Source organism: Cytobacillus sp. Bac17 (assembly GCF_024519925.1).
Taxonomy (GTDB): domain Bacteria; phylum Bacillota; class Bacilli; order Bacillales; family Cytobacillaceae; genus Cytobacillus; species Cytobacillus pseudoceanisediminis.
Genome location: NZ_JALJRC010000033.1, coordinates 1 through 44,442, shown reverse-complemented (window position 1 = coordinate 44,442; position 44,442 = coordinate 1). Strand labels below are relative to the sequence as shown.

The window sequence follows — 44,442 nt, the reverse complement described above, 5'->3', positions numbered from 1 at the left end:
GACACGCGCTCACTGCTTAGCTTTTTATGTTGTCTACTTGACAGGGACAAGACCAGTTGAGGAGTTGATTATTTTAATGAGGACAGATATGCCCATTTACTTTCCCGCTCATCCTCCGACAGGCGATAGCGGTCATCCAGCAATTCGGCGAGAAGCTCATTTTTCTCAGCTGAATGAATAGAAAGTTTTTTAATATGTTCACGGCATTTTGCCAGAAATTCTGAATATCCCGTCCAGCTTTCATCAAATTGTTCATCCAGCTGTTTTTTTAGCATCCGGGTCAGCTTGGGGCTTGCGCCATTCGAGGTGACTGCGATTTGCAGCGGACCGCGTCTTACAGCTGCCGGAAAGATTGCATTTCCTTCTCCTGCATCATCGACAACACAGACAAGCTGATATAAATCAAGCGACCTCGCCAGCTGCTGGTTGGTTTCACGAATATTTGTGGCCAGAATCGATAAAAAAGCATCTTTAAAATCTTCAGGATGCGCCTCCCGCTGAATGAGCTCATACCCTCTTTGATGGGCAAGACAAATGATATCGTCGGTAAAATCAGGAGCAACAAAAGTGATATTGGCCCGTTCTCCATCAAGTGTTTTCGCTTTTCGAAAGGCAATTCTGCCGCCGCCTGCAATAACGATCTTCTTGTTGGTTAAATTAATGAATAACGGCTGCATTCACATTCACCTCTCCATTCGCTTTTTCAGCGACTAGATTCTGGATGGCCACATGTTTTCCTAAAGTATCAGTAAGGTTCACAGAGGATCCTGCTTTTATTTTCTTATTGACCTCTCTTACTACCTCACTTAATAAAAGCCCCGAGAATAATAGATAAGGAATGACGATAATCCTCCCTCTGGCCTCATTGCAAATGGAATCAAGTCCATCCTTGAAGGACGGCGCAGCAGCTGCCAAATAGCAGACTTGCACATTCCTTATACCAAGCCGCTGGCTGATTCCCCTTTTGATTGAGTTAAAGGATTGAAGAATTGAAGGGTCACTGCTTCCTCTCCCTACAATTAAAAGCGAATCATTAGAACGGATTGGCTGTGCTTCATCTGCCGCAAGTTCTGCAATTGCGTCAAGAATGCTGTCCTGGACTCCAAACGGATCCGCCATCCTTACAGTTATGGCCGGATGCTTTTTTATTAAAGGGGCAAGCGCTTCAGGGATATCCTGCTTAATATGACCCGCAGCCAGCAAAAATAGAGGCACAATCACAATTTCTTCCGCTCCCTCATGGACACAGTATTCAAATCCAGCCTCAATGTCTGGCTCTGTTAATTCAAGGAAACAAAGCTTTTGTATAGGAGCGTCTACCTTTTTCATGACACTCCTGATAAAAAAAGATGCTTCGGCAGCGCCTTTTTTAGAACGTGTGCCATGGCCGATGTATAGGACAGCTTTCATTTGGGGCCTCCTTTCCTTGATGGACTTTCTTCATACTGCTTAATCGTAACCTATCCATGCACCACAGGCAGATGAGGCGCAATTTCCTCTTCGAACCAATTAATTTTATGATGCATTTTTACAACTTCCCCAATGACAATCATGCTTGGATTCGAAATTTTTGCTTCTTTTACTTTGCTCTCGATATTGGCAAGCGTGCCCGTAACTGTCCGCTGATTTGAAAGAGTTCCCCAGTGTACGAGTGCAATTGGTGTTTGAGTGGATTTTCCGTTATGAATGAGATTTTTAACAATATTAGGCAAGTGGGAAAAACCCATATACACACAAATCGTGTCAACTGCATGTGCCAGGTGGGCCCACTGGTGTTCAGCTTCTTCGTTTCCGGCCTGATGTCCGGTGACAAAAGCGAAACTTTTGCTTAAGGTACGGTGTGTTACAGGAATTCCCGCATAAGCAGATGCCGCGATTCCTGCAGTCACTCCAGGTACAATTTCAAATGGCACATCATTATTGGCACACTCTTCTGCCTCTTCCCCGCCCCTGCCGAAAACAAATGGATCACCGCCTTTTAGCCGGCAAACCAGCAAACCTTTTTTTGCATATTTAACAAGCAGGTGATTGATGGTTTCCTGCTTCATGACGTGATGATTGGGAAGCTTGCCGCAATAGACGAGCTGCGCTTCTTTTTTTGCATGATTTAACAGCTCCCGGTTCACTAGACGATCATATAGAATGACATCTGCCTCCTGCAGGCAGCGCATTCCCTTAACAGTCATAAGTTCAGGATCTCCCGGGCCGGCACCTACTAAAAAAACTTTTCCCGTCATTCTCATGACCGCCCTTTCTGTAATATCTTATAATATATGCCTTTTAATGCTTTTCCTAAGCTAATAATCTAGTTGTTTTCTATAATACCATTTTTCGGGGTGAAATAGTAGGAATTATTTTTCAGAAAAGGAGTCTCCTATTAAAAAGAGACTCCCGGTTTTTATAGGATATTCTTCTCACGCAAATGTGTTAATATCTGCCCGACTGCTTCTTCTACTGTGTACTGGTCAGATCGGACCGTGATTTCAGGGTTTTCAGGTGCTTCATACGGGGAATCAATTCCTGTAAAATTCTTTATTTCCCCGCGCCGTGCTTTGGCATATAATTTCTTTGGGTCCCGCCGTTCACATTCTTCGAGCGGACAGTCGATGAAGACTTCAATAAATTCTCCTTCTTCAAACAGCGCCCTAACCGTTTCTCTGTCCGAACGGAATGGAGAGATAAAGGCAGTTGTGACGATCTTGCCGCTGTCCACAAACAGCTTCGCGACTTCCCCAATACGCCTGATATTTTCATTTCTGTCGGCTTCTGAAAAGCCAAGATCTTTATTTAAGCCGTGTCTGACATTGTCGCCATCCAGTACATATTCATTGATTCCCTGGCGAAACAGTTCGTGGGATACAGCATTTGCAATTGTTGATTTGCCTGAGCCTGATAGCCCGGTAAACCAAAGGACCACACTTCCATGGCCGTTCTGTGCCCGCCTGTCTTCCTTCGTAATCGCAGAGTCATGCCAGGTGATGTTTGTTGCCTTTGTCATTATATCCTCCCCTTATACCGTTTCTTTTTCTCTCATGCCTTCAATTAATACTTCGACTACCTCTTTGCGGCTGAAAGTGGAAGGCGGCAGCTCCCCGTTCCGGAGCATTTCCCTTACCTTTGTGCCGGATAGAATGACACGGTCTTCTTTGCTGTGAGGGCAGGTTTTATCAGATGCCATGCCTTCGCACTTATTGCAGTAAAAGCTGTGCTCAAAGAACAGCGGTTTGATGCCAAGCTCCTCTTCTGTAAAATGGCTGAAAATATGCTGCGCATCATATGTGCCATAATAATTGCCGACACCGGCATGGTCTCTGCCGACGATGAAGTGTGTGCAGCCGAAGTTTTTCCTTGCAATGGCATGGAAGATTGCTTCACGCGGCCCCGCATATCTCATTGCTGCGGGATAGACAGCCAGCTGGGTGCGCTCTTTTGGATAGTAATTTTCCAATAGGACCCGGTAGCTCTTAAGACGGACATCAGCAGGGATATCATCTGATTTTGTTTCCCCTACAAGCGGGTTCAAAAACAGTCCATCCACCGTTTCCAAAGCAGCTTTTTGGATGTATTCGTGTGCCCGGTGTACAGGGTTCCTTGTCTGGAAGCCAACCACTGTTTTCCAGCCTTTTTCTTCAAATAGTGCCCTTGTTTCTTTAGGCTCAAACCATACATCCTCCGCTACGCCTTTACCAGGTTTTTTAATCAGCGTTACCTCGCCTGCAGCATAAACCGGACCGCGTTCAAAAAGCCTTTTCACTCCTGGGTGTGCCAGCTCTTCCGTCTTGTAGACTTCGCTCGCTTCCTTGGTTAAGTCAGGCTCATACCATTCTGATACAGTGATGACTCCGTACACTTCACCTTCGTTTACCAGCTTAAACTTTTCACCGGCTGTGAGCTCTTTGGCTTTTTCCGCTGAAACCGGCAGTGTAACCGGAATGGACCAAATGGTTCCGTCTGCTAATCTCATTTTTTCAACAACAGATTCATAGTCTGCTTTTCCAAGGAAACCTGTCAGAGGACTGAATAAGCCAACACCTATAAGTTCCAGATCACTCAGTGCTATGGCATCTATTAAAATTTCTTTTTCAATTCCTGTCAGGTCATAATTTGGATTATAGTTTTGAATTAATTTTCCTCCATGAGGTTTCGGCAGAGCCATTCTTCATCAACCTTTCTTTTTCGGATTTACTTTTTTTCAGTAATCGGACTTGCAGCAGCTTGTGCCTGATTCATTAAGAATTTCACTCCGAATACGGAGATTAGAACACCGGCCATAGCAATCACCGGATATACATTTTGTTCAATGAGCAGCTGGATGAGCGTATAGGATAGGACCATCGATAATACCGGTGAAACAACCCATACAACTAATAGCTGAATGACGATGTCCTTCTTGAAGACTGATCGTCCCTGCTTTACAAATCCGATTCCGATGATGGAGGAAGTGGTGATTTGCGTTAAAGGGACAGGGATTCCAAAAACGGAAGCGATCGTAACAATTCCTGCTCCTGTTCCTGAAATGACACAGCCTTCTTCAAGACGGATTTTTGTAATTTTTTTGCCATTTGTTTCGAGGACATTTTTCCCCAGTAAAATGGCTCCTAAAGCAACAAACAGCCCTCCCCAGAAGATTCCGCTGCCAGTGCTCATAATGCCTGCACCAACAAGCGGGCCGACTGCATTGGCAACATTATTCATGCCTGCCGAGAATGCTTCAAACACGCCCATAAAAATGACGAGCATGGCTAAAATCGGAGCAGCCTTAGGCTTTTTAATCAGGTTCTGTACAAAGTTTCTCTTTAAAAATGCGGCTGCCGCTATGGCAATTAAAAAAGCAGCAAATGGAGTAATCAGCCAGAACATGACGATCCAGGCAAGCTTTCCGGCAAATACGGATTGGTAGACGATTCCAGCACCAACAACAGAACCGACTGTCACCTCACTGGTAGAGAGCGGGATGCCGAAAACATTTGCAAGAAACAGCGATAATGCGGCAGATGCAATCACAATCAGCGCGATGGCAACTGTGAAGGTCTCTTTAGGGACAATACCGCTTCCCATTGTTTTTACCACTTCTCCTCCGCCAAGCCATGCTCCGAAGAAAACGGCCAATCCGCAAAGAACAAGAGCTAAAATGCGGTTTTTTAGGACACCTGAACCATACGCGATCCCCATGGATGCTGCTGCTCCGCTTGCCCCGATATTCATGGCGAAAAATAAACCGACTGTGACCGCTATAATCGTAAGCATGGTATCATCCTCCCTCTAGCTCGTGTGAAGGCCACATTCCGTTTTGCCAGTCCCGGACCATCGTCCGGCACGGGAATCGCCATTTTCATCGACTGCCTGTGTACAGGGAAAACAACCGATGCTTGGATACCCATTGTCATGCAGGGTGTTGTATGGCAGGTTTTTTTCCCTGATATAGCCCCAAACTTCATCCCATGTCCAGTGAATCAGCGGGCAGATTTTGATATTCTTGAACTTTTCATCCCTGTTAAGGAATTGAGTATTCGCTCTTGTCGGCGACTGCTCCCTCCGAAGGCCAGAAATCCAGGCCTGCTTTGGTGTTAATGCTTCTCTTAATGGAATCACTTTGCGGATCTGGCAGCATGAATTGGGCTCCCTTTTCCAAAGAGCTGAACCATATTCTGCAGCCTGCTGGTCCAGTGTCAGCTTGGGCTCTTTCCGCTCAATCCGAAGCGTTGGGAAACGGGCCTCGATTTTATCAATGACTTCATAGGTTTCAAGGAAGTGGAGCCCTGTATCCAAAAAGACAATATGTGCATCAGGTTTGATTTCGTGTATTAAGTCAATCAGCACAATGGCTTCTGCCCCGAAACTCGATGCATAGACAATCTTGTCGTCAGGATAATTTTTATAGGCCCATTCCAATACATCGCGGGCGCCTTTTGATTTATCATCAATTCGGAATGCATCAGAGATCTGATTCCAATTTTCATATGTCACTGCAGTGCTCATCTTGCAGTACTCCTTTCACTTTCTTGAAAATTTTTTCTCAACCAAAAAAGGCAGTCTTCCCGCCTGAAAAAATCCTTCAGGAGGAAAAACAGCCTCTAGTTTGTCTAGTCAGCGCGCTTATTTGGTTGAAGACGAACCTTTTCGTTCTTCTCAAGTTGTATGACTTTGCCATCCTGGACGACCAATGTGATCGATCCGAATTTAATGCTCCCTAGCATCTGCTTCAAGTGAGCAGATAACTCTTCCCAGTCAGCCTGTTTCAGTGAGGCTCGCCTCCTTTATTTAGTCTAGGAAATTTTAAGTTTATTAGTTTATTTTTGGTGATGTTGAGATTAATCCTACCATACCCATAGGAATTGTCAACAACTTATTTAAATAAAATTATAAAAATCTGATAAATGGGCTTTTCTTCACTGAAAACTGTTAAACTTACTTGATTTTTTGGTAAAGTACCAGGTCTTTATGGAACTATCCACGCTGAATCACCCTTGGTTATTTGAGATATTCGTTTTGAAATGGCTATTATGCAGGATCTTTTGGTTCTTGTTTGAGATGTAGTATCTATTATGGGGATTGATGCAGTTTCTTTGAACTTTTGCTGGAGAAGCTGCATCGAACTTTGCGATTGACGCTAGTTATTTTGGTTCTTGTTTGAGATGTGATATCTATTATGGGGATTGGTGCATCATTTTATAACTTTTGCTGGAGAAGCGGCTATAACTTGAAGATTGACCCAAGTTTCTTTTGGACTTTGTCCAAAATGTTGTGTATATCCTGAGGATTAACGCATATTTTTTACTTTTGATAAAGATGCTTTAGGTTGACGCTGGTTGCTATTGCTTTAACCAGAGATACGCCATTCAGCTCATTAAGGCTTCCCTTAGGCTGGTTTTTGCATAAAAAACACCCCCGGCAATGGCCGGAGGTGAATCACTTTTACTCATCAGCTTCTTCACTTTGTCTTGTTGTCTGCTCAGGCAAAGTATCCCAGAAGCTTGTGTCAGCAGAATTGATTGAACCATCTGCTATGGCTTTTACTGCCGCATCGAGTGTCGTGATTGTTTGCTTGATGAGATAACCGTTGCTCTTTTGTCCAAGGGCATAAGGCTCATAGTTGTGGTCGGACATTCCGCGCATTTCAAAAAGCAGGGTAGAAATGTCGTAACGGACAGCAGCCCCGTTTCTGCCAATGTTTTCACCTGTTCCGCCGACATATTTTCCAATATGGCCCCAGCCTGTATGGTGAAGTGCATTAAACACTACTGAACCCAGCTTTTTGGATTTTTCAAGAACCTCAGGTTTTACGTTGCTGTTAGTTGGATAAAGAATGGATCCCGATACCAGCTTTCCTTCTGTTTCACTTAAGGTACCCTGATGATGAAGATCGATCATGTAATCAATTTTGTATTTTTGGAACACGTTTTCATGGAGTACACGTGCCTCAGGCTCCATTTCGCTTGTCTCTTTATCATGTTCCCGGTTCAAGTCCACACGATTTGCATTATAGCGGGTTAAATGGCGATCGCCATCGGCAAGATAATCGTCAAGTGAGAAGTTCACATCTCCCATTGCTCCATCCGCGTTCAGCATAGGTATCACAAGAATATTGACATCTTTAAGGACTCCGCCTGACTTGCCGGTGCCAAGGTGCTTAATAAACTCCAACGCTCCTTCAGTTGTCAGCTGCTCATTCCCGTGCTGCTGAGTCAGAAAAAGAATGGTCGGATTTTCAGGATTGGATATGTATTTTGCCATGTAAATATCACGGCCCTTTACTGTCTGGCCGATTACTTCAAGCTGCATGGCCTCCTGCTTGGCATCCTGCGTCTTCAAATATTCTGTTAAACTATCATATGTATGCAGAATGGAAGTCTGAATGGATCCATTGCCTGCGCCTGGACCATTTCCAACGGCACCTGCAGGCATCCCCACTGCTGTAACTGCACCTAAAGCCATTAAACCGGATAGTGATACAGAAAGAACTTTTTTCTTCAAAGTCATAAATACATACCCCCAAATTAATAGTTATCTTTCACTATTAATTCTAGTGAACTAATTTAAGAGTGATAATAGAGTATGATGCCTATTCTTTTGACAAATTTCGCATTCCGAAATAAGTATAAAATGAGGAGTTTACTAACAAATTATCGTGTAAAATTAATCCAAAATTACCATTTGAGAGACTAGATTACAAAAAATCCCTTTTTTTCAGGTGTAAAAAGAACTAAAAAGGACCGAACATAAAATGTCCGATCCTTCGTTCTAATTCAGGTCTGCCGGGTAGACTACACCAATTTGCCTCCGAGCTTCTTCAATAATCTCCATTGTTATCATCGAGTTAGCGTAGGAGTTGATATCAGATTCAGTCTTTCCAGCCTGAACCAAACGGATGAATTCCTTAGTTTCGTAATACATAGAATCACTTAATTGGTCCTGAGTGAGGTCCTCCCTCTCTCCATTCCGATAATGCAATTCAACCTTTTCAGGTGAACTTATTCTATCTATAACGATATTTCCCTCTTCCCCTTGAATTTCTGCAGGCAGACTGGAATCGGTTATTTTACTGTACATGATGACCGCATCCATGTCAGGGTATTTAAGGACCATGCTTCCTTCCCCGTCGACTCCAGATTCCAGCACATAGCCTGCTGCTTTAATCTCCACAGGTTTACCGAATAAAGCTACAAGCGGATACACACAGTAAATCCCGATGTCCATTAGTGAACCATTAGAAAAATCCGGATTGAATGCATTCAGCACAGTTCCCTGCCTGTATGCATCATAACGTGAAGAGTATTGGCAATAGCTTGCAAAATACCTGCGCACCTGTCCGATTTTATGAAGATTTTCTTTTACAGCCAAAAAATTAGGCATAAAGGCAGACTTTAGGGCTTCCATGAGAAGAACATTGTTTTCCCTGGCAGCAGCTATCATAGATTTAAGTTCCTTTGTATTTGAAGCAACCGGCTTTTCGCATAAGACATGAACATTATTTTTCATAAATAGGATGGACTGCTCAGCATGCAGGGAATTCGGGCTCGCAATATAGACCGCGTCGATTTCGCCGCTTGCGGCCATCGTCTTTAAATCAGTAAAAGTCCTCTCCACACCGTACTTGGCTGCAAATTCTTTTGCTTTCTCTTCTGTTCGTGAATAAACAGCTGTCAGCTGAAAATCTTCAACCTGCAGTGCCGCTTTTAAAAATCTTTCTGTAATCCAATTAGTGCCTACTATACCGAAACGAACCAATTCTATTCCTCCATTTTTTTGTATAAGATATCTTCATATAATGAAGGACAATTTGCTAAAAATCAACCGTTTGCCATTCTTCCAGGCAAATAGTTTTCATCGGTGTCCAGCCTCGGTAAACTGGGATGCGGCTTTTACCCGTACCCAAGGACGCCCATTTTCCCAATCTACTGTTATTGGTACACGGAATGTTTCTTCAAGGAGCGAATCTGTCAGCGTGTCTCTTTTTTTGCCTTGTGAAATGACGTTTCCTTTCTTCAGCAGCATGGCATGGGTTATCGAAGGAACAATTTCCTCGATATGATGGGTAACATAAATTATTGTGGGACCATCTTGATGAGCAGCCATTTTCTCAATCGAGCGAAGCAATTCTTCCTGCGAATAGATATCAAGCCCATTGCATGGTTCATCGAGAATAAGCAGCCTTGGTGAAGCCATTAAGGCTCTTGCAATCATGGCTTTTCGTTTTTCACCCTGTGAGAGGGATGTGAGGTTTTGATCCTGGACATGGCTAATATTGAACTGATGCATTAAGTCCTTTGCTTTTTCCAGGTCCTGCAGTGTTATTTCTTGATAAAGGCCTATAGAGGCAAATCTCCCGCTCAAGACAATTTCCAGGGCAGTTTCTGATGGACGGAATTGAAATTTATCGTCCAGGGATGTGCTAACCCAGCCGATGGATTTTCTAAGCTCCGGTATATTTGTCTTGCCATAAAGATTTCCTAATACTGAAACTTGCCCGCCATTTGGCCACAGATAGCCGGTAATCATCTTCAGAATCGTTGTTTTCCCTGATCCATTCAAGCCTAATAAGGCCCAATGTTCTCCTTTTCTGACATGCCATGAAACTTTGTTCAGTATCTGCTTTCCGTTTCTTTTCCAGCTTATCTCATCCAGTGAAATAATATTGCTGCTCTTCACATAACTCATTCATATCCTCCTTATCCTTTTATAACGGCCCAAAAACCTTAAAACTAAATAGAGCTGAAGACAGTAAAGACTTCCATAGCACCTGCTGGAAATCCTGTGTCTCAGCTCATCCTTTTAAAAATTACTTATTTTCTGCATCAATCATCCCGGAAGCAATACCAGCCCGGCGAAACTTTACAGCGTTTTTTTGATAAAATTCTGCCCCTGCTATGATACGCTCCTGCAGTTCCTCCTTCACCGGCTTTAAGGCTTTCGCAGGAACACCTGCTGCAAGGATGTTTTTCTCAATCACTTTATTTTCCCCTACTACTGCTCCTGCCGCAATGACTGCACCATTCTTAATGATGGCACCGTTAAGTATAATCGCTCCCATGCCGATCAGGGCACCATCTTCAATGGTACATCCATGAATCACACAATTATGGCCGATTGTGACATTCTGTCCAATGCTCACAGGGTAACCTTCATCGACATGAATCATCGTTCCCTCCTGAATATTGGTGCCCCTTCCGATTCTGATGGAATCATTGTCCCCGCGCAGGACAGAATTGAACCAAACGGACACATCAGCCTCCAGTTTTACATTGCCGATGATATAGGTGTTAGGTGCCAAATAGACGGTTTCATGAACGTCTGGCTTCAGTCCTTCAATATCTAAGATCAATTCCGGAACGCCTCCTTCTTATGAAGCTACAGTTTGATCTGAATCGCTCGCATTGTTTTTGCGCTTCTTAATCCACTTATTAATGAATGGATACAATATACTGATGATGGATAATACAATGAAGGTTAAGGCAATCGGCCTTGTGAAGAAGATGGAAATATCATTGTTCGACATCTGCATGGCCCTTCTGAACTGGTCTTCAGCAATGGGACCGAGCACAACGCCAAGCACGATAGGTGCCAGCGGAAATTTGGCATTTTCCAGATAGTAGCCGATAATTCCGAATACCAGCATCATAGCCACATCAAAAATCGAATTCCTGACTGCGAAAGTGCCAACAATACAAAAGAGAACGATAAGTGGTCCAATGATTGTGTAGGGCACTTGCAAAATTTTAGAGAATACCGAAATAAACGGCTTGGCAATGACTAAAATCAGCAAGTTGGCAACAAGAAGACCCATCAGGATGGTATAAATGAGCGAACCCTGTGTGGTAAACATCAAAGGCCCCGGCTGGATTCCATGCAGAATAAAGGCGCCAAGCAGTATGGCGGTTGTGGCGCTTCCCGGAATTCCCAGGGAAAGCAAAGGAACCATGGCACCCATTGCTGCTGCATTATTGGCAGACTCTGGTGCAGCTACCCCTTCTGGAATTCCAGTTCCAAATTCCTTTGATCTTTTTGACCACCTGGCAGCTTCACTGTAGCTGAGCATGGCTGCAGTAGTTGCACCTATTCCCGGAAGGATTCCAATAAATACACCTAATAAGGAGGAACGTCCAATGACGCCAGAAATTCGTTTCATGACATTCCAGTTTGGAAGTTCGGAACTCACTTTTTGCTTTGCATTCACCTTGTGGACCTGCTGAACTCTTCTCAGCACCTCTGATATAGCGAATAATCCAATCAGAACAGGAATGAAGTCAATACCCGACATTAACTGGCCTGAACCGAATGTAAATCTTGGCACACCAGTCATTGTATCGATGCCAATAGTGGCAATAAACAAACCGAAGGAAACACCAATGAATCCTTTAACCAGGTTGCCTGCACTCAAGGAAGCTACTACCGTCAGACCCATTAGAGCAAGCGCAAAATACTCCGGGGACGAAAATCTAAGCGCAAAAGAGGCGAGAAGCGGCGTCAAAAAGATTAATACCAGCGTTCCAAAAACACCCCCTGTGGCGGAACTGAAGATGGAAATGCCGAGGGCTTTCCCCCCTTCACCCTTCTTCGCCATGGGATACCCGTCGAAAACGGTTGCTACCGCTTCAGGTGTGCCTGGGGTTCTAAACAGAATAGCGCTTATAGACCCTGAAAAAACAGATGTGGCATAAATGGAGGTCAGCAGCAAAAATGCTGCAGCCGGATCCATTGCATAACTGACAGGAAGAAGAATAATGACCAGCATGGTTCCGCTTATACCCGGTATCCCTCCTCCAATGAAACCAAGCAGGACACCGACCATAAGAATGAAAAAATTAAAAGGCTGAAAAAGATTCCCAAAACCGCCTAAAAGTCCTTCTATCATTAAGTTCACCTCTTTTATTAAAGTTGGCTATTAATAAAACAGCAAGCTAAGTGAATAAAAAATCCCTGTTCCCCGCGGGAAAGGCAGATTCAATAAAATGGGAAACAGCACGATAGAACCGGCAGTTGCCAGAATACCTGTCAGCAGAGCCCGAATATAGCTTTTCATACCGAACAAAAGCGCCATCACAAAAATCCCCAGAATCGTTGCAGCAATAAAACCAACATAGCCAAGAATAAAAATATAGGTGGCAAGAACTGCAAACAAGAGGAAGAACTTTTTCGGATGAACGAGCTGCTCCTCATTATCTGCATCTGCTGAATCAATGTCATCTCCCTTTATATTCTCAACATTTTTCACCTTTAGAGCCCTCATCAGCAGGATAACTGATAGAATTAGCATCAGGATCATTAAAGCTGCCGGCCATGTTCCTGCAGAAATGATATTCCCTGTCCTATTTTCCACCTGGAGTGACATAACCAGAAAAAAAGACGAAAAGACTATCATGATAATCGAAAGATTTCGTTCCAGCTGCATCTCTTAGCCCCCCAAAATTCAGTAAGTTAATTGGAGGAGGCTGTGAGCCTCCCTGCCATTTTAATCACACTTTATTTCCTATCCACTTAAGAATATTTAAAGTCAGGCTTCCGTTTTTCCAAAAATGAACGCACGCCTTCCCGATAATCCTCTGAAAGAAACGATTCAATCACAAGCTCGGCTGTTTCAGGTGAATCTTCAATGGCCCCGGCAAGCACTTCATTAATGATTTTTTTTGAACCCCTGACTGACAGCTGAGCATTTCTGCAAATTAACTCTGCATATCTGACCGTTTCCTCTTTAATGGCTTCTGCAGGATATATCCGATCGATGAGACCAATCCGATACGCTTCCCCGGCATCCAGGAGCCTTCCTGTGTAAAGAATATCCTTGGCTTTCGCCGGGCCGACAAGATCTACAACATTTTTGGTTCCCGGTGTATTGTATACTAGGCCAAGCTTTGCTGGAGTAATGCCGAAATTGCCCTGTTCATCAGAGAATCTAAAATCACAGGCAACCGCAATTTCACATCCGCCGCCAACACAAAAGCCCTGTATCATGGCAATCGTTGGCTTAGATGCATTCATGATTGACTTTTCTGCTATCATCGTAGCCTTGTTATACTTTTCAGCGCCTTCTGCTGTATACCTTAATGTCTTAAATTCGCTGATATCTGCGCCTGCCGAAAAAGCAGCAGATCCAGTCCCTTTAAAAATGATTACTTTTACATTGGCATCATTTTCGCATTCCTCAATAAGCTGCGGAATCCTTAACCAGATTTCATAACTGAGGGCATTCCTTTTATCCGGCCGGTTGAAGCATATGAATGCAATTTCTCCTTCAACCTGAAGATAAACCGGTTCACTGTACGTCTTCTCCCTGCTGAATGCTTCCAGATTCTTAGACATATCACTAACGACCTTTCTGTTATTTTTTATTCAGGATGGGCTTTTCTTCCAAGGTCTTCACAGCTCCTGATTTTGTTAAATTTCTTATGGAATCTTCGTCATAGCCCAAACCATTCAACACTTCAATCGTGTCCTGTCCGAAGAGAGGAGAGGGGGTTTTCACCTCACCTGGAGTTTTTGAAAATTTTGCGGGAATGCCAATCATCTTCATTTTTCCGATTAATGGATGCTCCACTTCCTGAATCATGCCTCTTGCTTCATAATGCGGATCCTGAACCGCCTCTGCAAAGTTGTTGATTGGTCCCGCAGGCACCCCTGCTTTTTCACAGAGATCAATCCAATGTCTGGTATCTTGATGCATTAATACAGCCTCAATATCTTCTTCCAGTTCACTCACATGTTTGTTTCTCAATAAATTGGTTTTATAGCGCGGATCTGTCAGCCATTCAGGCTTTTCGGCAACATCTTCGCAAAATCTTTCCCATGTCCTTTGATTGGCACATCCAAGCATCATATAACCCGATTTTGTTTTAACCGCCTGGTATGGAGCAGACACACGGTGCCTCCAGCCGGTTGCTTCCGGTATCGTTCCTTCAGCAAAATAGGCCCCTGCCTCCCACGTAAACCATGGAAGCCCGATCTCAGCCAGGGCAATATCCACATGCTGTCCTTCCCCTGTCTTCATCTTATGGATAAAAGCTGCCAATATCGAATAGGCTGCAGTTATGCCTGCCCCGATATCATAAACGGCGATGCCTGATTTCATTGGCCGCATTCCTTTTTCTCCGGTCATGCTCATAAGCCCTGTCATCCCCTGGGCTACCAGATCGAACCCGCCCTTATGGGAATAAGGGCCAGTCTGGCCATAACCTGAAATAGAACAGTAGACTAGCCCAGGATTAATCTTCTTTAGGCTTTCAAAGTCAATGCCAAGTGATTTTGTTACTCCCGGGCGGTAATTTTCAACAACAACATCTGCTTCTTTAGCCAATTGATAGAAAATTTCTTTTCCTTCATTTGTTTTAAGGTTTAATGCTATGCTTTTTTTATTTCGGTTTATCTGAAAAAAGCAGGTAGATTCCCCGTTTACATAAGGGCCCATTTGGCGGGAATCGTCTCCGCCATTCACTTTCTCCACTTTCATGACTTCCGCACCGAGATCCGCAAGGACCATAGTGCAATACGGACCAGCCATGATTTGCGATGCATCAAGGACTTTCATTCCTTGTAATGGTCCCACTCAGAACACCCCATTTTGAAAATATTGTCTCAGAAGTGAGCCCGATGTGACCGGCAGCTGTTCATTTCTATACATTCATAATCTGTGCATGTTATAATAAAATCGATTTTCATGAGAATGGAGCATTTCTATTTTGGCGAGTGGAGATGCTCTTTTTTTATTCGCAGATCATATTCATTCCGCGTTCCAGATCGTTGCGCAGATGATTCTCTGCAGATTGGTAGACAGCTATCTCGTCCCGGGCTTTAAGAGCATGAAAGATTTGCCTATGTTCTTTAAGAATTTCTCTATTATGCTCGTTGTTTTTTAGGATATTGGCCCGGTATAGCAAAAGAAATGAACGTACTTGCTTAAGCAAGTGCACTGCCCGCCTGTTTGGGCTTGCATCCAAGAGCCGATCATGAAACTTAGCATTCCATTCAAGTAAAAGTAGATGGTTTCCTTCCAAAAAGGCATCTTCAGCTCTTTCAAGAATTTCTTCAATGCAATTCAGCCGCTCTTCTGTAATCGCTTTCAAAACAAGTCCCATTATTTGAGGTTCCAGCATAATGCGAGTTTCATATAAATCCTTAAAATCAGTTTCATCCAGTTTTACAATAGATAGCCCCAGCTGATCCTGAACCAGCAGTCCTTCTATTTGCAGCTGGCGCAGTGCTTCTCTTAACGGGGTCCGGCTTATATTATATTTTTCCGCCAGATGGGAAACATTGACCTTCTCACCAGGCTTTAATTGTCCTGACAAAATGGATTTTTTTATAATGTCATAGATTTGCTGATAAAGCGGCTGCGTAAATTTCAGGCCCTGCACCATCTTTGCCTATCCTCCTTTAAATGAATTATCTCTGCCTGTTGCTGTATACTGTGTGCTGTATCCTGGATACAGCTTCAAGGGCGATCATATCTGCCAGTCGGAATGGCAGTCAATAACCTGAACAAAATCTCTCAAGATTATATAAAACTAGTTTTACTTCGACAAAAATCTTCAGCAGCCTATCGAGCAAATCTATGAAAATCTATCATGAAGCTTGCAGGAGGCAAAAAGGCAGATATTCTGCCTTTCGGCAATTCTATTCAATCATTCTTTTAATAGAGAACCGTAAGTGTCGATTAGCTTTTTAAATTCGGCATTATACTCTTCTGAATTTAGCCAGCCATCCCGAAGGTGCAAGTAATTGGCTTTTTCATACTCTTTATAGTCCGGGCGATTTTTCGCTTCCTCAAGGGCTTTTTCAAGCACTGAAATGATTTCAGGCGGCGTATCCTTATGGACCATGAAGCCTCTGCCCTGGCCGTCTGTTACATCTATCCCCATTTCAGTTGATATCGGAACGTCCTCAAAACCTTCCATTTTCTCTTCAGTAAAGGCAATCATCATCTTAATATCTCCGCTTTCCAGCTGGGCAATCGATGGTCCAGGCTCCTCTGCAATGACATCGATATGTCCCCCGAGCAGTGCTGCTGTCATCTCTCCAGAACCTTCAAATGAGATATAATTAAACTTTGTTCCAGTGGCTTTTTCAAACTGTTTGACTACCAGTTCATCAAAGCCGGCTGAACCTGTACCGCCAATTGTGATCTCACCAGGTTTTTCCTTTGCCTTTGCGATAAGATCTTCAATATCCTTGAACTTGCCATCGCTTTTTACTTGGAGGGTCATGGTATCATTTTGGACCCTTCCGACAGAAGTTAATTTGCTCAAATCATTTTTTTCCACTCCTGCTGCAATATTTACGGGATGATTGGATGTTGCAGACCAGATGGTATAGCCATCAGCCGGCTGCCTTGCCACATGGTCAGCCGAATTAATCCCCGCCGCACCAGGCATATTCACAACATTTATGTTTACACCAAGAATATCTTTAAGTTCTTTTGCAATGGCCCTGGCAAAATTGTCACTCCCGCCGCCCGCGCCAAAGCCAACAATAATTTCAATCTGCCGCTCGGGAAAATTGCCGCTGCTTTTCTTTTCCTCCGAGCTTGCTCCCTGAGGTGAAGAATTACATGCCTGCAAAAAGAATACCAATGCAATTGCCAGAGACAAAAACGAAATCCTCTTTAATTTCATGTTAATTTTCCCCCATATTAAGAAAAGTTTTAAATTTCTGTAAATTAAAAGCGTATTATTCCCTATAAAACAACTTAGAATGAAGATTACTTAATCAGACATGGACCTATTCCTCGATCTGGATCGTCACCTCCCTGTTTCTGTCATGTTTCATTAAACTTCAATGCAATTTTTGTGCCGAAAAGCAAATAACTCGATTAACTTTTTTACCGGGAACCAAAATCGTAAGCGGTTTCAAATTAAATGGGACATTCACACTTTTAATGAATTTAAATTCTGAATTCCTTCCAATACACTTATCAATCATTTTTGTTCTCTTTTGAAACAAATTGTCCACTCTTCTGTTTCAATTTGAAACTTTTATTGTTTTCCTGGAGATTCTGCCCTTTCAATTGACTCCATCAGATAGTCGGCAACATGCTTTGTTTCAATCTGATCCTCCATTCCTTCACGATGAACCCCCAGTTTCATTTGGAGGAAACAGCCTGGATTGGCTGTTATTAGAACAGCTGATTCAGTTTCTTTGACTCTGGACATTTTCTTATCCAGTATTTCATTCGCAAGTTTTGGCTGCAATAAATTATAAATTCCGGCAGACCCGCAGCAATATTTCTTTTCAGGGAGATCCACATATTCCGAGTTTGGAATTTCCTTCACCAATTTAGCTGGAGCATCCTTCACCTTCATTACATATTGCAGATGGCAGGAAGGCTGATAGGTTACTCTTTCACCTCTGCCGGCAGTTTCAGGCATTTCTCCTTTTTCATATATGATCTCACTGATATCCCTTATTTTGGCAGAAAATACTTTAGCCCTCTCCAGCCAATGTTGATCCCCCCGGAATAAATCTGCATATTCCGCAAGTGCAGCACCGCATCCTCCGGCATTGGTAATAATATAATCCACATTTGCTTTTTCAAAAGCCTGAATATTCGCTTTGGCCATTTCAATGGCCCTGTCTTTTTTTCCGCTATGATGGTGGAGTGCTCCACAGCACATCTGCGCTTTAGGGGTTACCACATCAAATCCAGTCTTCGACAGCAGTTTAATGGAATTATCGTTTGTTTCTCTGAACATGACATCCATGATGCAGCCATGGAAAAAGGCTACCCGGCCCCTTGCTGCCTTTTCTTCATCAGCCCTCGGAGTAAACTCAGCATGATGTTTCCTCCCAGAAGGCGGTAAAATGGAAGGCGTGATTCTTTCCATTTGCCTCATCTGCTCTGGGAAGAATTTCAAAATGCCCAGTCCTCTACTTATATACTGAAGCCCGCTTTTTTGATAAAACCACAGAAGATTGCCAACAGTATTAAGCCTTTTTTGGTTGGCAAGAACATGGTCAAAGAAGTAATCTTTAAAAGTCCTTACCGGATATGCAGGTTTTTTAATATCTGTTTGTACAGGTGCTTCAGCCGCTGCTGCTATTCGCTCCTTGGCGAGCATGACGATATCAGGGACCTGAACATCAATAGGGCATGCATCCACACAGGCTGAGCAAAGCAGGCAGCGATCAAGCTGATCTTTGATTTCCTGATTTACGGGGATATTGCCCTCAATCAGACTTCTTGCCATCAATACTCTGCCCCTGGGACCATCAGCTTCCCTGCCTGTGATATCTAAGGTAGGACAAACATTGCGGCAGGCACCGCAGCGCACGCATGTTTGCATGGATTCCTTCGCCGTCAGCAATTTCATTACATTCACCTCCAACCTAGTTAGGCAATGCCATCTTGCCTGGATTTAAAATATTATTTGGATCAAGCGTCCTTTTAATGGCCCGCATCACTTCCATGGCAGGACCATGCTCTACATCCATATATTTGGCACGGACAATTCCAACTCCATGCTCGGCTGTCGTCGTTCCTTCCATTTTGATTGCCAGTTCATGAATATCGTCGATCATTTTCTGCACATTTTCCATTTCAATTTCATTATTCATGTTCACTACCGGTCCGGTATGCATATTTCCATCACCAACATGACCGTATATTCCGCAGATGATGCCATATCGTTCTGCGATATTATGAATCTCCCGGAGTGTTTCAGGGAGTCTCGAAATTGGCACACAGATGTCTTCGCCGCCATACACCCGGAAACCGCCCGGCTTTAAAAGTCCAACCGCAGCACCAACAAGCTTCCTTGCCTGCCAGAGCTTTTCACACTCATCCGGCTCATCGCTGAACTTTATATAATTCGTAAATTTTTCGACTACCTTCCTGAGCCGGTTCACCTGGGAGGTTACCTCCTCTTTGGCACCATCCACTTCAAAAACAAGAATAGCTTCATTATCCAGGGGAAGATTCAGCTCAGGCTTCATCATGTTGACAGCCTTCGTACAATTGAAGTCCATGATTTCGATGGCTGATGGCTGCAGGCCTGAAGAAAAAACAGCGTTAACCGCCTCTCCCGCATCTTCCAATCTTTCAAATGAGCATAAAACAATACCTCGTGTGACAGGGAGCGGCAATAATTTCAGACGAAGGCGCGTTACAATTCCAAGAGTGCCTTCTGAACCAATCATTAAATGGGCAAGGTCGTAGCCGGAGACCGATTTAAGCGCCTTCGATTTTGCTCCGCCAGTCACAATGATGTCACCGGTGGGCAGTACGACTTCCATTCCCAGGACATAATGGCGGGTAACACCGTATTTGACTGCCCTCAGCCCGCTTGAATTGTTGGAAACCATTCCTCCCACTGTGCACATATTTGCGCTTCCCGGGTCAGGAGGGAATCTTAGTCCATAAGACTTCAAAGCCTCATTTAAATCATTTTGGATGACTCCCGGCTCAATTACTGCCTGCATATTCCTGTGATCAATCTCCAGGATTCGGTTCATTTTCGATAAATCCAGCATAATGCCGCCTTTAACCGGGACGGCTCCGCCTGTTTGCCCGGTGGCTGCCCCTCTCGGGTATAAAGGTATTTTAAATTCGTTGGCCAGCCGGACACATTCACTGACCTCTTCAGTTGACAGAGCAATAACGGCCACTTGAGGCAGTTTCGGACGGAGCTGTGTTTCAAAGGATGCATCATAGGAGTAGGTCATCATATCAGTGCAATTGGTTAATAGCCGGTCGTCTCCGAAGATATTTCTTAATCGGGATATCACGTTTTCATCCAGCGGAGGCGGTGTCATTGTTTCATTCATTCTTTCTCCTCCTTACAAACTATTTATTTTTCGCCAGAGGGTCGTCCTGCCGATCCCCAGAATCTTTGCGGCTTCTGTTTTATTGCCGTTTACCTGCTTCAGCACGTTCAGTATATACTCTTTCTCATAGTTTTGAAGCTTCGTTTCTTCATCTACTTCATTAATGCTGTGTTGTTTCAGCACATGCAATTTGGAAAAGTCTTTCCCGCCTGCAGCTAAAACAGTTTCTGAATCAATCAATTTCTCAGGGGAAAGAATCATCGCTCTTTCAACAATGTTCCTGAGCTGGCGTATATTACCCGGCCAATGATAGCTTTGCATAATTTTCATAGCTTCAGCAGTGAAGCCCTTAATATTTCTCCGAATGCCCGGTTCCAATTCTTTTATGAAAAAATCGCATAACAATGGAATATCAAGGATCCTTTCACGCAAGGACGGAATTGGGATATCAAGAATATTGAGGCGATAATACAAATCAGCCCGGAAGCTCCCATCTTCGACCATCTTCTCAAAATCACGGTTCGAGGCAGCGATTACCCGAATATTAATGGGGATCACTCTTTCATCCCCTAGCCGCATCACTTCCCCTTCCTGCAAAACCCTGAGGAGCTGGGCCTGGAGGGATTCAGCGAGTTCGCCAATTTCATCAAGGAAGATGGTTCCCTGATGAGCCAATTCAAATAAGCCGGTTTTTCCTCCCTTTTTCGCTCCCGTAAAGGCTCCTTCGACGTAGCCGAATAATTCGCTTTCCAGCAGGTTTTCAGGGATAGCCGCACAATTCACTGCAACGAATGGCCCTTCCGTTCGCTTGCTGAAGCTATGGATTAAATGGGCGAATACCTCTTTTCCCACACCTGTTTCACCCGTCAGGAGAATAGTAGAATCCACCTGAGAATATTTCTTCACCTTTTCGATCGCTTTCTGATACACCTCACTTTCCCCGACAATATTATTTAAACTGTATTTTGTGACATGGCCGCGGTGAAGGAGCTTTTTACGGATTTCCTGCTCCTGCTGCTGAAGTCTATGAACCTCCTGAAACGTACAGACAGCTCCAAACACCTTTTGCTCGTGCCTGATGGGTATTCGATTTGCAACCACTTTTACACCATTGGCATCCTGAATGCGGTTCAGTTCTTCCTTACCAGTCGAAAGAACTTTTTTCATTTGTGAATTAACGAGGATATCATCAATCTGCTTACCGATTACAGAATCATAAGGCAGGTTCAAGATACTGTAAACGGAAGGATTGCATACTGTAATAACCCCTTTTTCATCCACAGCAATTACACCATCAGCAATAAAATCAAGAATTGCCTGGAGTTCCTTGGTTCGTTTCAATTCTGTGCGCCTTACTTCAATCAGGCTTCTTGCTTCATGAATGGCCTGGATGACCGATTCCACTCCAGACGTTAATATCACTGTTTTTATAGAATTATTTTTGACTTTGTTCGTAAAAATACTTTTCCCAATCAGGACATCTATCTCTTTTTTGCTGAGAGCCTCGACAGCTGCTTCAGCTTCCTCAGGTACAATTACGCAATGCTTTTCAATCGATAACCCCAGCACGGATTCAATTGTTTGGATCCCCTGCAAAACATCCCGGGTGTCGGCTATTCCAATCTTCTGTCCGAGCTTTTGCGCTTCTTTGATGGTTCGGAGCAGATCATATCCGGTTATGGGAATCTGCACGACGGGTATGCCAAGATCGGACTCAATGAGCTTTAATCCCAGGGTTCCTCTGCTAATGATTACTTCTGTGCCGGCTTTTTCAAATTCTTTAGCAGCTGCAATAGCATTCCGGAAGCTTACCTTTCTTATCGCGACATCTTCTCCTGTTTTTTTCGCTGCTTCCTTTGAAACCTGTATAAGCGCGTCAATTGGGGTTAAAATGGCAATTTCGGACATTGCTTCACCTCATTTTCCTTTTTCTCTTGGACAAGTTTTATAATTATATTAAGTTTATCTTATCAGATGCCAAGGAAAATTTCGGTAAGTTTTCATAATAATCAGTCTATTTGTTTGATAAATTAGATCAGAATAGTTTCTGATTTTATTTTAATCACGCCTTCAACCTGGCCAAACGGGCCATCTGGTGAACACATCCCCGCTGCTGTGCCGGAAAGCTGAAAAAAATAAGAGAGATCCTTAAGGTCCTTATCATTCAGCTGTTCAAAAACCGTACCTCCTATAATCACTGCATTTCCTATTAAACTGTCCTCAAAAATGTCCAGCAGATGGGTGCAGAGCATTTTTCCGTTTCCTTTTCCAGTTAAGGCTCCGTTGATTTCAATATAAGTCGTTTCAGGTATGAACATACTAAATGATCCGGATGCCAGGCAAGCCGCCATTGAATCCGGCGAGATAACAATGGGAATGGCCCCCCTTCCTCCAAGACACTTAATATCCTCATCTATTCCTGCAATAAGCATTCCATTCAGCGGAATATTTTCTGAACGGAAATATTGGGCCAAATCGCAATCTATTAGTCTTATTCCTTTTCCTAAACAGAACTTACGGATGGCTTCATCTTTCGCATCTCCATAAGAAAAAAGAATCTTGGCCGGATTTTTAACGGTTTTGTACCCTTGTCTGATAAATCCTTTGATAACATTAAGGGGATTTTGGCCGCTGACGAATAGGAAATCTGGGATCACATTGATCTGATCCCCTGGAGTAACTGATGGGAGATTTGCCAGTTCAGCGAGTCGTTTTTCAAATATATTCACCCGGCTCACGTCTCCTTAGGACCAGAAATTTAACAGTATGGATTTTCGAGCCAATGCCGCTGTGCGGCGGAAACTCCTGCACCTAACTCCACTTCGTATCCGCTCTTCAATAAAGCAAGCTCCATTGCAGCAAACATCTTCAGCATATCTGCCGCATCCGTATATCCCATATGGCCGAGACGCAAAATCTGATTCTTCACCTTTCCAAGACCGCCTCCCAATGCGATATGGAATTCTTCCCGCATCATCTTTCTGAATTCATCGGCATTATTTAATTTTACGGCTGTCAGGGTTGGACTGGCAGCCGAGTCATCCACCAGCAATTCAAGACCTAAAGCCCTTACCCCTGCCCTTGTCATATCCCGAAGTGCAGCATGCCTTTTATATTCAGCTTCTATTCCTCCGCTTCTTTCTATCATATTGCAGGCCTCAAGCAGCCCGCATACAAGTGATATATTTGGGGTATAAGGTGTTCCAGTTCCTGATTCCAGGCCTTTTTTATAAAGTTTAAGGTCAAAATAGAAGGATGGGCACTGATGATCATTTACCGTATTCCATGCTTTTTCACTCAAAGTAATCAATGCAAGTCCTGGAGGCAGCATTAAAGCTTTCTGTCCTCCAGTTGCCACTATATCAATGCCCCATTCGTCCATATATAGGGGTGTGCCGACTATCGAGCTGACCGCATCAACGAGGAATATGGCATCTGTTTCTTTTACAACTGCTGCAATCTCTTTTATGTTGTTGATTGCAGAGGTGGATGTTTCACAATGTGTCGCAAAAACAGCTCTTGCCTCAGGATTTTCCTTTAATGCTTTTCTCACATCCTGAGGATCGACAATATTTCCCCATTCCGCATCGACCCGGACGGTTTTGCAGCCAATGTGGTCTGTAATTCCCTGAAGGTACTCACCAAAATAGCCGACAACGCAAAGGATGATCGTATCATTGGGGCCAACCGTATTAATAATTGCTGTTTCAAGGGCGGAAGCTCCGCTTGAGGTAAGCGGAATCACCAGGTTTTCAGTCTGGAATATCGTTTTGGACTTTTCAGTCGTTTCCTGAAGTACATCCTGGAAGGCTGGATTCCGGTAATCCATCATGGGGTGATCGAAACTTCTTAGCATGGCACGCTGTATTTCTTTCGGAACCTGAACCGGCCCCGGCAATCTTAAATCCAATTTCTCTTCAAACATAGCTTCCTCCCCTTATCGTTTCTGATTCTGATTTATATCTTGCTAATGAGTATTGTTGCAATTTCCGTGCCAAGGTTGAATGTCTTTTTTACAAAGGTTTGTTTGTTAGAGGAGTGTTTCAGCGTTTCATTTTGGAACGATGTGGAACAGTTTGGTGAAACAGCTGGTGGTGTTAGAAATTTTCGAATTGGGTTCTTATTTTGGGATGGTGGTACCGTTATGACGATGATTTTTTGAGGATTCCTGATTTTCGGATTATTGACAGCGGTTATAACAACGGGATTTTTATCTATATTCTATTTAGGTGTTGAATTACCTATTAACTACCATTTTTGCTTTACTACTCTCTTTTTCGGCGTAAATCCATTGGATTAACTAGCATTTTGGCCTTACTCCACTCAATTTCGTCGTTAATCCATGTGATTAACTACCATTTCCGCCTTACTCCACTCAATTTCGTCGTAAATCCACGCGATTTACTACCATTTTCGCTTTACTGCACTCAATTTCGTCGTTATTCCATGTGATTAACTACCATTTTCGCCTTACTCCACTCAATTTCGTCGTAAATCCATGTGATTTACTACCATTTTCGCTTTACTGCTCTCAATTTCGTCTTTATTCCATCAGATTAACTACCATTTTCGCCTTACTCCACTCAATTTCGTCGTTAATCCAGCAGATTAAACACCATTTTTCTTTACTGCTCTTTTTTTCAGCATTAGTTTGTGTTTTGACTGCTATTGTTTCCTTCCTTTTTGGATTTTGCAAGCAATTATGCTGAAGCTTTTCATTGTTTAAAATTGGGCTTTCTCAATCATTCATTAAAATATATTAAAAAACAAAAGGCAGCCCCATTCTTTCGAACAGGCTGCCTTTTTAACATTATTAATTGTGGGCTTTCTAAGAAATCTTCTTTAATTCATCTGTTAAGCGGATGAATTCTTCCTTGTTTCGGCTAGTCAATGCTTCATCAATTTTTTCGCGAAGCTTTTCTTTTCGGTATTCCTTAAGAGCTTGATTTAGGACTTGTTCTGCTAACACTGACACGTTTTCCTCAGACTGTTGCGGCGAGTTAAGTAGACGTTTTTCCATTTAAAATCAACCCCTTGACCTTTTTTCTATTGTAACAGAAGTTTTCAGATTATTCAAATCATTATTTACTGGAAATTTTGTCAGCAGCTGCTAAGCTTGTTAAATACAATGTACCCGGTTAGTGAACAGTTTAAACAAAATAAAAAAAAGCTAACTCGTGAGAAAAAATAATTTCCTCACAAGTCAGCCCTCTTACGCTTTGGCTGTTTCAAGTATGCTCATTACATTTTGTACTGACTTAACAGATTGATCAAGAGCTTTTTTCTCATCGGCAGTCAATGGAATTTCAATGACACTTTCTATTCCATTTCCGCCCAGGATTGTAGGCACTCCCAGATAGATGTTACTGTATCCATACTCACCTTCCAAATAGGCAATTGAAGGAAGGATTCGTTTTTTATCTTTCAGAATCGATTCTGCCATTTCAACCATTGAAGCTGCAGGAGCATAATAGGCACTTCCCTGGCCAAGCAGATTTACAATTTCTCCTCCGCCTTTTCTGGTTCTTTCCACAATCGCTTTGATTCGGTCGGCAGGGAGTATTTTCTCCAGTGGAATGCCGCCAGCATACGAATATCTGACCAGCGGAACCATATCATCTCCATGACCGCCCAGGACAAAACCTGAAATATCTTCAATGGAAACTCCCAGCTCTTGAGCCACAAACGTATTAAATCGGGCTGTATCTAATACTCCCGATTGGCCGATTACCCTATTTTTCGGAAAACCAGTAGTTTTATAGCAGACAAAGGTCATTGCATCGACAGGATTGCTTAATACAATAATATAGCTTTCCGGGGCGTATGTTTTTATATTTTGAGATACTTCTATCATAATCTTTTCATTTACAGCTACAAGATCGTCCCGGCTCATTCCTGGTTTTCTTGGCATTCCGGCAGTAATCAATACTAAATCGGCATCTTGAATGTCTTCATAGCTTGAAGTGCCGGTTATGCTGCCATTGAAGCGCTGAATCGGTCCAGCTTCGAGCATATCCAGGGCCTTGCCTTTTGTTGGGTTCGTCTGTGAAGGTATGTCAACTAAGATTATGTCTCCCAATTCTTTTTGGGCCAGCATCAATGCTGCTGTCGCACCCGTAAAGCCTGACCCGATTACGGCAATCTTTCTTCTCTTAAAAGTCATGGCTGTTCCTCCATTTCATCGTACTAGTGGAGTACTTTAATTATCTTCAACGCTATCCAGTTCCGCCGCAGATATCTGTTTCTTTTTGCTGGCTCCCTTTTTTACGGGGGGTGCTTCAGGAGCTGGCTCTTGTTTCATTTCCTTTGGTTTCCTGTCATCTAATAAAGCTTTCTTGATATCTTCATCAGGATGAGGTATAACATGCGCTGACACGAGTTCACCCACTCTGGCTGCTGCTTCCTTACCTGCATCCACAGCAGCCTGAACAGCACTTACGTCCCCCTGAACCAAAACCGTTACTAAAGCGGCGTCCACTTTTTCCTGCTTCACCAAAGTAACATCAGCAGCTTTCAGCATGGCATCTGCTGCTTCAATGGACCCAATAAGCCCTCTTGTTTCAATCATGCCTAGTGCTCTTGCCATCCTATTTCACCTCTTTCTTTTCAACGTCAACAGAATCGATAATTCCAATAATCAATGCATCAATTGGCAATCTTATATCTCCGGACATATTTGAAGCCGAACTTCCACGCGTAACGAGAACTTGATCACCGACTCCTGCCCCAATACGGTCAACCGCAACGAATGATTTTGCTGCTGAAAGACCATGAGGCTCGACAACCAAAAATTTCAGGCCCGTTAAATTATCTTCTTTTCTTGTGGCCCATACATTGCCGATTACCGTTCCCATTTCCATGTGTTTTCAGCCCCTTTTGTATCCATTACAATGATGCTTTTTCCCAATTCCCGTGCTGTATCGCGTGCTAAAGGTGTTATAATGGTCTGTTTATCTGCGAGGATTTCATTCATTTTGCATTCTTGAACATCTCTTTGTGTGATCAGCTTCTTTGAGAGAGGCTGATCTGCGCTGATAGGCTTTGGCGCTGCAAAATCTTCCAGGCTATTGATTTCAACCCCGAACTTTAACAGCTTTTCCTTATACTCCATTAAGCTTAAAGAATACTCCCCGTTTGTTTTTTTCTCTCCATTCAGGATTTTATAAAGTTTTGTTTTCGGAATTAAGGTAACAGGGACATAGTCCATAATACAGGCTGAGAGAAGCTCGCTTTCCGGTGTATCGCAAATGCCCAGTGCCCCTTTCACAAACAAGTCCTGGGAAGCATCAAGAAAAATAACCCTCATAACATTATGCAGCTCAGCTTCTTCGCTAAAGTCATAAGGAAGGACATTCCAGTTTTCCTCTAACACTTCTAATATATTTGGATCGACTTTCCCTAAATCTCCAACTGCGAGGATATTATGTTTAGATTTAGAATTTGGAGCAGATTTGGCACCAAATAAATTTTTTACCACTTCTTCAACTATTTGTTCAATTAAATGCCGGTCAATCATAATCTTTCCTCTTGCCTTACTAACCTGCCAGCTGTTTTACCGGTAATCAGTCCTGCATTGGCTTCATCAGTATCAATATGCATTTCAAGTCTATACCGGGGTGAGATTCTAATTAACACATTTCCAAAGGATATTGGACGTTCTCCCTCTGCCTCAACTTTAACGTATTCCCCATTTTTCACGCCGAAAGTTTCAGCATCTTCCGGAGCCATATGAATGTGTGCCTGCGCGATAATAAGACCTTCTTTTTTATAAATGCTGCCCTTGGGTCCTATCAGAGTTACAGGTGAAGATCCTTCTATTTTCCCGGATTCGCGGAGCGGGGGTTTCAGCCCCAGTTTGATCGAATCAGTACGGCTGACCTCTACCTGGGTCATATTGCGGGCAGGACCAAGAATGCGCACCTTTTCAAGGCTTCCTCTTGGTCCTGCGATGGTTATAGTTTCGTTAGCAGCAAATTGGCCAGGCTGAGATAAATCAGCTTTTTCGGTAAGCTGATAGCCTGTTCCAAAAAGAATCTCCAAATCTCTTTGATTTAAATGACAGTGCCGGGCAGAGACAGCCATTGGAATTGAATGATCTTTTCCTGAGGAATCTTTTAGCCTTGAGACGATTTCCTCTACAATCGATTGAATGGCTTGCTCGTTCATGGATTTAAGCTCCTAACTTAGTAATCTTGTATTAAAGCTCAGCATCAATTTTTGGAAGAATGCTCTCCAATTCATTATGAGGACGAGGAATGACATGAACAGATTTCAATTCTCCAACACGCTGTGCTGCTGCAGCTCCCGCATCCGTTGCCGCTTTGACAGCACCTACATCACCGCGCACAAGCACCGTAACAATACCGCCCCCTACATGTACCTTTCCAACTAAATGAACATTCGCAGCCTTCACCATAGCATCTGCAGCTTCCACTGAAGCAACCAGCCCTTTAGTTTCGATCATGCCTAATGCAGTTAATTCTCTAGCCATTTTTATTTCCTCCTAATTAGTTAGTTTGATATTTTTTCATCACTTGATTGACCATGTCGGCAATCATCTTTGCATCCACTTCGCCATCTGGCGATACTTGCTTGAGAACTTGATTAACAATATGATCAACATCCGGGCTGCCGGCTAGTTCTTTTTCAGCTTTAGAAGATGATGATGCCGGTTTTGGGATGGTGATTTCTTTCGTACCATAAGCCATTCTTTTAATATTGATCAGGTGGCGTGCTGTTACATTATCAGAGGTAATGTTGCCGCCGAATGAACCGCATCCCAGAGTCAGAGAAGGCATCAATCCGGTTGTCGCCCCAACAGCCCCAATAGACGAGAGCGTGTTGACCATCATTCTTGAAACTGGCATTTCAAGAGCAAAATCCTTAGCCACTGCATCGTCATTCGTATGAATTGAGAGGCTATGCCCTCTTCCGCCCAAATTGAGCAGCTGCAGGCAGATATCTTTTGCCTCCTGGCAGCTTTCCGCTGTATAAAGGGCAAAAACCGGAGATAGTTTTTCAATTGAAAATGGTATGTCTTTGCCTACTCCAGTTTCTTCAGCAATTAAAACTCTTGTTTCTTCAGGGACTTGGATACTGGCCATGGCTGCGATTTTAACAGCACTTTGACCGACGATATCCGGATTCAGCTTTCCCGGTGAAGGCGAAATGACTTTTTCCAACGCCGCTTTTTCATGGTTATTTAAGAGATAAGCCCCATTATTTCTCAGTTCTCTCATGGTCATTTCTTTGATATTGCGATCGACGACAATCGATTGTTCACTAGCGCAAATCGTTCCATTATCAAAAGATTTACTGTCAATGATCATTCTCACCGACTGGTCCACCTTAGCGGTTTTTTCAATATAGCAAGGCACATTTCCAGGCCCTACTCCATAGGCAGGCTTACCTGAGCTATATGCAGCCCTGACCAGTCCGCCGCCTCCTGTTGCTAAAATGAGATTGATGTCGCGATGCTTCATTAATTCGTTTGTTGCACTCATTGAAGGCTTTGAGATCCATCCAATCAATCCTTCGGGTGCACCTGCCTGTATGGCTGCTTCATTCACAATTTTTAAAGCTTCAACTGTACATTTCACTGCCCTTGGATGTGGGCTCACGACAATGGCATTTCTTGTTTTTAGAGCAATCAGTGCTTTAAAAATGGCTGTTGAAGTAGGGTTAGTCGTTGGAATGATGCCTGCAATGACACCGTAAGGATAAGCTATTTCCGATACTTTATTTACCCGGTCCTCATGTATGATGCCTACTGTCTTTTCATCTTTGATAGACTCATAGACAGCCTTGGAACCGACTTCGTTTTTAATTTTTTTGTGCTCGGCAATGCCCATCCCTGTTTCCTCTACCGCCATCCGGGCAAGGTAAAGTGACTTGGCATAAGCAGCATCAGCGGCTTTTTTGACGATTTTGTCAACCTGCTCCTGCGTAAAGGCCATATACTTAAACTGCGCTTCCTTGGCCCGCTTTACCGCATCCCGCATTTCCTGCATGGATTGAAGATCATGATCAAATTGCAAGATTCCACGCTCCTTTCAGGATATTTTGAAAGAATTAGTATTTTATAGGGTTCTGAGAAATTTCCATAATGGCATCCCGGAAAGCATCAGCTGCTGCCTGGCATGCTGATTGAGAGCCGGTCAGCAGTCCCCCGCCAAAGTTGGTTTCCGAAGGCGGCCCGAAAAATTTAACCATTTCAACATCCGCTGCCTTTAGAGCAGCGTCAAGTCCATAAACGGCTTCCAAAGGAGGGGCTATTAAATACGCTATAGGCTCTCCGATTTTGATGCCTGCTTCCTTTGACAGATAGGACCCTGTTCTGGAAACAACATGTGCATAAATGGCATGCGCTTTTTCCTCATCAAGCGCTTCAAAATAAGCATCGGATTCAGCTGTCTGGAGGACAGCCTCCATACCGCTTTTGACTTCATCAGGAGACGGCCCTGCCAAAATTCCAATCATTTCACCTGATAATGGCCCAGAAGCATGAGCAGCACCCGCATAAAAGGACCTGGCATAAACCACTTCGACATCAGCTCTTTTAGTAGCTTCATCGAGTGCGGTATAGCCTACGTCATCGACTGTTGAGGTGAAAATCGCCAGGCTTCGGTGATGGGGCTTAAGCTGAAACTGCTTTGCAAGCTCTTGGTCCACGTTAGGAATCACCCGAACAGCCAATATATCAGCGTGAATGCGTTCTAATCCCATTTTTTCTGCCTCCTACCCTTCCTTTTTCACGAGCGATACACCACTTGCTTCATACTTTAAAACTTTTTGGATGACCGTTCCGAGATAGGCGCCAGCCTCTGCGGGAGGAATTCCGCCTTTATGTATATTGGAAATTACCATCCGGTCAGCTTCGATCGTTCCTTTTCGGGGTTCATAGCAAAGGTAGGCACTCAGTGATTCTGCACTGACCAGACCAGGACGCTCGCCAATCAATAAAACAACTACTTTGGGCTTCAGGAGCTCGCCTACTTCATCCATAACAGCCACTCGGCCTTTTTCGATATAAAAAGGGGTCCCCATATCGAGGCCTAAACTTTTTAATGATTGCTGAAGGGATAGATATACATCCTCTGCATTTTCTTCAATCGCACTTGAGCTAAGCCCGTCAGACATAATGATTTGAACAGCCGGTCCCTTTTGGCATTTAGCAAGAATGATTTTTTTGGCTTCTTCTGATAGCTTTCTGCCATAATCGGGTCTTCGGATGTACACTTCTTTTTCATTTACCATCGTATTGACTTTAAAGAGTCCAAGATGGTTTATAAGCTCATCATTTACATCTCCAAAGACAGCATCGACTGCTGCTGCATGGTCAAAGCGGAATTTCAGCCATGTGTCTGTCTTCGGTCTTGTTCCTGCTCTTCCCACCCCGATTCTTGCAGGTGTTTTGCTCTTGAGTGCCTCCAGCTCTACTGGATCTGCCGGATGATCAATGCCTGCCTTTTTTGAATAATTTTCGTTCTTATCATGACTCGCTTTAACTGTTGAGGTCATTTTAAGAGCATTTGTATTCTGATAGCTTTTAATTTTTATTAGACTGTCTGTATCCTCTTTTCCAGCCTTGATCACCTCCACTGCCATCTTGGATGGTTGTGTGCTGGGGTTTGATGTATGTTGCCAAAATTTTACTCCTGCGCTGCTTTCTTGCCCTTTCACATCAGAGGTTTGCTGCGATTGAAGTTTTTCCACTACAAGGCGTGTTACTTTTTCAATCAGTTCAGGATTCATTCATTTCAACTCCTATCGTGAAAAAATGGTTGGATCGCCTGCGATTTTGCTCAGCTTTCCATTTTCGAAGATTCCCATTTTCTCAAGCCAATCCCTGAATATTGGAGATGGCTGCTTATTCATCGTCTGCCTAAGCGTGGCAACGTCATGATAGCTCATGGATTGATAATTGAGCATGCAATCATCCCCCATTGGGGCAGCAATAATAAAATTCACTCCAGCTGCTGTCAGCAGAACGCCAAGGTCTTCGATATCGTTTTGATCGGCCTTAATATGATTCGTGTAGCAGATATCAACACCCATAGGGATGCCATGCATTTTTCCCATAAAATGATCTTCTAGCCCGGCCCTGATGACTTGCTTATTGTTGTACAAATACTCCGGCCCAATGAAACCTACCACTGTATTTACGATGTAAGGGTCATAATGCCGGGCAAAGCCGTAATTTCTCGATTCCAGTGTCATTTGATCCATTCCAAAATGCGCTTCAGCGGAAAGCTCTGAACCTTGGCCCGTTTCAAAATATAAACGCTGTGGCCCGGTGCCGGTGCCGAGAGTTCTTGCCATGTCATTTGCTTCCTCAAGAAGTGAGGCAGTAATTCCGAATGATCGGTTGGCAGCCTCTGTTCCGGCTATGCTTTGGAAGATCATATCTGCAGGTGCTCCCTGTTCTATAGCCTTCATTTGAGCTGTTACATGTGCAAGCACACAGTTTTGTGTTGGTATTCCCCAGTCCTTGATAAAAGCATGTGTGGCATGGAGCAATCTTTTTACACTCTCAACCGAATCATCCACTGGATTAATTCCAATCACTGCATCCCCTATGCCGTAGGATAAACCTTCTTTGAGGGATGCGATCATGCCATCCACATTATCGGTTGGATGATTAGGCTGCAGACGGGAAGCCAATGTTCCTTTATATCCAATCGTTATATTGCATTTGGATAGTATTTCGATTTTGTTTGCCGCGTGAACAAGATCAAGATTAGACATGATTTTTGCAGCGGCGGCGATCATCTCACTGTTCAATCCCCTGCCGATTCTTTTTAAATCTTCTCCTGTAGTGTCATCGTCCAGGATATATTCACGAAGTTCAGCAACTGACCAATTTTTTATGCTCTGATAGACGGGTTCATTCATCCCGCTTTCTATAATTCTCGAAACCTCATCCTCTTCAGGCGAAAGCATAGGATTTTCTCGGATATCAGATAGGGTTAAATGACTTAGAACCAATTTGGCGGCGATTCTTTCCTGGACGGTTTCCGCTGCGATTCCCGCGAGGCGGTCCCCTGATTTTTCTTCATTTGCTTTTGCAAATAGATCTTTTAGATTTTCGAATTGATACACATTTCCTAAATGACTCGTTTGCAGCTTCATAAATAATCCCCCCTTTCTTACCGATGGAATGTCAATGTTTTAATGACAACAGGTACTACATTGGTTTGAAGCAGGTGGCCGATATCTATGTAATCTCCATGCTCTACCTTAATCTGGTCGATGCATACGATACTTTGCCTTGTTTCCTGAACTTTAATCGTCTGGCCAAGGACTTTAGCATGGTCGCTTTCTAATACGACAACAAGCGGCTGTTCCGGAATCGGCTTTGCTTCTAAGGATTTCAGCAAGACTGAAGATAACTCCTGAATATCACGAAAGCCCAAATATGGCAGAGCCGTTAAATACAGGGCGAAATTTTGTCCCTCCTTCTGAGGGTCATAAATTTCCACCGCCTTTTTTACTGCTTCTTGAATCTTATGGAGACCTTTTTCCAAATTGTAATCAAACCGGATCTGATAGACGGGCAAATTGCGAATTGGCAGTTCATTGCCTTCAGCATGGATGGTCGCACCGCTGATTTCTGTCGTTTGTGTACCTGCCCCGAGAACTGTTGCCCTGACCGTTTCATCCGGTTCCACCCATTTAAAGGAGGCCAGCTCACGGCAATTTTGCAATGACTGTGCCAGCTGTTTTCCAATATCGTCGTACTGGGCAGGAGAGGAATCAGCATTCTCAAAGTGGTACAAGCATTCACCGATCCCGCCTGAAAACATGATGTAATCTATCTCCTCTGTCCAATTTGGATCATGTCCCAGAAGCAAAGGCAAATCATCCTTTAGAAGATCCTTCCTTAGCATTCGGGCAATTGCTTCTGCCATGTAGTCTGTCAGTTTTCCGATGATAGGGTGACTTCTGCTGTCCCCTCTTTTTAAATCAGCTCCCCATTGCCGAAGGATTTGTTGAACAGGAGGAGAAATACTATTTATTTTGCCGTCTGTAAATTCAATCAGCCGGCCGCCGATATGCAGGGTGCATGTTCCGCACAGCCTTCCTGAACGATAAACTGCAGCATTGGCAGTGCCTCCGCCAATATCAATATTAGCCACAGTTTTTCCAGTCCTTTTGGATAATTCATAAGCTCCTGAACCTTTTGCAGCAATGATTCCTTCTAAATCAGGACCGGCAGTGGCGACAAGGAAATCTCCTGCATGGTCAGATAGGTAATGGACCATTTCTTCGGCATTCTGTTTTGTTGCCGTTTCTCCTGTAATAATGACAGCCCCTGTTTTAATATCAGCCGGCCGGATTCCCGCAGTAGTATACTCCTCTCTGACAAGCCTCTCTACAGCTTCAATATCTATTGATGAAGCGGTTAGAAGAGGAGTCCGGTAAATCGGGCTCCGGTAAAGCACTTCCTTTTCGATAATTTCGATTCGCGGCATATGGGTTCCGCCAGCCATATTCATGAGAGAAAATCTGCTGATGACGAGTTTGGTCGTACTCGTTCCGATGTCGATTCCTGCGCTGATTATATTCTCTTTTTGTGCATCGTAACGCTTCAACATGATCCCCGCCTTACTGTAGCAATTTAACAATTATGCAGGAAATAAAAAAAGGCACCGCATATGAGCAACCATTAATTGGTTGTTCATACAAGGCGCCTTTGCCTAATCTATTTTTTTGTATATTTAAAATATATTCTATTATCTTCGTTTTGTAAAGGGTTTCATCTGAAAATTACGACATCATCCGGCAATGAATCTGCATAATCCTGCATTTCCTGAAGAGAATGGCATTTCACGAGGCACCGTATTTCATCTATTCCTTTTCCGGAAATAGAGGAGGTAATGACAATAGGCCCTTTGGGAACTGCATTTCTAAGCTGGCTGATTGCTGAGTTTACATCCGCTTGATCAGAATCGCATTTTGTCACGACTCCAATTGGCAGCTTATTAAACCCATTGCTAAAACCTGGCGGAAAAATGGTTTTCCGCTTTGTAGAATCCTGCAAATATAGTACATGGGTCACTTCGAGTGCCGTAGCCATGATATTTTTATAGAAAAATGGATTCTCTGTATATTCGCCCGGCGTATCCACAATCCAGTCATAATAGTTCAGGGCCTGTGTTTTAACCGCTACCGCTTTGCGGCCAAGAAGAGCATTTGTTAAAGTCGACTTTCCAGCCCCGATGGAACCGATCAGCATCGCTCTGTTCATTTTGGACATTCTATATACAGCTCCTTATGATTTAGTTATTTCCGAAGGAGTGTACCTCAGTGTTTCAGATAAAAAGCGGTTGATTTCCTCCATGGCCATTTGCACAGCTGATACGGTTCCTACAATTACAAGGCTGCCTGTGAATCGGTCCAGGAACCCGATCTGCACGTCTGCCGCTTTGGTCGCCAGATCTCCTGCAATAATAACCGTTTCACTTGGTGTCAGTGTTAAAATACCTAACGCTCCTGCCTGCTGGATCCCCAGTTTTTCAAACATATCCGGATCGGGATTTGCGATTAAGTGGCTGAGTGTTACTTGTTTTCCCGGCACAAATTCTTGAATAAATCGTTTTTTTTCTTCATTCATTGCTTAGGCCCTCCCAGGTGACTCCTGCTTATATTGCTTTTTTAACCTTTTCTTCTTTCGTTAAATATTCATCTTTTCCGATAATGCCAGATTCACGGTCTTTTTTCTCCAATTCCAAAGCCTTAGGTACAGACAGCCAGTATGCTAAACCAATTCCGATGATTCCAGCAGAAATTTTACCGGCTATAATCGGAAGGATTAATGTTGGCTGGAAATTTGCTGTAAAGGATAAATGGTCACCAAGTAAAAAGGCGGCACAGACTGCAAAGGAAATATTAATGACTTTATCTTTAGGCGGCATTGTTCTGACCAATTTAAACATCGCAAGGATGTTCGCGATTGTGGCAACTATCCCTGCACTGCCTTCCTTGCTTAATCCCACTTTACTGCCAAGTGCCTCCAGCGGGCCGCCGGCATACTTTTGAAGAAGATAAACCATCGGAAATGCACCGGCAAGCATGATTCCAATATAGCCGGCAGTCTCAAGCGCCCGGAACTGATCCTCCGAATCCGCCATGATTGGGTGGAAGCCCCATCCTCCAAATACTGTTGTGAATAATCCAGTAAAAATTTCCACGATGGAAAATACCAAAACCAGCTTAATTCCCGCATCTAAAATACGTCCAAACCACATGAACCCGTTGATCATTAAATCCGGCAGGAAATATAACCCCAGTGCAATCAGGACAACAAAGATTAAAAGCGGACTTAAATTCAATAAGATTTGTCCCAAACCAAGCGCGAACTGATATTTCGCCTCGCCGGAGGTGGAAATGAAATCCCTGAAACTTGAGCTGGAAACCGCAATAATCACACTTGAAATGAAAGCACCGATTGGAATGGTCAGAACGCCTGACATCACCCCGAGAGCCATATATTTATGGTCTCTCTTATCAAGCATAGCCAGGCCCATCGGTATGGAGAAAACAATGGTTGCCCCCGCCATAAAACCGACAATCATCGCCATGATCCAGCCTTCCTGTGTTTGCTTTAACACTTCAGCTAACTGGTAGCCGCCCATATCGGTTGCCAATATGGCAGTTGCAGCTATTGCAGGATCTGCCCCGATCGCAGCAAAAAATGGACCGCAGACCTTATCGATAAACCACGATAAATATGGAATGGAAGCCATTATCCCGGCAGCCGGTACAAAAATGTGGCCAACAGCATGAAGCCCCTCCATAAATTGCTTGCCTAACCCCTCATCACTGTTGCGGATGGCTGCAAAAGCTCCAGCCACAGCACAGGCCATGATAATGTAAATAACGATTTTACCTACCATTTCCATCATAAATCCCTCCCTAAAAAGTTTTATATGTTAACGGAATCCTGCAGCTTCTTTACAAGAACATAGGATAAACAGCAGTTTGATAGTAAAAAAATAGGTAAAAAGACAAAAAGGTGCCGCACGTCAGCTTTTGCAGACGCATGGCACCTTTGCCTGTTCTATCCACTTGTAAAAGATATTAAGCGTTATATTTTACTATGATACGCTTTGCCACATTTTCCAGTGTAACCTGTTTGTTCATGCTGATCTTTCGCATTTTCTTAAAAGCATCTTCTTCATGCATGTTAAACTTTTGCATTAAAATGCCTTTTGCTTTTTCAACTATTTTTCTTTCATTTAATTTTTGATTCATGGATTCCACCTGTTCCCGGAATGCATTTGCATTCTCAGCCTGCCTGAGCGCAATTTCAACAGCTGGAATCAGACTGGCTTCATTAACAGGCTTAACAAGGTAGCCGAGTATATTTGCCTGTTTGGCTTTATCAATATATTCCCGCTGACTGTATGCTGTTAGGATCAGGATGGGTGTATTGATTTTATTGGAAATGATTTCACTTGCTTTTAGTCCATTCAGATTAGGCATCTTGATATCCATCAGGATTAAATCAGGCTTTAATGAAAGAGCAAGCTCGACCGCTCTTTCACCATCGCCTGCCTCAGCAACTACTTCATATCCAGCGTCCTGTAGCATCAAGCTTAAGTCCATGCGGACAATCGATTCATCCTCCACAACCATTATTCTTTTTTTCACAGCTATTCCGCCTTCCTTTCAAAGGGAAATTGCACAGCTGCAATAGTCCCTGTTTCAGCCCGTTCGATTAAAAAATGACCGGATAAGTCGTGCTCGATCATCATTTTCACAATATCTAAGCCTAGAGAAGGTTTTGCTTCCGGGGAATACCCTTCACCGTTATCGATGACTTCAACCTTAATTTCATCATTCGAATACTCGAAACAGACCTCGACTATTCCTTCATGCATATGTTTAAATGCGTGCTTTACACAATTCTGTATAAGTTCATTGATGACCAGAGACAGGGATACAGCTTTTTCAGAGTCGATTAAAAGCTTTGGTCCCCTATACTGAATATGTATCTTTTTCTGCTCGTGTTTTGCTTCATGGACCAGCATATTGCCAACTTTCTCTATTAGGCTGTATATATCTACTTCATCTACACTTGAGCTCGAGAGAATAATTTCATACACCGAAGCAATACTCGAGATGCGGTTCAGACTTTCCACGAAATGCACCTTGCTTTCTTCCGGCACACCCCTTCTCATCTGGAGCCTCAAAAGGCTGGCAACAGTCTGCAGGTTATTTTTAACACGGTGATGGATTTCCCGTATGGCCACAGATTTAACAGCAATCTCCCGTTCCTTTTCCCTGAGCTCTGTCAGGTCTTTAAGTATGATGAAGGTTCCATCCGACTTACCGGCAAGATCAAGACTTATTTTCTTAACACGGAATACCTTATTCATCATTTTCATTTCTTTTACAAGGAGCTCTTCCGGCTCGTTAAGAATTTCTTGAATACAGGGAAAACAATCAATCAGCGGGACGCCGGGCCTGCAATTTTCCTTGCCAATTTCGTGTATGAGATTAGTTGCTGAAGGATTGTTATAAACAACCTTATTTTCATGGTCAATAAAGAATAGTGATTCCTCAATTACCTCTGGGATGATCGGCCGGTCTTCTGCCATTCCAATGAGTATACCGCTCAAGGTTTCAGTCGCTTCTGATAACGCTTCCAATTTGAGCTGCCGCTGCAGCTTCTCACTGATGTCCTTCTCCATAATCAGTGCCCCGATGACACGGTCCTCTGAGCCTTTAATCGGCACCACGCTTTGTTCCACCGTCTTGCCCTCCTGTGTCAAGGCGCGATTGAGAAACATATTTTTCCCTGTCCTCAGGGTATATAAAACGGCGGGTTCAAAAGCTTCATAGGCGAACTTTCCTGCGACAGGCTTCTGATAAACGGATTTAGCAGTATTTGGGGCGGCTTCAGCTACTACTATCGCATGTTTACCTTCTTTAGTAGGACAATCAACAAAAACGTTTGCCTGGTTCAGATCGGCGATTAATGAGAGATTGGCAGAGACCTCTTTAATTCTTTCGACATCCATTTTTGAAAGACTTGTATGAAGAGTGCATAGCTCTTCGACTGAGAAGTTTGGCATAGACGGAGATCTCCCAATAAGTATTTAAAAATGTCAGAATATATAAAAATATTAAAGGGAATGCCGAAGAATGTCAACATCGTTTTCAATTGTTTAATAGGAAATTTGGTACAGTTATGGAATTATCCTGGATAATGGAAAAGGCAGCTGGAAAAAATGTAATCCTGCTGCCTTCCTATACTACTTAAGCTGTGCTAATTTTACACCGCTCGCTTTATGCTTTAATATAACCTCTATTAAATCAGCCAGATGGGCACCCGCCTCAACAGGGGGGACCCCTCCCTCATGAATATTGCTGATAACAGTGCGATCTGCTTCGACAGTATCCTCATTGGGCTGGTATATCAGGTAGGCACTAATGCTTTTAGCAGTTGCCAATCCTGGCCTTTCTCCTATGAGTGAAATAATGCAATCACAATTGACAATAGAAGCTAAATCATCCTGAATCCAAACTCTGCTCCGCTTTATAAAAACAGGATCTCCAATGGTAATCTTTTTCGATGTTAACCCCTGGACAAGCGCTGGCAGCAGATCTCTTATATTTGCCTCAACACCTGTTGAACTCAGTCCATCGGATACAATGATTTGCACCTGTTTATTTTTCGGAAGATTTTCTGCAGCCCATTTTCTGGATGTTTCATTGAGTTGCCTCCCGCTGTCCAGGTCCATTAAGTATTGGTCCATCGTTTCAGATTTTGAAAAGAGCACAGGCAGCTTTAACTCCTTCAGCAAATCCTCAGAAACGTCTTTAAACACTGCGTCCTGGGCTGCTGCGTGATCTATCCTGAATTCCAGGTAATTCTTTGTTTTCATTCGTGTTCCAGTATGTCCAATCCCAATCCTGGCAGGCGTAATGGATTGCACCCTCTCGATCTCTTCCCGATTGGCTGGCTGTTCTACACCTACTTGGCTACTCTTTTCATAATTTATATTGCGGCCCTTTGATTCCTTTGTTTCTGCAGGTTCTTTTACAATAGGACTGTTTTTTATTTGCCCTCCTTTTTGGAGTTCTTCCATTACCTGCTTCACGATTGTCTGAATATCCATTACTGATTCCCCCTTCCTACTTAAAAATTGATAAATCTCCCGCTCGTTCGGTTAGTTTGCCATTTTCCATAATTCCCATTTTCTCAAGCCATATCTCAAATTCGCGAAGAGGGCGGAGCCCAAGCATTTCTCTTAAGCTTGCATCATCATGATAGCTGGTATCCTGATAGCTTAGCATAACGTCGTCTCCGCCAGGCACGCCCATATAAAAATTCGCACCGGCAAGAGCAGTCAGCATACCAGCGATTTCCTGATCATTTTGATCTGCCTGCATATGGTTTGTATATGTAGGGGCTATCCCCATTGGAAGTCCATGCATTTTCCCCATAAAAAGGTCCTCGAGATCTGCACGAATCACTTGTTTGCCGTCATAAATCGTCTCAGGCCCGATAAAACCGGATACATTATTAACCATGAACGGTTTCCAATGCCGGGCGTATCCATAGGTACGGGCTTCGAGTGTCTGCATATCTATGCCAAGATGGGCATCAAGCGATACCTCCGATCCCTGGCCAGTTTCGAAGTATAGCTGATTCGGACCAGTTGATGTCCCTTGTGTGGCCATCAGCTGAAAGGCTTCATCAAGAATTTCCTTTGAAACTCCAAAATCATCATTTGCCGCCTGTGTACCAGCAAGGCTTTGGAACATAAGAGCTATAGGGGCACCTTTTTTGAGGGCATGCATTTGGGTTGTAATATGGGCAAGAACACAGTTCTGCGTCGGGATATCCCACTTTTGAATAAAATCATGAGTCATATGTAAAATTCTCGAGACTGATTCGATAGAGTCATTGTTGGGGTTCACACCTATGACAGCATCACCCGAACCATAGGACAGACCTTCTTTCATTGATGCAAGAATACCCTCGGGATTATCAATGGGATGATTAGGCTGGCAGCGGAATGCCAGGCGTCCAGACTCGCCAATTGTTGTGTTGCAATGCGCAGTTGGCCTGATTTTCTGCGATGCCATTACAAGGTCAATGCTCGACATCAGCTTTGCTGCAGCAGAAATCATTTCGCTCGTCAGACCCCTGCTGATTCTGAACAAATCCGACGTACTGGTATGGTGGGATAAAATATAATTCCTTAATTCTCCAACAGACCAGTTTGCGATATCCTTATAAATAAAAAGATTAAGATCATCATATATGATGCGGGTTACTTCATCCTTTTCATATGCAATAACCGGATTTTCATATATTTCCTTTAGTGTTATTTCACTTAACACCACTTTGGCTGCCATTCGTTCAAGAGAAGATCTGGCAGCAATGCCTGCCATTTTATCCCCTGATTTCTCCTCACCGGCTTTTGCCAAAACATCTGAAATTGAACGGAATTGATAGGTTTCATTCTTTAGTGTACAAGTAAACATAAATTGCCTCCCTTCGATTATAGGGAGTGGTATGCACCAACTCAGCTTATTACAGTAAGCGGTTACATTCACTCCATACAAAAAGGCGCCTTAACAGAATAAGCCATAAAACAGCTTACCTATTAAGGCGCCCTCACCTGGTATTTTCACTTATCCATCATTATATCAAGTAATTAACTGAAAAGATAGACTTTTTAGAATGTAGATAAATGTCTTATGAAAACATACCCTCGACCACTCTTTCCTGCCTCCCTTTCGTCGTTTCTGCCTGGGATAAGGAATTGAGAATTGCTTCCTCCGCGGATTCGGCAGCACCTTGGAAAAGCTTGTTCATAAGCGGATGGTCGTCTCTGATCAAATGGGCAAATTCAACGTGTTCAGTGCTCTGGTGAGAAATGGTTCTGGCAGTTGAAAAAGCAATGACAATATCCCCGCTGCCGTTGCTGTAATGACTTCCTGTCCGGCCGAGGCCAATACCGCATCTCTTGGCAAGCCTTTTCAGCTGCCTGTCACTGACTGGTGCGTCCGTGGCAAGGATGATCATAATCGAGCCATCGGGCGTTTCCTTGGTTTCCTGCGGAATTTCTGACAGGCCGTATTTCCTGAATGGAAATTCATCTTTATTGCCAAAATTGGTGACCACCAGGCACCCGATTATGTAGTCTTTTGAGCTTTGTTCTTCGCTTATGACCCGCGATGACGCCCCTACTCCGCCTTTATATCCGAAACATACCATGCCTTTTCCTGCTCCGACCGCACCTTCCTCCGTTCTTTCCGAATTGGCATTTTCAATGGCTGCTATTGCATGTTCCGGTTTCACAGGAAGTGCACGAATGGAATTTAGATACCCATCATTGCATTCACCAACGACAATATTGACCGTTCCAGTTGTGTCTCCAATTTCAGGAGTGGTTCGTAACATGTGTTCCAGGGTTCCATGTGTAACCGCCGGAACTCCAAATGTGTTTGTCAGCATAATGGGAGATTCAATCATGCCCAATTCTTCAACCTGAACCAGACCAGTCGTTTTTCCAAAGCCATTGATGACATAGCTCGCTGCCGGGACCTTTTCACGGAATAAATTTCTGCCATGAGGCAAAACTGCGGTTACACCAGTACAGACATATTGGTCATTATCATTGAGAGGATAGTGCAGAGTGATTTGGCCTACCATGACCCCTTCTACATCTGTAATGCAATTCTTTTTGCCAGGCTGCAGTTTTCCAATCGTTACTCCTCTTTCTCTAATCTTCATTTGACTCCTCCTTAAAGTGGCATTCATTAGAATTTCCATTTGTTTTCATTTATAATAGAAAAATATTTAGGTTTCCTAATCATTTTACATCGTTTTTGGGAGGATTTATATGGCTCAAACTATAGCAAAAAAACAGAATGCAGGCTCTGAGAAGATTTGGTCTAGAGATTTTGTGCTCATATTGATGTCCAACTTTTTTATTTTTCTCGGATTTCAAATGACATTGCCCACGATCCCTCTTTTTGTTGAAAAATTGGGAGGGAATGACCAGCTGATCGGGATTGTAGTCGGCATCTTTACATTCTCTGCTCTGCTATTGCGTCCTTATGCAGGACATATGCTGGAGACAAAGGGAAGGCGTTTTGTCTATTTAACGGGTCTTGCGATTTTTGTTCTTTCGGTTGGTTCATTTGGATTTGTTAATAGTTTAATCTTCTTATTTGTCTTAAGGATTGTCCAGGGATTTGGATGGGGTTTTTCAACTACAGCCTCCGGAACGATTGCCACCGATTTGATACCTGCTAAGCGGCGCGGGGAAGGGATGGGCTACTTCGGTCTTTCCGGGAACATAGCCCTGGCTTTCGGCCCCACCCTGGGACTGGCGCTTGCCGGAGTTATATCTTTCAAGCTCTTATTTTTAATTTGTGCCCTGCTGGGTTTAGCCGCACTGGTATTGTCATCTAGAATCAACTACAAGCAGGCTGAAAAACAAAGTGTTCCCCTTAAGCGATGGGATATCTATGAAAAAAGTGCCTTAAGGCCATCATTTCTTTTATTTTTCATTACCGTTACCTTCGGCGGCATCGCTTCGTTTCTTCCAATATACTCTGCCCAAAAAGGCATAGGCGGAATACACTGGTATTTCCTGCTGTTTGCGATTGCCTTAATGATTTCCCGGACGTTTGCCGGCAGATTATATGATCAACGGGGGCATCAGGCTGTGTTTTTACCTGGTGCGGTGCTGATTTTAGCAGCCATGTTCCTGCTGGCATGGCTGCCTAACAGCATGATCATGTATATAGCGGCCATTTTTTATGGTCTAGGGTTCGGATCAGTCCAGCCTGCCCTTCAGGCCTGGTCTATAAAAGAAGCGCCTGCCAATCGGCGCGGGATGGCTAATGCAACGTTCTTCTCCTTTTTTGATCTTGGAGTTGGGATAGGTGCAATGGTCTTTGGCCAAATCGCCCATTTGTTCGGCTACAGCAGCATTTATATGACAGCAGCCGGTTCGGTAGGGATCTCCATACTATTATATATCTGGATACTGATTATAAAACGAGGTTAATGAGAAAGACGATTTTCCTAAGAGATGCGGAAAATCGTCTTTTTATTATGCTGAGTTTTCCAGCAGGTGCACCGGGTTTGGACTCTCACACCAGGTTTTTCGATTTCTCTGTCCGAAGTTGTACCGGGTTCGGACTCTCACTCCGGGT

44 protein-coding genes are annotated in these 44,442 nt (G+C 43.5%); 1 reads left to right on the top strand and 43 read right to left on the bottom strand.

Annotated features, from left to right (window positions below):
- Window positions 1-68: 68 nt before the first annotated feature.
- From NR125_RS24790 to NR125_RS24580, 43 genes are all read right to left on the bottom strand, one after another.
- Window positions 69-677, bottom strand: a complete 609-nt coding sequence (locus tag NR125_RS24790) for a precorrin-2 dehydrogenase/sirohydrochlorin ferrochelatase family protein (RefSeq protein ID WP_019382739.1) — start codon at window positions 675-677, stop codon at window positions 69-71.
- On the bottom strand, window positions 658-1,431 hold the full coding sequence (locus tag NR125_RS24785) for a sirohydrochlorin chelatase (RefSeq protein ID WP_256816316.1): 774 nt from the start codon (window positions 1,429-1,431) through the stop codon (window positions 658-660). Before NR125_RS24785 ends, NR125_RS24790 begins: the two co-directional genes overlap by 20 nt.
- 29 nt (window positions 1,432-1,460) lie before the next feature.
- Window positions 1,461-2,237, bottom strand: a complete 777-nt coding sequence (gene cobA, locus NR125_RS24780; protein ID WP_256816308.1) for a uroporphyrinogen-III C-methyltransferase — start codon at window positions 2,235-2,237, stop codon at window positions 1,461-1,463.
- Between the two features lie 161 nt (window positions 2,238-2,398).
- Window positions 2,399-2,998: an adenylyl-sulfate kinase gene (gene cysC / locus NR125_RS24775; RefSeq protein WP_009334411.1), complete on the bottom strand. Its 600-nt coding sequence runs from the start codon at window positions 2,996-2,998 to the stop codon at window positions 2,399-2,401.
- Window positions 2,999-3,010: 12 nt separating this feature from the next.
- On the bottom strand, window positions 3,011-4,156 hold the full coding sequence (sat, locus tag NR125_RS24770; RefSeq protein WP_009334410.1) for a sulfate adenylyltransferase: 1,146 nt from the start codon (window positions 4,154-4,156) through the stop codon (window positions 3,011-3,013).
- Between the two features lie 26 nt (window positions 4,157-4,182).
- Window positions 4,183-5,247: a sulfate permease gene (locus NR125_RS24765; RefSeq protein ID WP_256816307.1), complete on the bottom strand. Its 1,065-nt coding sequence runs from the start codon at window positions 5,245-5,247 to the stop codon at window positions 4,183-4,185.
- Window positions 5,248-5,262: 15 nt separating this feature from the next.
- The gene (locus NR125_RS24760; RefSeq protein ID WP_009334408.1) at window positions 5,263-5,979 is read right to left on the bottom strand and encodes a phosphoadenylyl-sulfate reductase; all 717 of its coding nucleotides are present in this window, start codon (window positions 5,977-5,979) and stop codon (window positions 5,263-5,265) included.
- Window positions 5,980-6,083: 104 nt separating this feature from the next.
- Window positions 6,084-6,206: a YezD family protein gene (locus NR125_RS24755; RefSeq protein WP_372675480.1), complete on the bottom strand. Its 123-nt coding sequence runs from the start codon at window positions 6,204-6,206 to the stop codon at window positions 6,084-6,086.
- Between the two features lie 709 nt (window positions 6,207-6,915).
- Window positions 6,916-7,980, bottom strand: coding sequence for a M14 family zinc carboxypeptidase (locus tag NR125_RS24750; protein WP_009334407.1), 1,065 nt, complete (start codon window positions 7,978-7,980; stop codon window positions 6,916-6,918).
- A 261-nt stretch (window positions 7,981-8,241) separates the two neighbouring features.
- Window positions 8,242-9,228, bottom strand: coding sequence for a Gfo/Idh/MocA family protein (locus NR125_RS24745; protein WP_256816306.1), 987 nt, complete (start codon window positions 9,226-9,228; stop codon window positions 8,242-8,244).
- A 96-nt stretch (window positions 9,229-9,324) separates the two neighbouring features.
- Entirely contained in the window at window positions 9,325-10,158 is an 834-nt protein-coding gene (locus NR125_RS24740) for an ABC transporter ATP-binding protein (RefSeq protein ID WP_019383101.1), read from the bottom strand.
- Between the two features lie 121 nt (window positions 10,159-10,279).
- The gene (locus NR125_RS24735) at window positions 10,280-10,822 is read right to left on the bottom strand and encodes a gamma carbonic anhydrase family protein (protein WP_256816305.1); all 543 of its coding nucleotides are present in this window, start codon (window positions 10,820-10,822) and stop codon (window positions 10,280-10,282) included.
- A gap of 18 nt (window positions 10,823-10,840) precedes the next feature.
- Window positions 10,841-12,352 (bottom strand): tripartite tricarboxylate transporter permease, encoded by a 1,512-nt coding sequence (locus tag NR125_RS24730; protein WP_009334403.1) that lies wholly within the window; start codon window positions 12,350-12,352, stop codon window positions 10,841-10,843.
- A 30-nt stretch (window positions 12,353-12,382) separates the two neighbouring features.
- Complete coding sequence (locus tag NR125_RS24725) at window positions 12,383-12,889, bottom strand: tripartite tricarboxylate transporter TctB family protein (RefSeq protein ID WP_256816304.1); 507 nt, start codon at window positions 12,887-12,889, stop codon at window positions 12,383-12,385.
- Between the two features lie 86 nt (window positions 12,890-12,975).
- On the bottom strand, window positions 12,976-13,797 hold the full coding sequence (locus NR125_RS24720) for an enoyl-CoA hydratase-related protein (protein ID WP_009334401.1): 822 nt from the start codon (window positions 13,795-13,797) through the stop codon (window positions 12,976-12,978).
- A gap of 19 nt (window positions 13,798-13,816) precedes the next feature.
- A complete protein-coding gene (locus NR125_RS24715; protein ID WP_019383105.1) occupies window positions 13,817-15,037 on the bottom strand; it encodes a CaiB/BaiF CoA transferase family protein in 1,221 nt (406 codons plus the stop codon).
- Between the two features lie 157 nt (window positions 15,038-15,194).
- Entirely contained in the window at window positions 15,195-15,848 is a 654-nt protein-coding gene (locus tag NR125_RS24710; protein ID WP_009334399.1) for a GntR family transcriptional regulator, read from the bottom strand.
- Between the two features lie 264 nt (window positions 15,849-16,112).
- A complete protein-coding gene (locus tag NR125_RS24705) occupies window positions 16,113-17,102 on the bottom strand; it encodes a tripartite tricarboxylate transporter substrate binding protein (protein ID WP_256816303.1) in 990 nt (329 codons plus the stop codon).
- Between the two features lie 360 nt (window positions 17,103-17,462).
- Window positions 17,463-18,797 carry a (Fe-S)-binding protein gene (locus NR125_RS24700; RefSeq protein WP_009334397.1) on the bottom strand — a complete coding sequence of 445 codons (1,335 nt, stop codon included), beginning with the start codon at window positions 18,795-18,797 and terminating at the stop codon, window positions 17,463-17,465.
- 16 nt (window positions 18,798-18,813) lie between these two features.
- Window positions 18,814-20,250, bottom strand: coding sequence for an FAD-binding oxidoreductase (locus NR125_RS24695; protein ID WP_009334396.1), 1,437 nt, complete (start codon window positions 20,248-20,250; stop codon window positions 18,814-18,816).
- Between the two features lie 12 nt (window positions 20,251-20,262).
- A complete protein-coding gene (locus tag NR125_RS24690) occupies window positions 20,263-22,158 on the bottom strand; it encodes a sigma 54-interacting transcriptional regulator (RefSeq protein ID WP_192908650.1) in 1,896 nt (631 codons plus the stop codon).
- Between the two features lie 122 nt (window positions 22,159-22,280).
- Window positions 22,281-22,979, bottom strand: a complete 699-nt coding sequence (locus tag NR125_RS24685) for a hypothetical protein (protein ID WP_009334394.1) — start codon at window positions 22,977-22,979, stop codon at window positions 22,281-22,283.
- Between the two features lie 29 nt (window positions 22,980-23,008).
- The gene (locus NR125_RS24680; RefSeq protein WP_009334393.1) at window positions 23,009-24,175 is read right to left on the bottom strand and encodes a pyridoxal-phosphate-dependent aminotransferase family protein; all 1,167 of its coding nucleotides are present in this window, start codon (window positions 24,173-24,175) and stop codon (window positions 23,009-23,011) included.
- Between the two features lie 903 nt (window positions 24,176-25,078).
- Entirely contained in the window at window positions 25,079-25,270 is a 192-nt protein-coding gene (locus NR125_RS24675) for an IDEAL domain-containing protein (protein WP_009334392.1), read from the bottom strand.
- Between the two features lie 192 nt (window positions 25,271-25,462).
- The gene (gene mdh / locus NR125_RS24670) at window positions 25,463-26,413 is read right to left on the bottom strand and encodes a malate dehydrogenase (RefSeq protein WP_192908651.1); all 951 of its coding nucleotides are present in this window, start codon (window positions 26,411-26,413) and stop codon (window positions 25,463-25,465) included.
- A 36-nt stretch (window positions 26,414-26,449) separates the two neighbouring features.
- Window positions 26,450-26,836 (bottom strand): BMC domain-containing protein, encoded by a 387-nt coding sequence (locus NR125_RS24665; RefSeq protein ID WP_009334390.1) that lies wholly within the window; start codon window positions 26,834-26,836, stop codon window positions 26,450-26,452.
- Window position 26,837: 1 nt separating this feature from the next.
- The gene (locus tag NR125_RS24660) at window positions 26,838-27,110 is read right to left on the bottom strand and encodes a EutN/CcmL family microcompartment protein (protein ID WP_019383115.1); all 273 of its coding nucleotides are present in this window, start codon (window positions 27,108-27,110) and stop codon (window positions 26,838-26,840) included.
- A complete protein-coding gene (locus NR125_RS24655; RefSeq protein WP_192908652.1) occupies window positions 27,092-27,766 on the bottom strand; it encodes a hypothetical protein in 675 nt (224 codons plus the stop codon). The genes NR125_RS24660 and NR125_RS24655 overlap by 19 nt, the downstream gene beginning before the upstream one ends.
- A complete protein-coding gene (locus tag NR125_RS24650) occupies window positions 27,763-28,416 on the bottom strand; it encodes a phosphate propanoyltransferase (protein ID WP_009334387.1) in 654 nt (217 codons plus the stop codon). Before NR125_RS24650 ends, NR125_RS24655 begins: the two co-directional genes overlap by 4 nt.
- Before the next feature lie 31 nt (window positions 28,417-28,447).
- Window positions 28,448-28,741 carry a BMC domain-containing protein gene (locus NR125_RS24645; protein ID WP_009334386.1) on the bottom strand — a complete coding sequence of 98 codons (294 nt, stop codon included), beginning with the start codon at window positions 28,739-28,741 and terminating at the stop codon, window positions 28,448-28,450.
- A 16-nt stretch (window positions 28,742-28,757) separates the two neighbouring features.
- Window positions 28,758-30,287, bottom strand: a complete 1,530-nt coding sequence (locus NR125_RS24640) for an acetaldehyde dehydrogenase (acetylating) (protein ID WP_009334385.1) — start codon at window positions 30,285-30,287, stop codon at window positions 28,758-28,760.
- Window positions 30,288-30,321: 34 nt separating this feature from the next.
- Window positions 30,322-30,975: an ethanolamine utilization microcompartment protein EutL gene (eutL, locus tag NR125_RS24635; RefSeq protein ID WP_009334384.1), complete on the bottom strand. Its 654-nt coding sequence runs from the start codon at window positions 30,973-30,975 to the stop codon at window positions 30,322-30,324.
- A 12-nt stretch (window positions 30,976-30,987) separates the two neighbouring features.
- Window positions 30,988-32,004 (bottom strand): ethanolamine ammonia-lyase subunit EutC, encoded by a 1,017-nt coding sequence (eutC, locus tag NR125_RS24630; protein WP_009334383.1) that lies wholly within the window; start codon window positions 32,002-32,004, stop codon window positions 30,988-30,990.
- Window positions 32,005-32,016: 12 nt separating this feature from the next.
- The gene (locus tag NR125_RS24625; protein WP_009334382.1) at window positions 32,017-33,381 is read right to left on the bottom strand and encodes an ethanolamine ammonia-lyase subunit EutB; all 1,365 of its coding nucleotides are present in this window, start codon (window positions 33,379-33,381) and stop codon (window positions 32,017-32,019) included.
- A gap of 17 nt (window positions 33,382-33,398) precedes the next feature.
- Window positions 33,399-34,847, bottom strand: a complete 1,449-nt coding sequence (locus NR125_RS24620; protein ID WP_071156079.1) for an ethanolamine ammonia-lyase reactivating factor EutA — start codon at window positions 34,845-34,847, stop codon at window positions 33,399-33,401.
- Between the two features lie 161 nt (window positions 34,848-35,008).
- Window positions 35,009-35,509, bottom strand: a complete 501-nt coding sequence (locus tag NR125_RS24615) for a EutP/PduV family microcompartment system protein (protein WP_009334380.1) — start codon at window positions 35,507-35,509, stop codon at window positions 35,009-35,011.
- A gap of 15 nt (window positions 35,510-35,524) precedes the next feature.
- Complete coding sequence (gene eutS / locus NR125_RS24610; protein ID WP_009334379.1) at window positions 35,525-35,866, bottom strand: ethanolamine utilization microcompartment protein EutS; 342 nt, start codon at window positions 35,864-35,866, stop codon at window positions 35,525-35,527.
- Between the two features lie 28 nt (window positions 35,867-35,894).
- Window positions 35,895-37,154, bottom strand: coding sequence for an ethanolamine utilization protein EutH (gene eutH / locus NR125_RS24605; protein WP_019383123.1), 1,260 nt, complete (start codon window positions 37,152-37,154; stop codon window positions 35,895-35,897).
- A gap of 178 nt (window positions 37,155-37,332) precedes the next feature.
- Window positions 37,333-37,905, bottom strand: coding sequence for an ANTAR domain-containing response regulator (locus tag NR125_RS24600; RefSeq protein ID WP_009334377.1), 573 nt, complete (start codon window positions 37,903-37,905; stop codon window positions 37,333-37,335).
- Between the two features lie 2 nt (window positions 37,906-37,907).
- Window positions 37,908-39,332 carry a sensor histidine kinase gene (locus tag NR125_RS24595; protein WP_019383124.1) on the bottom strand — a complete coding sequence of 475 codons (1,425 nt, stop codon included), beginning with the start codon at window positions 39,330-39,332 and terminating at the stop codon, window positions 37,908-37,910.
- Window positions 39,333-39,512: 180 nt separating this feature from the next.
- Window positions 39,513-40,379, bottom strand: coding sequence for an ethanolamine ammonia-lyase subunit EutC (gene eutC / locus NR125_RS24590; RefSeq protein ID WP_009334375.1), 867 nt, complete (start codon window positions 40,377-40,379; stop codon window positions 39,513-39,515).
- A 16-nt stretch (window positions 40,380-40,395) separates the two neighbouring features.
- Window positions 40,396-41,754 carry an ethanolamine ammonia-lyase subunit EutB gene (locus NR125_RS24585; protein WP_009334374.1) on the bottom strand — a complete coding sequence of 453 codons (1,359 nt, stop codon included), beginning with the start codon at window positions 41,752-41,754 and terminating at the stop codon, window positions 40,396-40,398.
- 214 nt (window positions 41,755-41,968) lie between these two features.
- Window positions 41,969-43,009 (bottom strand): DmpA family aminopeptidase, encoded by a 1,041-nt coding sequence (locus NR125_RS24580; protein WP_071156087.1) that lies wholly within the window; start codon window positions 43,007-43,009, stop codon window positions 41,969-41,971.
- A 109-nt stretch (window positions 43,010-43,118) separates the two neighbouring features.
- Between NR125_RS24580 and NR125_RS24575 the strand changes: the two genes are divergently transcribed.
- Complete coding sequence (locus NR125_RS24575; protein WP_256816296.1) at window positions 43,119-44,294, top strand: MFS transporter; 1,176 nt, start codon at window positions 43,119-43,121, stop codon at window positions 44,292-44,294.
- Window positions 44,295-44,442: the final 148 nt, after the last annotated feature.

Excerpts from the sequence above, each read along its gene's own strand:
- NR125_RS24790 (WP_019382739.1), bottom strand. The coding sequence starts at position 677 with ATGCAGCCGTTATTCATTAATTTAACCAACAAGAAGATCGTTATTGCA.
- cobA (WP_256816308.1), bottom strand. The coding sequence starts at position 2,237 with ATGACGGGAAAAGTTTTTTTAGTAGGTGCCGGCCCGGGAGATCCTGAA.
- cysC (WP_009334411.1), bottom strand. The coding sequence starts at position 2,998 with ATGACAAAGGCAACAAACATCACCTGGCATGACTCTGCGATTACGAAG.
- sat (WP_009334410.1), bottom strand. The coding sequence starts at position 4,156 with ATGGCTCTGCCGAAACCTCATGGAGGAAAATTAATTCAAAACTATAAT.
- NR125_RS24765 (WP_256816307.1), bottom strand. The coding sequence starts at position 5,247 with ATGCTTACGATTATAGCGGTCACAGTCGGTTTATTTTTCGCCATGAAT.
- NR125_RS24760 (WP_009334408.1), bottom strand. The coding sequence starts at position 5,979 with ATGAGCACTGCAGTGACATATGAAAATTGGAATCAGATCTCTGATGCA.
- NR125_RS24750 (WP_009334407.1), bottom strand. The coding sequence starts at position 7,980 with ATGACTTTGAAGAAAAAAGTTCTTTCTGTATCACTATCCGGTTTAATG.
- NR125_RS24740 (WP_019383101.1), bottom strand. The coding sequence starts at position 10,158 with ATGAGTTATGTGAAGAGCAGCAATATTATTTCACTGGATGAGATAAGC.
- NR125_RS24730 (WP_009334403.1), bottom strand. The coding sequence starts at position 12,352 with ATGATAGAAGGACTTTTAGGCGGTTTTGGGAATCTTTTTCAGCCTTTT.
- NR125_RS24725 (WP_256816304.1), bottom strand. The coding sequence starts at position 12,889 with ATGCAGCTGGAACGAAATCTTTCGATTATCATGATAGTCTTTTCGTCT.
- NR125_RS24720 (WP_009334401.1), bottom strand. The coding sequence starts at position 13,797 with ATGTCTAAGAATCTGGAAGCATTCAGCAGGGAGAAGACGTACAGTGAA.
- NR125_RS24710 (WP_009334399.1), bottom strand. The coding sequence starts at position 15,848 with ATGGTGCAGGGCCTGAAATTTACGCAGCCGCTTTATCAGCAAATCTAT.
- NR125_RS24705 (WP_256816303.1), bottom strand. The coding sequence starts at position 17,102 with ATGAAATTAAAGAGGATTTCGTTTTTGTCTCTGGCAATTGCATTGGTA.
- NR125_RS24700 (WP_009334397.1), bottom strand. The coding sequence starts at position 18,797 with ATGAAATTGCTGACGGCGAAGGAATCCATGCAAACATGCGTGCGCTGC.
- NR125_RS24695 (WP_009334396.1), bottom strand. The coding sequence starts at position 20,250 with ATGAATGAAACAATGACACCGCCTCCGCTGGATGAAAACGTGATATCC.
- NR125_RS24690 (WP_192908650.1), bottom strand. The coding sequence starts at position 22,158 with ATGTCCGAAATTGCCATTTTAACCCCAATTGACGCGCTTATACAGGTT.
- NR125_RS24680 (WP_009334393.1), bottom strand. The coding sequence starts at position 24,175 with ATGTTTGAAGAGAAATTGGATTTAAGATTGCCGGGGCCGGTTCAGGTT.
- NR125_RS24675 (WP_009334392.1), bottom strand. The coding sequence starts at position 25,270 with ATGGAAAAACGTCTACTTAACTCGCCGCAACAGTCTGAGGAAAACGTG.
- mdh (WP_192908651.1), bottom strand. The coding sequence starts at position 26,413 with ATGACTTTTAAGAGAAGAAAGATTGCCGTAATCGGGTCAGGCTTTACG.
- NR125_RS24665 (WP_009334390.1), bottom strand. The coding sequence starts at position 26,836 with ATGGCAAGAGCACTAGGCATGATTGAAACAAGAGGGCTTATTGGGTCC.
- NR125_RS24660 (WP_019383115.1), bottom strand. The coding sequence starts at position 27,110 with ATGGAAATGGGAACGGTAATCGGCAATGTATGGGCCACAAGAAAAGAA.
- NR125_RS24655 (WP_192908652.1), bottom strand. The coding sequence starts at position 27,766 with ATGATTGACCGGCATTTAATTGAACAAATAGTTGAAGAAGTGGTAAAA.
- NR125_RS24650 (WP_009334387.1), bottom strand. The coding sequence starts at position 28,416 with ATGAACGAGCAAGCCATTCAATCGATTGTAGAGGAAATCGTCTCAAGG.
- NR125_RS24645 (WP_009334386.1), bottom strand. The coding sequence starts at position 28,741 with ATGGCTAGAGAATTAACTGCATTAGGCATGATCGAAACTAAAGGGCTG.
- eutL (WP_009334384.1), bottom strand. The coding sequence starts at position 30,975 with ATGGGATTAGAACGCATTCACGCTGATATATTGGCTGTTCGGGTGATT.
- eutC (WP_009334383.1), bottom strand. The coding sequence starts at position 32,004 with ATGAATCCTGAACTGATTGAAAAAGTAACACGCCTTGTAGTGGAAAAA.
- NR125_RS24625 (WP_009334382.1), bottom strand. The coding sequence starts at position 33,381 with ATGAAGCTGCAAACGAGTCATTTAGGAAATGTGTATCAATTCGAAAAT.
- NR125_RS24620 (WP_071156079.1), bottom strand. The coding sequence starts at position 34,847 with ATGTTGAAGCGTTACGATGCACAAAAAGAGAATATAATCAGCGCAGGA.
- NR125_RS24615 (WP_009334380.1), bottom strand. The coding sequence starts at position 35,509 with ATGTCCAAAATGAACAGAGCGATGCTGATCGGTTCCATCGGGGCTGGA.
- eutS (WP_009334379.1), bottom strand. The coding sequence starts at position 35,866 with ATGAATGAAGAAAAAAAACGATTTATTCAAGAATTTGTGCCGGGAAAA.
- eutH (WP_019383123.1), bottom strand. The coding sequence starts at position 37,154 with ATGGAAATGGTAGGTAAAATCGTTATTTACATTATCATGGCCTGTGCT.
- NR125_RS24595 (WP_019383124.1), bottom strand. The coding sequence starts at position 39,332 with ATGCCAAACTTCTCAGTCGAAGAGCTATGCACTCTTCATACAAGTCTT.
- eutC (WP_009334375.1), bottom strand. The coding sequence starts at position 40,379 with ATGGATATTCAGACAATCGTGAAGCAGGTAATGGAAGAACTCCAAAAA.
- NR125_RS24585 (WP_009334374.1), bottom strand. The coding sequence starts at position 41,754 with ATGTTTACTTGTACACTAAAGAATGAAACCTATCAATTCCGTTCAATT.
- NR125_RS24580 (WP_071156087.1), bottom strand. The coding sequence starts at position 43,009 with ATGAAGATTAGAGAAAGAGGAGTAACGATTGGAAAACTGCAGCCTGGC.
- NR125_RS24575 (WP_256816296.1), top strand. The coding sequence starts at position 43,119 with ATGGCTCAAACTATAGCAAAAAAACAGAATGCAGGCTCTGAGAAGATT.